This is a genomic window from Chitinivorax sp. B, assembly GCF_005503445.1.
Classification (GTDB): Bacteria; Pseudomonadota; Gammaproteobacteria; order Burkholderiales; family SCOH01; genus Chitinivorax.
The window spans coordinates 1-57,671 of record NZ_SCOH01000026.1 but is presented as its reverse complement, the minus strand read 5'-3'; the positions used below and the strand labels follow the sequence as shown (position 1 = coordinate 57,671).

Genomic DNA, 57,671 nt, shown 5'->3' with positions numbered 1-57,671 from the left:
TCGCCCAGGAGTTCTCATAGCCGGTCGTGATCGTGGCCTTGGTCGCCGGCGCTTCCTGTGCAGCCTTGGCGATCGAGAACCCTTCGCCATCCCACTGGGCGAATTGATAGCCCTCGGCAATCAGCTGGTCCAATACCAGTGGCAAGGCTTTCAGGGTGCGCTCGTGGATGTCATGGAACAGCACAATCCCCCGCCCTTCCTTATCCACCGTGCGCAAGACGCGGTCCGCAATCGAGGTGGGTACCGGGTCGGCCCAGTCCAGTGAATCGATGTTCCACATCACCGACTTCAGCTTGGCATCGGCCAACGTGGCCAAGCCTTCGCTATTCCGTGCACCGTATGGGAAACGGAATAAAGGCGAGCGTTTTTCATCCACCGCTTTCAACAGTGAATCCGTGTTCAAGATCTCTGCCTTCAGCGCATCGCCTTTTTCTTTCGACAACTGCGCGTGCGAGAAACTATGGTTGGCCAACACATAGCCAGCCTGCATCAGCTTGCGGCTGACCTCTGCCGTGCGGCCCAACTTGGGTTGGCCATCCGCCCCGACTTGACCGATATTTTTGCCCACCTGAAAGAACACCGCCGGCACGCCATATTGCTTCAAAATCGCCATGATCTCTTCGGTGTATTGGCGATGCGGGCCATCGTCAAAGGTCAGCGCGATGGTTTTGGACGGCAGCTCCTTGCCAAAAATCTCTTCACCCGCCGGGGCTGCTTTGGGCTGTGGGTAAGGCATCACCACCCCGTAATCCTTCAAAATCTGCTCGCGGGAATACTCACCCTTCAATTTGGTGACATAGTCATCCCAACGCTCGCGCTTCAGCACAATGGCCCGTTGCTCAAACCGGCTGAAGATCTGGCCCATCTCCTTCTCATAGGTGTGCTCAATCTCCGTCAGCGCATCCAGATCCTCACCAATCCGCTTGTGCAACTTGATCGCCTGCAGCGATCCATCCTTGGAGATCGCCTGCTGCAAAATGCGTAGCACCTCGCGGAAAGCCAGCCGGTCGGCATCGAACAACGAACTGTCCGATTCAACGTAATCCAACAAATTGCCAATGGCCGCAAATCGACCAGGGTTGCTGGCGCCAACCAAGCCAGTCAGCAGCCCCTCCAATGAATTGATCGTGGCAAGCTTGTCATGAAACAACGCCTGCCCCACGCTATTGGCTGCATTACGCTCCTGCTCATTCAGGCTTTTCTCATCCGCCAACAACACAATGATCTTACGGTGGCTGGCCAACACCGCTTTCAATCCCGACTGAATCGGTGCCACATCCATCGCTTGCCCACCTGTCTCCGCTGTGGTCGGCACTGCTTCAACCGGCGCAGCCCCTGGTGCTGGCGTCCGTTTGGCAAACCAATAACCCCCTACAGCAGTAGACACTGCAAGGGCCGAAGCAATAGCAATAAAACGTTTGGATGGCATGAGCGACAACAGCAAGCGGGTGATGGAAACCCGTTATTTTAGCGTGATGGCATGTGGGTGGGGGAGTTTGTTAAGAGCTGATGTTACGCGGCCGCCCGGAATAGCTGAAGTTCGGCATAGGCGGATCGCGATGCGTTGATGAGGAGCTTGCGACAAAGCGCAAAGGGATTGAGCATGCTTTTGATGCTCAGGCATTCGAGCTTGAAGGCGGCGCAAATTGACATGAAGATGTGGTTGCTTTGGGTTCGTACCGTCCGTGTGGGCGACTTTGCCAGGTTGGCATTGGACTTCAAGGATTTGTGAAACACCTCCACTTGCCACCGTTTTTTGTAGGTCGTGGTGATGGCGTCATAGTCGCAAGTCAAGTCACTGCAAACCAGATGCAATATCCCCGTGCTACCGTCCTTGTTTGTAAAGACCTGGCGGACGAGAAGGACTGCTTTCGCATACCCCTTGAGCCAGCCTTGCACTGCGGTTTGTTCTGGAAAATCAAGCTCATCTACTCGTACGAAACGCTTCTTTTCCCTGTCTTCTTCGGACAATGCCACCAGCCTGTTGTCCTTGAGCGCGGCAATGAAATGCTTGCCCTTGCCGGTAATGAAATTGAAGTTCTCCTCTGAGGAAAACCAACTGTCCATCAGCACGAAGCGGAATTTCAAGGCGTTGCGAATACAGGTGTCGATCATCTGGCGCATCATCTCGTTTTTCGTCACCTCGCCTTTGCGTTTGACCTGCCGGGTCTTCAAGTCGCAGTATTGAAACGGCTTTTTCACCAATTCGAAGGCCACAGGAATGGAGGTCCCCTTGCAGTGGTACAGCGCATTGAGCAGGTTGATCCCTTTGACGTTGCGGCCGCTGCAATGGTCGTAGTGCCAGCACATCAACTCGCTCTCATCGGTCCAGGCCTTCTCCTGAATCGTGTCGTCGAAAATCAACACGCCATCCGCACGCTCAACCAGCCTCACCGTCGATTTGACCTGCTGCCACAAGTCCCGCGACGTGTAATCCTGCTCCGATAAAAACCGCGTGATCCTGTCGTGGCTCACCTCGCCTTCAACCATCGCCGATAGTCCCGTCGCAGTCGCCGCGCCAAACGTGCTCAGCAAATAATCTGTGTATAAATCAAGTTCGGCTTTTTTCATTCGGCAAGCCTATCAGATTGGGCTGCGTAACATCAGTTAAGAGGTTGATGTTTGTCTGAGGCGTTTGGTTGCACCTACAAAGATGGCGAGCATGTCGGAAAATCACTATGTCAAAATCGGATGTGAGTATGATGTATTATCAACAGATGTAGCATTTAGTTTTGCAGCAGAATCAGTCTCACCTTTCATCGAGTTTAACTGCTATTTAGCTAAATTATTACTTTCTATGCTTTGAGATATATATTTTAGGCTCAAGGCCGAAATTTCTTACTAGCTTCTGCCATGATTCAATAGCCATTAGGAATTGGATAGAATTAATATCTGTTATTTTACCTATGTCGCGCTCAAGAATGAACCATAGTGAGGCTGTGGTTAGCTTTTCATTGAAGTCTACAGCTCGTTTCTTTATAAGCTGAATGGCATCTTTAGATTGTTCTATATTGTATATTAGTTGATGAGTCTCTTCGGATATCTTAACTGATATTATCTCCCCATCTCTAAATAAATCAGCCATTTCAACTCTGTATTTTGGCTTTCCTTTTTCTACGGCAGGAATATAACTTAATTTCCTATCAAGAATATCATACCCGTAATCATTGCATTGTTTTTCATTGAAATAGGCTTCACGGTAAGTCAGTTTATTTTCGAATTGTTCGCCAGCTGCTATTTTATTCTCTTTATCATCTTTCCATGCAAGGTAATCAGGCTCATTTAAATCCTCTCTGTGATTAGTTTCAATGCTATCGAGTGATTTCTTTAGGTAATCCATGAAGGTTTGATTAAATTTGTACCATTCTCCATTTTTTAGAAAATAATGATAGCCATCATAATCAACTGGAAAATCAATTACCTCCTTAAGGCTTTTTGTAAAACGCCCAGCATCGTCATTTCTGAACTGAATTCGAATTGAGTTAACATCATCTATGTCTTGATGTTGGCTAATAAATTCCATGATATCACTTGCCAGAATTTGATTATTGATATCTTTACTATATAACTTTTCTGCATTGGATTTCTTGTAGGATAGGCGATAACTATAGTCATGGAAGCTAAAACAAATTGCCACGCCATATACATAAAATTCTTCTATTTTTACATTGACATTCATATCCTTAATAGAGTCTAGAAGAATCCTATCTAGCTCTTTAGCTAAGTCATCTTTCACAGGTTCAAGTTTTGGGAGATTGATAACTTCTTTCTGGGCAATGCTGGCGTCGATTCTGTCTAAGATGTCTACCAAATAGTTTGGTTTTTTATCTACATCCATCTGGATAGAGTCAGCAAAAATAATATTTCTATTTCCCCATACTTCCTTTTCGGAGGCCTTCAGTTTTAAGTGATCCACCGATTCACCTGGCTCATAATTTCCTGGCTGAAAATTTTGGTAGGAAGATATATCTTGCCTTTTCGTTCCAAAAAAATATCTACTCTTTTTGAGAAGCATAGTCCTCTCTTCAGCTATGCGCGTAGCCAAGTCGATTCCAAAATCAGGTTGTATAAATTTTGAAAGGTAAAAATGAGACTTTCCTAAGCTAATTGCATATAACTTTTCTTGATTAGCATTGTTTTGGCAAATTAATATACCATATTGAAAAATATTTCTTGGCTCTGGTACATTATCATTAAAAAATTCCCTATATGTGTCCCACCACCAAATTTTATTTCCTTGTGTATTTTCTGAGAAGTAAAATGTCATAGAATATTTCTCTGTGCGATTTGTTTTTTGCTCTTTAAGCCCTACAGAAATTAATTTTTCTTTAAGCTGATCAAATTTGCTGTACTTCACTTTATAGATATTGTAAGTGTTGCTCATTACTTTTCCAGTTATTTAGAGTTTTAAAACATGAATTAGAAATATATTTCTAGTATTTTCGCAAAAAATCAATTCTTGCAAGCTGCCGTAGGTAATGAGCCAGCTTTCTACTTTGGCAAGTAGATTTCAATAAATATGCTCAACTCCACCCCCCAACCGGCGTGGCGACATATTGCCCATTCGCCAACACATGATGAATTCGGTTTAGATGTCGTTGATGCAGACTGCGTAGCGGCACACGTACCTGTGAATAGTGACCAGGGTCTGCGGAACGGGGGGAGTAGATTTTCAAGTCGTGCCAGCTTGGAATGATCTCTACGGTGTAGCCATATACCTCTAACCACCAATGTTCTTCTGCGACACCGTCATCAGTCGGCCAGTGCATACATAAATAGTAGTTGGGCGCATGGCCGTTTTCGATGGTCAGCCCGCACCGTTCGACGGCGCGGCGAATGATCTTTTCGGTGATGTATTGAATAGTGTATTTGCCGCCCTGCCCTAGTTTGGTTCTTTGGCGGTCACTCCAGCGCCTGTCCCAGTAGCCTGCTACTTGATCGCGTGAGTTCTGCACCAGTTGATCCACGGCTTGATCTCCCCCCTCGGCACGAATGGCGGCTACCAATGGGTTGTCGTCACCACGCCCCAGGTTGACGAGGCCAAATTGGTAAGCTACCCAGTCACCACCGTTGGTAATGCCCCCCGTCAGTGCGAAATTTCTACAAGCTTCATTCCTTGCCGCACCGTTAACGGTGCGGGTTTGTCCTGGCGGAATACCTTGTAGCAAAAGCAGATCAGCAGCAGATAGAGCAGGCATTTGGATTTCCTTTCAATCAAGCTAAAGGTTGACTGAGGCACAGGCAAAGTCGGGTAGAACCTGTTCGCGCCACTACTGCCGTGGAACATGATGAATCAAGAGCAAGTCTTGGGGCGTGCCATTGCTATGTATATGAATGAAATACTAAACCTTCCGAAAATATATCGCCAAACAGGCAAGTATCTTTCGTGGGTGAAACTGGTGCGCTGATTGAATGGGAAGATGGCGTGTGTTTGGCGGACGGAGTCAATCAGTCATTCATGCGGCATCTGATGGCTCGTCACGGCGCTTAATGGCTTGCATGGTCGGCATCGTCCCGCCCAAGGCAGCAAGGCGCTTGGCGGTTTGTATGTGAATGAAAGTCTTTAGGGCTGCTTGAATGAGATCCGCTTTGTCCATGGCAGGGCCAGCTAATTCCAGTGCTTGTTCGTACAGTGCATCATCAATGGTGATGGTGATTTGAATGCTCGGCCCTGTCATTGCGGATTGGGGAGATGGGTAGTCTGCCTGGATGGGATGGTGTTGCAGGAGAAAAACCTGCCCGTCAACCCAAGTTCAACGGGCAGGGTGGTTCAGCGCAGTTTGCTGATGTCTTTGGCCTCCCAGCCAGGAAAGTACTTTCTAACCAAGGCATTCAGCTCGACTTCAAATGCGCGCAAGCGGCTGAGTTCGTCCAAGTCGGCAGAGGCGGCTTGTGCCGTGGCGGCGGCGCTGATCATGCCGGCGCCGGCGGTGGCGTTGCTCAGGCGGTCGATGATGATCAGGCTGCCGGTGCTGCGGCTTTCGCGGTAGGGGTCGAATACTACGGAAGCGTTCACGGCGATGCGGCACAGGCCGATTTCGTTGAGGGCCAGCTGTTCGGCGTCCGATTCGGTTAAGGTGTTGACGTCGATGCGGTGCAAGATCCGCTCGACCCGGCCGAATACCTGTTTTCCCGCCAGCTTGAAGGCATATTCCTTGCCGGCCTGTAATGGTGTTTCATTCATCCACACAATGTGGGCGTCGAATGCATTCGATACGTTCGGTTGCGTTTCGTTGGCTTTGACGATCATGTCGCCACGCGAGATGTCGATTTCGTCTTCCAATGTGAGGGTGATCGCCTGGCCGGCAAACGCCCGTGGCAGGTCGCCATCTGCGGTGACCACGGCTTTTACTTTGCTGGATTTGCCAGACGGCAACGCAACGACTGCATCACCTGGGTGAATTTCACCGGCTGCGACGGTGCCACAGAAGCCACGGAAATCCAGATTGGGCCGGTTGACGTATTGCACGGGCAGGCGGAACGAGTTCAGGTGCACGTCTTGGTTGACTTCAATGCTCTCCAGCAATGCCATCAAGGTGGGGCCTTGATACCAAGGTGCTCTGGCCGATGCCGACACCACGTTGTCGCCTTTCAAAGCTGACAGGGGGACGAAATGGATGTCCGGTATGGCCAGTTGTTCGGCAAACTGCAGGTATTCATCGCGGATGCGGTTGAATACGGCCTCGTCGAAGTCCACCAAGTCCATCTTGTTGATGGCGACGATGACATGCTTGATGCCAAGCAAGCTGACGATGTAGCTGTGGCGGCGGGTTTGGGTTTGCACGCCACGGCGGGCATCGATCAGGATGATGGCCAAGTTGCTGGTGGAGGCACCGGTGGCCATATTGCGGGTGTATTGTTCATGCCCCGGACAATCGGCAATGATGAACTTGCGCTTGTCGGTGGAGAAGTAACGATACGCTACATCAATGGTAATGCCCTGTTCGCGTTCTGCCTGTAAGCCGTCCACCAGCAATGCCAGATCGATGTCGTCATCGGTGGTGTTGTACTTTTGCGAATCGCGCTGAATGGCGGCTAGCTGGTCTTCGAAGATCAGTTTGGAATCGTGCAGCAGGCGGCCAATCAGGGTGGATTTGCCGTCGTCGACGTTGCCACAGGTGATGAAGCGCAGCAGGTCTTTGTTCTCGTGTTGTTTCAGGTATGCCAGGATATCGTCGGCGATGAGGTCGGATTGGTGCGACATCAGAAGTAACCCTCCATTTTTTTCTTCTCCATCGAGCCAGCTGAATCGTGGTCGATGACTCGGCCTTGGCGTTCCGAGGTTTTGGTCAATAGCATTTCCTGAATGATTTCCGGCAGGGTTGCTGCAGTGGATTCCACGGCACCGGTCAACGGATAACAGCCCAGCGTGCGGAAACGCACCGATTTGGTTTGGATGCGGGCTTTTTCTTCATCGCTCAAATACTGCAGGATACGGTCATCATCGATCATGATCAGCGTACCGTCCCGTTCGATCACTGGGCGTTCTGCCGAGAAGTACAACGGAACGATTTCGATGTTTTCCAGGAAGATGTACTGCCAGATGTCGAGCTCGGTCCAGTTCGACAGCGGGAACACGCGAATGCTTTCGCCTTTGTCGATTTTGGAGTTGTAGATGTTCCACAGTTCCGGCCGCTGGTTTTTCGGGTCCCAACGGTGGTTTTTGTCACGGAATGAATAGACACGTTCCTTGGCGCGGGACTTTTCTTCATCACGGCGGGCACCACCAAAAGCCGCGTCGAACTTGTATTTGTTCAATGCCTGCTTCAAGCCTTCTGTCTTCATGACGTCGGTGTGCTTGGCACTGCCGGCTGTGAACGGGTTGATGCCTGCTTTCACGCCTTCTTCATTCACATGGACGATCAGTTTCCAGTCATGCTTCTTCGCCATGTGGTCACGGAATTTGATCATGTCCTGGAATTTCCAGGTGGTGTCGACATGCATCAATGGAAACGGTGGCTTGCCGGGGTAGAAGGCTTTCAATGCCAGATGCAACATCACGGCGGAATCCTTGCCGATCGAATACAACATGACCGGGTTTTCGAATTCGGCTGCGACTTCGCGGATGATGTGGATCGACTCGGCTTCCAACTGCTTGAGGTGAGTCAGCCTCTTTTCGTTTAGCGTGATCATGCGTGACAGATAACCGGAACAGGGTGGCATCAACTGCGCGGTGCGCGCAGGCTTTTATCCAGTCCGCCACTTTAACGGATGGGGCGGTGCAAACAAAGACTGGTTTTGCATATGTTTATGACCAAACCGGGTGAGTTTTTTCCGGTTTTTCAAGCTTGATCATAGTGGATGGGTTGCCCGTCCAGCGTGAAATATGGTGGTGGGAATAAGGGGAAAGAGAATTGGTGGAAGGGTGATAGCACGGTGGACCCCAGCTCAAAGAAAAACCCGCTGAAGCTTACGCCGCAGCGGGTTTGAACCTTGGTTGAATCAGAGGGTTATTTGCTGATGGTTACCGGCATCTGTGTGGGGGCGGTGGCAGCAGGGGCTTGTGCCAACAGCAGCTGACCATCCTTCACCGGAATCCGTGGGCCTGGGTCGTAATCCAGACGCAAGGCGCCGACGGCTTCACCCAGGCGATATTTCACGTCATAACCGACCAGCTTTTCTTCCGATTTGGTAGTGGTTTTGCAGCGTTGCTGTGTGGTGGTGTAGGTGTCGCCATCCTGCATGTTCTTCTGGATGCGATTACCTGCATAGCCGCCAGCCACTGCTCCGGCAACAGTTGCAACCGTATTGCCGCGGCCACTACCAACCTGGTGGCCTAGTACGCCACCTACCACGCCACCCAGTACGGTACCGGTGATCTGGTTGTTGTCCTTGACTGCACGGCGATGGGTCACGGTAACATCACGGCAGGTCTGTACCGGGGTCTTGATGGTTTCCTTTACCGGCAGCGCGCTGATCACATCAGCGTATTCCGGCCCTTTCATATATTGATAGCCTGCAAATGCGCCACCACCGACGACGCCAGCAGCCCCTACCAGAATCCCGATCATCATCGACTTGTTCATGATGTTTCTCTCCGTGTTATCGGCACGGTCTGCGTGCCATTCATGATTTGCATTATCCGCCGTATCGCTGAATGACGAATGAATCGGGTTCTAGCAGCCTGTCGGGCTTGAGCGATCGTCGCGAGCCGAGTGGGAAAACGAGGCCGGATTGGCCCGTTTTCGAGGCGCATAGTGGGCCTATGCAACGAGAAAATGGGCAAAAACGGGCTGTTTCTCCCACTGGCGCAGCAGATCAGCCTCAAGTCCGACAGGCTAGCTATTGGGTATGCGTTGCAGACAAGTCTGGTAGCGGCCGTCCACCCGCTTGGCAAACCATTCCGTGGTCAGTTTGCGGGTGATCTTGGGGCTGTTGAGTTTGATTTGGGGCATGGCTTCACGTGGCAGATGGTGGCCCGCTTTCTGGTCAGCCAATTCATACACCTTGCGGTACAGCGGAGTTTGTTCGAATTGCAGGGACTTTTCCTGAGACAGGTCACGGCGGATGTCCGATGTCGATAACTTCAACTTGGGCAGCAGTTCACGCAATGCCTGTTCAGTTTCACTTACGCTGCTCGCGGGGCGTCCGTTCTCATAGCGCAACAGATCGCCATCCAGCGACAGTTTGTCACCACTGAGCTTGCCGACAGCTGCCTGAAATGCGGCATTGCGGCTGGAGAAGCGGCCGGCGTTGTAATCGGCAAAGCGATAGATCATGGCTGGGTAATTGGTGCGGTAATGCAGCAATACTGCAATGCCAAAGTACACGCCACCACGTCGGCTGAATACCTCGTGCCGGATATTGCTTTTGACTGGGTAGGGATAGGGCCAGACGCTGGCGTGCCCTTCCGCGAAATCCACGCTGACTTGCATGGGGCCACCGGTACGAATCGGGTTTTTCATCGGCATGGGCAGGCCCAGCCGGGTGACTTCGCTGGCCATGTCCTCAAACAGCTGATTCATTTGCGTTTCGGTTTTCAACGCGTTGATTCTGGCTTGATAACTGCGACCATCCGGCGATGTTTTCAACATGGCTGCCTGTATGGCAAACGCCGGTATGCCATATTTGCCAGCACGGTCTTCCATCTGCTTCCAGACCATTTTATCCAGCCCTGGCACCACTGGGTCGCTTTGCCAGGTGGATTCCTGCTCGATCACCGCCAAGGCAGAGCAGAAGTATTCTGGCGTGTATGGGATTTTCAAGGCGGTGAAGGCATTGAAAATATCGCTGGCCCAGCCTGAGCGATCCTTCATCTTCTTTGGCAACAAGGCATCCAGCAGCACCCGCCCTTGCCGTTCCTGTTCTGCAGTCAATGCTTTCGGTACCGATGGCACCGGTGCTGGTGGTACTGCGGCAGCCGGTGGTAGTGGCTCAGGTGTGGCGAAAGGCGTGCTGGTCGCTGCCGGTGGCGGTGTGGTTGCAACTTCCGGTGTCACCACGGGTATGGTGGTGCCGATGGTTTGACCATCCACAATGGGCGCGGGTGACATGGGTGCGGTGGCACAGCCGCCGAGGGTCAACAGACCGAACAGCGTGCCAAGACGGGTCTTGCGGTAGGGCATGGGAGGATTCAATAGCAAATGGCCGGAGCATGCCCGGCCATGGTGTCGGTAATTAACCTGGATATTTCATAAATTGACGCAAGTGCCATCACCTCGCGAATTTGCGAAATATCCAGGTTAAACAGCTGCCAGCAGTTCGGCAAATGCCTGTTCGAACAGCTTCAGGCCCTCTTCTTGCAGCACGCGGCCGACAGCGTTCAAATCAATGCCCAGTTTGGCGGCTTCAGTGATCAACTGCTGTGCCGCTTCTGGGTTGGCATCCAGCGTACGTGCCGCCTGACCATGATCGCGGAAGGCCGCCAGGGTTGCACCTGGTACGGTGTTGACTGTGTCGGGCCCAATCAGGGTTTGGACATACAGCACATCGCTATAGGCGGGGTTTTTGGTACCGGTACTGGCCCACAGCAGCGATTGCGGCCGAGCACCTTTGTCGTGCAGGGCTTTGAATGCGCCCTTGACATCAAAACGCTGATGCCAGGTTTGGTAGGCTGCTTGTGCTGAAGCAACGGCCAATTTACCGCGCAGTGCAGCAGCACTTTCTGGCAATTGGGGATCGATTTTGGTGTCGACCCGACTGATGAACACGCTGGCGACCGAGCGCAGGTGATCAACGGGATGCCCTGCCGCCACACGGGCTTCCAGGCCGGCTACATAGGCATTGAACACCTGTTCGACGTGTTCTGCGGAAAACATCAAGGTGACGTTGACGTTGATACCCGCTGCCAAGGTGGCGGTGATGGCCTTGCAACCCGCTTGTGTGGCGGGAATCTTGATCATCACGTTCGGGCGGTTGATGGTTTGCCACAAGCGTTTTGCTGCAGCAACGGTGCCTTCTGCATCATGGGCCAGTGACGGCGATACTTCGAAACTGACATAACCCATATCCCCTTTGCTGGCCTGATACAGCGGCAGGAAAGCATCGCAAGCGGCCTGGATGTCAGGCAAGGCCAGTGCTTCGAAGCGGGCTTCCGGGTCGGTCAGCATGGTGGGCAGTGCTGCCTTTGCGTCGATGTAGCGCGGATCTTTCAATATGGCCTGGCGAAAAATGGCCGGATTGGACGTCACACCGGCCAGCCCATCCTGGTCGATCAACTGTTGCAACTCACCGGACTCGATCAGTCCGCGGGAGAGGTCATCCAGCCAGACTTGCTGGCCGAATTCGCGAATGGCACGCACGCGATTCATCACACTGATTCCTTCAACATTGAAACGGTTTTGTTTACCCGGCGGATTTGCAATGGCCAGGTCATCTAGTCAACACACTATCATAATCATACTGCTGACGGCAGTTCGCCAATCGGGGAAAACAAGCGGGTGGCGGTCTACACGGGTAAACTATGCTTGTCAGCGGCTTACCTTTAGGTTAGAAAGATTCGTGTAAGCATTCAATTCAACTTCGGCTCAGTCGGGGTTGTTCTCACGGTAAATACACCATGCGTCTATTTCTAGCAGAAGATGATGAAATTCTGGCCGATGCCTTAAAAGCTGGCCTATCCCGCAAAGGCTTCGAAGTCGAGCATTGTGCCGATGGTGCGGAAGCGGAACGGTTGCTGATCAACCGGGATTACGCGGCTGCTATCCTTGATATTGGGTTACCCAATGTAGATGGTCTGACGGTTTTGCGGCGAGTCCGTATGCTCAAACCCACGGTTCCGATTCTGTTGCTGACCGCACTGGATGGCCTGGACAATCGCGTTGCAGGGCTGGATGCGGGTGCTGACGACTATTTGACCAAACCGTTTGAGTTTATCGAGCTGGAAGCACGCTTGCGTGCCATTTTGCGGCGCAGTCATCTGTTGCCCCCGTCTGCCCAGCAGTTGGGGCCACTGAAGCTGGACCGCACCGCCCAGCGGGCTTGGTGCGACAATGTGCCGCTGGACCTGTCTGCACGTGAACTGGCGGTGCTGGACGTGTTGATTTCGCAACGCGACCGGGTGGTGACCAAAGAGCAGATCGCCAGTGAATTTGGCTCTGGCAATACCGAAGTGGGGGCCAATGCGGTCGAAGTATATGTGCATCGGCTGCGCAAGAAGCTGGAACCATACAAGGTTGGTATCCGCACTGTGCGTGGCTTGGGCTACCTGCTGGAAGTCGAACATGGCGAAAGCTGAGGCAGTCAAACCTGCCCAGGGCTTGTCATTGCGCAGGCAACTGTTGTTGTGGTTACTAGTGCCCCAGATCGTGCTGTGGTCGGCGGCAATTTATGTGGCGTATACCGTGGCGTTGCGCTATGCCAATATCGCCATCGATCAGGGTTTATTTCAATCCACCCGGGCCTTGGCACGGCAGGTCAAGCCGCTGGGGGACGGGCTGTACATCGATTTTCCGCGCGCAGCACAGCAGATTCTGGAAGAAGAGCCGGATGATCGTGTCTATTACATGGTCAGTACACCGCCTGGTAAGTTTGTGTTGGGCAATGACAAATTGCCGCAACCCACCCACCTCAAAGATCCACAGTACAACCATCCCTACTTCTATGATGGCGTATTGAACGGCCACAAAATCCGTCTGGCGGCCTTGTTTCTATCAATCGGTACGCCCGAAGCACCACAGATCCTGCTGGTACAGGTAGCCAAAGGAGTCGCCCTGCGCGAGCGCATGGCACACGATATTCTGGTAGACACGGTATTGCCACTGTCTGTGCTGATGCTGTTGACCAGTCTATTGGTATGGGGTGGTGTCAGTCATGGCTTGTCACCATTGCGGCGTTTACGGCGCCTGGTTGAAAACCGCACGGTGCTGGATCTGGCACCGATCGAAATCACCAGCGCACCGGCCGAGGTGCGTTCGTTGGCGAGTGCGTTGAACACGTTGATGGCGGCGGTGACGCATAACATCAGTTATCAGCGCCGTTTCATTGCCGATGCGGCACACCAGTTGCGTACACCGATGGCGGGCCTTAAATCGCAAACCGAGCTGGCCTTGAACGAAACCGATCCGCAAGCGTTGAAGCAACGTTTGCAGCATGTGCATACCAGTGCTTCCCGGACTGTGCATATGGTCAACCAGTTGTTGACCCTGGCGCGAGCCGAACCAGACCAGCAAAATGCCATGCCACGTGAGCCGTTGGACTTGGCACGGCTGGTACGTGACCTGGCGGCGGATATCGCCCCGCGCGTGTTGAATCGTGGCCTGGAACTGGAATGCTATGCCGATGTACCGTCACAGATTATTTCCGGTAATTCCACGCTATTGCGTGAAATGCTGACCAACCTGATCGATAACGCCATTCGCTATGCGGGCAAAGGCTGCACCATTACCCTGCGGGTACTGGCCGGTGCCGATAGCACCACGCTGGAGGTTGAAGACAATGGCCCTGGCATTCCCGATAGCGACAAGGAAAAGGTATTCGACCGTTTCTACCGTGTCAGTCAGCAGAGCGAAGGCTGTGGCCTGGGGCTGGCCATTGTGCGTGAAATTGCCAATCGCCACGCAGCAGACGTCACCTTGCGCGACGCGCAACCGCATGGGTTGTTGGTCAGTATTCGCTTCCAGCTTGATCATCGTTGATTCCGGATATCCGTGATGGCGCAATGACGTGCGGATGGGGTATGGTTTTGCCTTCTCTGTTGATGTGGTTTTGCACTGATGGCTGAGCTGACCTTGTTTTCTTTGTTGTTTCTGGTGTCGATGTCTTTCGTGGCGGGTCTGGTAGATGCGGCTGTCGGTGGTGGTGGGTTGATCCAGACGCCTGCCTTGTTCAGTGCATTGCCCAATCACACCCCTGCCACCATTTTCGGCACCAACAAGTTGTCGTCGATTTTTGGTACTGCCACTGCGGCTTTTCGCTATGCCCGTACGGTACGCATCCATTGGCCGGTTGCGTTGCCGGCTGCATTGGCTGCGTTGGTGGCGTCATTCATCGGCGCCCGGTTGGTGGCGTGGCTGCCTGTGCAGTATGTAAAGCCGATGGTGTTGGTGTTGCTGGTGCTGATTGCGCTGTACACCATGAAGAAGAAAAACCTGGGTGATGTGCATGCCCCCTTGCGTAGTGGCCGCGCAGAGCGTTGGTTGGCAATATTGACGGGTACGGTGATTGGTTTTTACGACGGCTTTTTCGGCCCTGGTACCGGTAGCTTTCTCACCTTTGCCTTTGTACGATTCTTCGGCTTTGATTTTCTGCGTGCAGCAGCGACGACCAAAGTGGTCAACGGGGCGACCAATCTGGCAGCACTCGCGTACTTCATTCCAACCGGCAATGTGTTGTATGCAGCCGCAATCCCAATGGCCATTGCTAATATTCTGGGGGCGCAGTTGGGCGCGCATGTGGCGATGAAAGGTGGTACCCAGTTTGTCCGTAAGTTGTTTCTGGTGCTGTGCTGGGTATTGATCGCCAAATTTGCCTACGATATGTTGCGGTAACCACAGATACAACCGTTCAAAGGGACCACCATGACGTTTGAAGATTTTCTACAGCAGGTGCGGTGTGGCGATCAGTATGCGCTGCCGGATGACTGGATGCAGGGGCGGACGGTCTATGGCGGCATTGCCGCAGCGTTGATGCTGGAGGTCTTGTTCAAGCAAGTCCCTGCGGACCGTTCTCCGCGATCATTGACGGTTTCCTTCATTGGCCCTGCCGAACCGGGGACAGTGACTGTACGTACCCAATTGTATCGCTCCGGCAAATACGTCACGCAAGCGCAGGCTTGGCTTGAACAGAAGGGTGACGTGATCGCCACCTTGTTGGTCAGCCTTGGTGCAAAACGTGAATCCTTATTGAGCAAAACCGCCGAAATACCACCGGCAATGAAAGCGGTGGACGCGTTGTCGGATATGCCGTTTGTTCCTGGCGTCATGCCTGACTTTGTTCAACATTTACAGTTTCGTTGGGCAACGGATGAAGCCCCGTTTGCAGGGCAAGGCATCGGGCAGATTGGTGGTTGGCAGCGGTTGCGAGAATGCGGCGATACCTTCGGGGCCTCACACATCTTGGCGTTACTGGATGCGTGGCCAGTTGCCGCATTGCCCCTTTTTCCCAAACCTGCCCCCTTCAGTTCCCTGACCTGGACTGTCGAGCTGTTGTGCGATTTACCCATGATGGTGCCAGCTGACGGCTGGTGGCAGTTTCATGATCGTACCGACTTTCTAGCCGAGGGCTATGCCCATACGCAGGCTCGATTGTGGTCACCCAGTGGTCAACCGGTGGCGCTCAGTCGTCAGACGGTGTCCATTTTCCTGTAAGCCACGCATCCACCAAAAACGATACTGGCCGTTCGAAGGGCTTGTCGACTATGGTGAAACGATGATTGTGTCGACAGTGAGCGTGTCGAAACCCTTTTCTGAAGTATGTTTCCAATGGTGTCGACAGATCGCTGTGGTGACAGGGGAATGTCATGCGTGCCATGCGTCTGGATGCTGCAAGTTGTACTTTACGGTTGAGTCGCGAATCCATTCCGACCATCGCGGCCGGGCAATTGCTTATTCAAGTTCGAGCCTGTGGCATCTGTCGTACCGACCTTCACGTGATTGATGGCGAGTTGCCTGACCCTAAGCCCAATGTGGTGCCTGGGCATGAGGTGGTGGGTGTTGTGCAGGCGATCGGTGAGTCAGTAGAAGGTTTTACGATTGGGCAACGTGTGGGCGTACCTTGGCTGGGATTCACTTGTGGCCATTGCCGTTATTGTCTGTCTGGTCATGAGAATCTGTGTGATACGCCACGTTTCACGGGTTATCAGATCGATGGTGGCTATGCAGACTATACCGTCGCAGATGCGCGTTACTGCTTTGCACTGCCGGATCGCTATACCGATCTGGAGGCCGCGCCCCTGCTGTGCGCCGGGTTGATCGGTTACCGGGCGTTGGCGATGGCAGGCGAGGCACGTAAGTTGGGTATTTACGGCTTTGGGGCTGCTGCCCACATTGTGGCGCAAGTCGCCCGATACCAGGGACGACAGGTATTTGCCTTTACTCGGCGTGACGATTGGGCAGCCCAGCAGCTTGCCTTGCAGCTGGGGGCCAGCTGGGTGGGTAGTGCAGATCAATCGCCACCGGAGCTACTGGACGCCGCATTGATCTTCGCCCCGGTTGGAGCCTTGGTGCCCGCTGCATTACAGGCTATTTGCAAAGGTGGCACGGTGGTTTGCGCTGGTATCCACATGAGCGACATTCCCGCTTTCCCTTATCACATCCTGTGGGGCGAGCGCCGTATCGTTTCGGTGGCCAATCTTACCCGCCAGGATGGGGAAGCGTTTCTGGCCTTGGCGCCGCAGGTCCCTGTCCACACTGTTGTACAGGCTTTTCCATTGGAGCAGGCCAATGAAGCCTTGCGCCGTCTTCGCAGCGGCGACATCAGTGGTGCGGCTGTACTGAATATCGCAGGTGACGCGCAGTCTTTACGGTGACCCCATGAGGTGTTTGCTATGGTGAAAGAAATGGGCAATCGACAATTTCGCTGCCGATTTGATCACCGGACATCGCATATCGAAAAAAGCTTGCCGTTTGCCCTATACAGCGAGTTGAGCAGGGCAGAACGAGGAGAGCGCCGTGAGCAGGATCAAGATCGTCAATTTCACCTATACCAGACGCGACGGTGTTTACACCGCAGTACGCATCAGCAAGGAAGAAGCACTACAACGCGGGTTGGGCACGGAGGGCCGCAACGGTGACAAGGTCACCGTCGACGGCGTGTTTTATCGGCGGTTGGCAGAAGGCGACGGCAAGTATGCCTGGTTCCGTACCACTGAGGTCGAAACACCCGAAATCGAAGGTACTGCCCCCTGATTGTTGTCGGCGTTACGTGTAGCGTGGCTGCACAGCCTGTGCCTTAGAACCTGTTCAAGGTCTGTGATGAGCGGCCACCAGTGGGGTGAAGCACAGCGCAAAAACCGGTGTATAGGTGTGATACATGAGGATGTTGAGCAGCACATGCGCCCTGATCGTAGTCGCGCAATAAGACCTTGAACAGATTCTTAGGCCCGGGGTTGGTTTCGACCACTGCAGATTGGTGAAGGAGAATGTTGTGGAGGCGGTGCGACCACACCAATCGATTACCAGTTTCTACCATCTTGCCCATGATTCATTAGCTGGGCGCGCCTGCCAAGGCTTAGCCTGTTTTGCAGCCAGGCATGATGCGCCGGTGCGTTGGCAGCAGGCACATGGCAGTACCCCGCCTTTGTTCTGCCTTGGGCAGTGTTATCGTGGGCCGGCAGCGTGTGGTGACGATGCGCCAGTCCACATCGGGCAACACGCTCGGCATGCTGTTCTTGTGGGTAACCTTGCGACAGGTGCATGCCGAGACCTGATGGGTTATTTGCAACGTGGTGGTGAACAAGCATTGCAGCAGGCACTGGCTACACCCGCGGCCGTGTTGTTGGATCTGCTGGCGGCTTCAGGGTTGCGAGGACGAGGTGGAGCAGGTTTCCCGACTGCGCGTAAATGGCTTGCCGTGGCACGTGCGAAGGGGCACTGCAAGTGTATTGTTGCCAATGCTGACGAAGGTGATCCAGGTGCCTTCAGTGATCGCCTGTTGCTGGAGGACGATCCGTTCCGGCTGATTGAAGCCATGGTGATTGCTGGCATCACGGTCGGGGCACAACAGGGCTACATCTACCTGCGCAAGGAATACCCTGAGGCCAGGGCCATTCTGCACCATGCCCTGGCGCAAGCCACACAAGCAGGATGGCTGGGGGATCATGTACTGGGATCAGTACATCGCTTCCATCTTGACTTGGTGGTCGGGCACGGTAGCTATATCTGTGGTGAAGAAACGGCCATGCTGAATGCCATTGAAGGCAAACGGCCGGACATTCGCCTGCGCCCTCCCCAATTGACTGAACACGGCCTGCATGGGATGCCGACCTTGGTCAACAACGTGGAAACGTTGTGTGCGGTGCCCTGGATCATCACCCATGGCCCCGACGCTTACGCTGCCATGGGTACTGCGAAGAGCCGTGGCAGCAAACTGTTGTCGCTCAACTCGCTGTTTCACCGACCTGGTTTGTACGAGGTGGAATTCGGTATCACATTGCGACAGATTGTCGACGATCTTGGCGGTGGGTTGCGGCGTGGGCAACTGAAAGGAGTGATGGTCGGTGGGCCCTTGGCGGGATTGGTGCCGCCGACCTTACTGGATACTCCGCTGGACTATGAAGCGCTGCAGGCCATCGGCTGTGCCGTTGGCCATGGTGGTGTGATTGCGTTTGCTGACGATACCTCGATGGCAGAGTTGGTTGCCGAGGTGTTTCGTTTTGGAGCGTTGGAGTCCTGTGGCAAATGTACGCCCTGTCGACTGGGGAGCCCAGCGCTGGCCCGGTTGTTTTCGGCCGTGATACGAGGGGAACGCATACATCGTCAGCGGTGGCAGGATCTGATCTCCGCATTGGCTGCCAGCAGCCTGTGCGGGCATGGTCGTGGTTTGGCTGAATTTGCACACGCCATCGAGCGCCACTACCCGGAGGAGTTGGCGACATGCTTCAAATAAGTATCAACGGCCAATCACACACACTGCCGGAAGGCACTAGCCTGCTACAGGCCCTTCGTAGTACTGGCAATGAGGTACCGCACCTTTGCCATGATGACCGACTCAAGCCGTTTGGCGGTTGCAGACTGTGTCTGGTTGAAGTGGCAGGAGAATCTCGTCCCGTTGCCAGCTGTACAGTCCTGGCCGTCGAAGGTATGGTGATCCGGACAGATACCCCGGCGCTGGCTGCCTTACGGCGCACCAATCTTGCGTTATTGGCCGAACATTATCCAGCTGCGGCGTTGACCAGTGAGCCGAATCATCCGTTCCATCAATTGCTGGCGGCCTATGGGCTGACGCCTGGTAGTCAGTCGATGTCACCCTGCTTTCAGGATGAGCACCACCCTTACCTGGGGGTAGCGATGGATCGATGCATTCACTGCGACCGTTGTGTGCGTATCTGTGAGGAGGTGCAGGGGCAGTTTGTGTGGGCAGTCTGGCAGCGTGGTGAACACCGTTATGTGGCACCTGCCCATGGCCATGATTTGCAAGAAGGTGGCTGTGTGGCGTGCGGTGCCTGTGTGGACAGTTGCCCGACCGGTGCGCTATTCGATAAACGCACTACCGAAACTGCAACGAAGTGGACGCGTAGCACCTGTGTCTATTGTGGCGTGGGGTGCCAGATGCAAGTTGGCAGCCGGGACGACAAAGTCGTGGCCGTGCGCCCGGCAGACAGCCCGGTCAATCGTGGGCATCTGTGTGTCAAAGGGCGATATGCGTTTGATTTTGTGCATGCCCCGGACCGCATCACCACGCCGATGATTCGCGATGGGGAGTGCTGGCGGCAAGTCAGCTGGGACGAGGCGCTTGATTTCACCGCGGCGAGACTCAAAGCCGTTATTGCGCAATATGGCGCTGACGCGGTAGGCGTACTGGGCTCGGCCCGGGCAACCAATGAAGAAAACTACCTGGCACAGAAATTCGCCCGGCTGGTATTGCGCACCAACAATGTCGACTGCTGTGCGCGTGTTTGCCATCTGCCATCCGCCAAGGCACTGAAAACCATGCTGGGCACAGGTGCGGCGACCAATGCTTTCGATGATATCGAGCAGGCGGGCGCGTTTCTGATCTGCGGTTGCAACCCGACCGAGAATCACCCGGTGATTGGCGCCCGTATCAAGCAGGCGGTGCTGAAGGGGGCACGTCTGATCGTGGTCGATCCAAGGCGTATCGAGCTGGCAGCGTATGCCGATCTGCATCTGCCGATTCGCCCTGGCCAGAATATTGCGCTGTTCAATGCCATGGCAGCGGTCATCATCGAAGAAGGGTTGATCGATGCTGACTTCATCTCACAGCGGGTTGATGAATTCGACACGTTTGCCGTATTTGTCCGCGACTTTGCTCCGGAGCGCGTGACAGATGGCTGTGGCGTGCCCGCCGCAACGATTCGGGCCGCCGCACGATTGTATGCCACCACCAAGCCAGCCATGTGCTTCCATGGTTTGGGGATGACGGAACACACACAAGGTACAGAAGGGGTCATGACATTGATCAACCTGGCTCTGCTGACAGGTAATCTGGGCAAGGCAGGCTGTGGCATCAATCCCTTGCGTGGGCAAAATAATGTGCAAGGCGCCGCACAGATGGGTTGTGAGCCTGCCACGCTGACTGGTGCACAAAGCATCAGTGAGGCTCGGGCGCGTTTTGAGGCCGTTTGGGGCGAATCGATACCAACTTCGCGCGGATTGGATCTGCTGGCGATGATGGATGCTGCGTCGACAGGCAGTTTCAAGGCGCTGTGGGCGTTTGGGTACGATGTCTATCTGTCTTTGGCAAATGCCAATCGGACAGCAACAGCATTACAGCAGCTGGAACTGGTCATCGTGCAGGATCTGTTTCTGAATGAAACGGCAAAGACATTTGGTTCGGTTTTTCTGCCGGCAGCTAGTGTGTTTGAAAAGGACGGCACGTTCATGAATTCGGATCGGCGGGTGCAACGGGTCCGGCGGGCGATCAAGCCAGTTGGCGAAGCACAACCCGACTGGTGGATCATTCAGCAGTTGGCTGCGCGGATGGGGCATCCACAGGGTTTTACATTCGGCAGCCCAGCTGCAATCTGGGATGAAGTTCGTACTGTGTGGCCAGCCGGAGCTGGCTTGAGTTACCAGCGCCTGGATCGGGAAAGCATCAACTGGCCTTGCCCCAGTGAGGATCATCCAGGTACGCCGGTGTTACATCGCGATCGATTTGCTTCAGGTGTGCGGGCTAGTCTGGCCTGCGTTCCTTTTCTCCCGACGCTGGAACAGTGCGATGCCGAGTATCCGCTGCTATTGATGACCGGGCGGACGCTGTATCACTTCAACGCGGGTACGATGACCTATCGTACGCCCAACAGGAATCTCCGCCCTGCAGATACGTTGGATATGTCCCCGGCCGATGCGGAAGGTTTGAACCTGTCGGATGGTGAGCAGGTGATAGTTCGCAGCCGCTACGGTGAGGTCATGCTGCCCTTGCACATTACTGACAAAGTGAAAGCCGGCGAATTGTATGCGACTTTCCACCGGCCAGATTTGTTCGTCAACCGGCTGACGTCGGGTTATCGTGATCGTATGGTCAATGCGCCGGAATATAAGGTGACGGCGGTACGTGTTGAACGGCAGGAATAAACGGTGGCAATTTACGGGTTTGATGTCTTTTCACCACGGGAAATCGCTGAGCGCATCGAGAATGTCGGTGTTACTAAAGCCAGGCTGCCACTATTGCAGATGGCGTTGTTGGGTGTATTGGCCGGGGCGTTCATCGGGTTGGGTGCCATGTATTTTGTACTGGTGATCAGCGACCAGTCTTTGGGGTTTGCCAGCAGCCGCCTTCTGGGTGGCGTGGTGTTCTCGTTGGGTTTGCTGTTGGTGGTGGTAGCCGGTGCTGAATTGTTTACCGGTAACAATCTGCTGGCGATGGCATGGGCAGATCGGCGTATTACCACATGGGAGCTGGTGCGCAACTGGCTGGTGGTGTGTCTCGCGAATTTTGTCGGTGCGGTGGGGCTGGCAATGTTGGTCGGGTTGTCTGGCTATCCCAACTTGAACGGTGGTGCAGTGGGTGAGCAAGTGGTCCAGTTGGCCATTGCCAAGTGTAGTACTCCTGCTGTGATATTGTTCTGGAAAGGCTTGCTGTGCAATGTGCTGGTATGCATGGCCGTGTGGATGGCAATGGCCGGTCGGAGTGTGATCGACAAGCTGGTGGCGGTAGTGTTTCCCGTTTCGGCATTTGTGGCAGCAGGGTTCGAACACAGCGTTGCCAACATGTACCTGATCCCGCAGGCGATGTTTTTGAAAGCTGCGATGCCACCCGGTATACCCTACCTTGATGCGCTCAGTTGGGGTGGCCTGTTTGCTAATCTCGGACCCGTTATCGCCGGCAATCTCGTGGGTGGCAGCGTGCTGGTGGCCTTGGTCTATCATCTGATCTATCGGCGTGGCTGATGGTTGATACTGCCTTTGTCCAAAGGAGCCCATCCTCATGATGCAGCTGACTTTCCTCGGGGCCACCGGTACGGTCACCGGCTCCAAGTATTTGGTGAGGACTGAGACACAGCGCGTACTGGTAGATTGTGGTTTATTTCAGGGCCTGAAATACCTGCGTTTGCGCAATTGGGCGCCACTGCCAGTTGATGCGGCCAGTATTGATTCAGTGGTGCTGACTCATGCCCACATCGACCATAGTGGCTACTTACCGCTGTTGGTCAAACAGGGATTCACTGGCAAGGTACATTGCAGCCATGCCACACGCGACCTGTGTGGAATCCTGTTGCGCGATGCGGCACATTTACAGGAAGCCGAAGCGGAGTATGCCAATCGGCATCATTTCTCCAAACACGAACCAGCGCTGCCCTTGTATACCCGGGAGGATGCTGAACAGGCACTGTCGATGCTGGTGTCGCATGCCTATGATCAGGATATCGAACTAGGTGAGGATTTGACATTCCGGTTGATACCGGCGGGCCATATATTGGGCGCATCCATGGTGCGATTGTCTCATGCTGGCAAGATATTGCTGTTTTCGGGAGATCTGGGACGAATGCGTGACCAGGTCATGATTGCGCCACGTCGTGTCGACCAAGCCGATTATCTGGTATTGGAGTCCACCTATGGTGATCGTCGGCACGATCCCGCCGACCCGACTATCAAGCTGGCGGAGGTTATCCGCCGTACGGCCGCACGCGGCGGCGCAGTGATCATCCCGGTATTTTCAGTAGGGCGCGCACAGGCCATTCTTTACTATCTCCACCAACTCAGGATCAGCCAGACTATTCCCTACCTTCCAGTCTATTTGGATAGCCCGATGGCTGCAGAGGCGACACGTATCTTTCAGCAACATCCAGGTGAGCATCGACTGACGCGGGGGCAATGTGAAGCGATGTGCAAGACGGCACGTGTGGTCACCAACGTGGACGAATCCAAACAACTGACGGCGCAGAGCGGGCCCATGGTGATTCTGGCGGGTAGTGGTATGGCGACTGGGGGGCGTGTCGTGCATCACATCAAATCGTTCGCACCTGATCATCGTAATACCATCCTGTTTTGTGGTTTTCAGGCAGCAGGCACACGTGGCGCGGCAATGTTGGGTGGAGCGGAAAGCGTCAAGATTCATGGCGAGTATGTTTCGATCAAGGCAGACGTTGAACTGCTTTCCAACTTGTCCGCCCATGCGGACTACACTGAAATCATGGACTGGTTGGGCAGTTTTGTCCGACCGCCGAATACCGTATTCATCACGCATGGCGAGCCTGTTGCGGCTGATGCATTACGACACCATATCGAGGAACAGAAGCATTGGCGTTGTCTGGTGCCTGATTATCTGCAGACCATTGAATTACAGTGATCCATTCGGCAATGGGCAAGGTATTCAGGCATGCCAGGTCAACGCCTTATTTTGGATGCAAGCATGCGTCTCAAACTTATTTCCATCTTTGGATTATTTGGCGGATTGTTATCTGGTTGCGCCAGTATGTTGCCCTCTTGGGAGGCCGACCCGAAGGTCAGATGGCAGACATATGAACAGCTATCCGAGCAGTTCGCAGCCATCACCCCCTATGTCACCGAGATTGCGGAACTGAAGCAAATGGGTCTGCACCCGGAAGCCGAGCCCAATATTACCGTGGTTGGCTATGCTGATGTGATTGCTCGATTTGTGCCATTGGGGGTATCTGAATCTGGCCAATTGGATGCGGGGGTACGGGATTGTCTGATGGCGAAACAGCGCTGTGTTGCTTACAAGGTGGACTTTCTGCGTGAAGATCGCAAACGGGTGGGAAATTTCGCGGTGGATTTCCTGGGCTTCAAGCGCAAGGTCGATGTGCAAGGTTGGCACTTCACCGGCATGATCGTTATGGTCGATGGGAAGGTAGTGTACAAGGACAGTGGCGGAACACCGACGATTCGCCGCCACGAGGAGCAGACTAACCCACTTGGGCCATTGCAAGGACTGGGTGATTCGTTCCGACCATCTGTTCGCTGAGGCAAGATTGGTTACATAGACAAACCCGGTCATGACAGTACTTTTGAATTCGCGTTGGCAGCGCTGAAAACATACTGATTGCCCCCCATTTTTTTCGCGCGGTACATTGCTTGATCTGCCATCTCTATCAGTGTCTCGATGGTAATGGCATCGACTGGAAACAGGCTGATGCCAATACTGGCGCTGATATGGGTGTCCTTGTCGTCAATCTGGAACCGCTCATTCAGTGCTTTCAGTATCCGTTCGGCGACAAATGCGCAATCCTGTTGGGCGTTATCACTGTTGAGAATCACGGTGAATTCATCGCCGCTGTAACGTGCCACCGCATCTTCACTTCGAACACATTGGCTGAGACGGCTAGCCACCATGCATAGCAGGATATCCCCGGCATGATGGCCCAACGTGTCGTTCACGGGCTTGAAACCATCCAGATCCAGGAACAGCAGGCCGAAGGTCTCATGGTGGCGCTGCGCGTGTTCTATCTGGTGCCGCAGCAGGTGATTGAACAGGGATCGATTCGGCAAACCTGTCAATGCATCGTGCGAGGCTTCAAAGGACAACTGTTTGGTGCGTTTCCGCTCTTCCGTTGCATCATGCAGCACGATGACTATGCCACCTGAGGTACCGCTGGCCTTACGTGTGAGTTCGCTTGTGAAATCGATGGCGATCAGTTGTCCAACGCGTTTCTTCAACAAGGCTGGCTTGGCTCGGGCAGGCTGGCAGGTCGGATCGACTGGAAGCTGTGCTATTACATCCAGCCGTTGCTGCGTGGTGTCATCCAACAATGTCAGGATAGCCGGCAATGGTTGATTGACCATTTCGGTTGCCGCAAGGTCGATTAAGGCTTCTGCCGACCGATTGACGAATTGAATGATATGGGCTTCATTGGTGTAGATGACGCCATCGGTAATTGCTTGCAAAATAACCTGTAGCCGCTCTTTTTCTTCAAACAGGATGTTTTCGAAATGCTTGCGTTGGCGTATATCGAATACCGTTGTCCGGGAATAGACGAACTCACCGTCATGGTCACGTACACTGCTGGCACGGACCAGCGCTGGTAGTGACGCCCCGTCTTTGCATTTCAGGTTGAATTCGATATCGGTGATTTGGCCTTGTTGCTTGAGTTGGGAAAAACTGGTCTGGAAATTGGTGGCGCAGTCAGGTTGCAACAGGTCGAGAAAATTCATTCTTCCTTCAACTTCCAGTCGGGAATAACCCAGCCATTGCAATTCGGTATCATTGATCTTGATGATCGTGCCATCCGCCGCCAGTGAGTGATAGCCGCAAGGTGCATGGTTGTACAGATCCTGTATCCGTTCCGCGTAATTCTGTATCAACTGTTCTCTGTGCTGACGCTCCGCTACTTCAGCTTTCAAGTTGGCATTGGCGGTGGCCAGCTCTTGAGTACGATCGGTTACCAATGACTGCAAATGATCCCGGTGCTGCAACAGCTCCTGCTCCAGTTGCCAATGCTGCGTCATATCCCGCATGATGCCAATGAACAGGCGACCATGTTCAAGCGAGGCTTCGCCGATTGATAGATGGGCTGGGAAGCATTCCCCATTGCTGCGCTTCGCCGTGACATTTCGCCCTTTTCCAATAATGGCGGGGGGCGCGCCACGCAAATACCGCTTGACATATTCCGGATGATGACTAGTTTCAGGTTCTGGCATCAGACAGGAAACGTCGCGACCAATTACCTCCTGCGCACGGTATCCGAACATCCGTTCGGCACCCGGATTGAAATCCATGATGCAACCTTGTTCGTCCATCGTCACGATGGCATCCACCGCAGTCTGGACGATTGCTTGCATTCTGGCCTCAGTACTGATTCTGAGTCTTGTTGGACCGTCAAGTGATTGATTGGTGCGACGCCTCACCAATGCCCTTCGGCCAAGATAAGCCAAAAGTACACTTAAAGTGATGATGGTAACGGTCAACATACTGGGCACAAACATCAGTAAGGCTCCAACGGTGCGATCGAATTGCTTTATTGTTGAGCTCGCATGGCAAGCTGTCTTCCAAGTTTCACGGAGGCGGGTTGAAGACTAGGTTTAAACATAGCCCATACCTTGAAGGCAATATGTATTCAGGGTGTTATTGGCGGGGGTGGTGGGTCAGTATTCCAGTTTGGAACTGGCAGACAAGCGCGTACAATCGCGGTCAATTTTGTTGACGAAAGTATTTGAGCGATGAAACGTACTGATCTGGAAAAGAATCGTGGTTTGAAGATCAATGACAAGCTGGCCAAGAGTACGGCCCCCAGCCGCTTTGGTGCAGATTCTGCAGCCATCCCTGATCGCCGCGAGCAACGGCGACTGGATCAGGCAGCCGGCTTGGTGCCCTTTGCCGTGAAGCTGCCCGGCGATCTGGTGAAAAAGTTACAGGCAATGGCCACGGAACGTAATGTGCCAATCGGTGATCTGGTGGCAGCACTGCTGGCAAAGCAATTCGACTGAGGTGTAATAGACACGATGGCCGGGTCTTTTCAATGCACGCATGCCTTGGCACATGAAGATGGTCGATCGGTCATCATGACTGGCAAAGTGACGGCAGGTTTATTGTCCACTGGCATGCTGTTGCAGATTATTCTGGATAGTGGTTTTGCCATCCAGCTGCCCATTTCGGCGACACAGGGTAACGAATCGCTGGTAGTCGACTGTGATGATGCAGAAGGCGTCGAGATGGTGCTGGATCTGGCCGCGGGTGGTGAGCAATTCCAATTGGTCAAAGAGGACTGAGTCACATTGACGTGATTGTCATCCAATGCGGTGCAAATCCTGACGTCCCTCTAGCGTCACTACATAACGCCATAACATTTGCCCGGACAGGTGATACTTCCGCTCGAACGGAGTCAGAAACTGGGTGGGCTGCCATGACTCAATGGCAGCCTGCCGACCCGTCAACATGTTGACGGCCAATGCCAGCTCTTCAACGTAAATTCGCCAGTTGCTGCGGCACTCCAGGATGCCACCCAAACCTAGTAGCGTTGGCCATATTGGGTGACCATGCCAGCGCCGGCCCACATGTTCTGCTTTGGGCCAGGGATTCTGGTAAAGCAGATAATGCCTTGCCAACGGTAGTTGTGCATCGAACCAGAGCCGCCAGAAATCCACCAGATCGGCTCGAACGCAAACAAAATTGTCCGGTAGTACCTCCCCCATGATTGTCTTCTGCCGTGTGATACGGTCTTCCGACTGATCCACACCGATCACCCAATGATCCGGAAAGGCGCGCGCCAACTGAATGGTTGACCAACCAACACCACAACCGGCATCCAGTATCAAAGGCATCTGACGGTCCCAACCTTGCAGACTGTCTTCGAATGCTCGGCGATTGTAATCAGTGATGGGTTTGAGAAAACGACTAGTCACGTGTCGGTTGACAAGGTCAGCCAGCTTGTCATGCGGGCCGGATTGATTGCTGGTAACGGGTCGGGATAGGGATTGCATGATGGAGATCCAGATTGAAGCTGCAATTTTATTCGATTTCTGCAAGGTTCGAATCAGCCATGCCAGACAAGATCCATGCATGTTTACGTATTGTTACAACTGTCGTTGCAGTGCCCAGCTACACGATTCAGCTTTGGTTCAGTATGCAGGCGCCATACTCCGCCTCAACAGCAGCACTTTGTGTGCGGATCGTCATCGGACAGTCTGCCAGCAAGGTCAACTCACCAAGTCACGCTACCTTTCATGGGTAGCCCTGCCAAGGGGGAACATCATGCACATCATCAAATTCAGCCTGGTCGGCTTGGGCTTGATCTTGGCGCTGGGTACACCCCAAGCACACGCTGACCGATTCGACGAACGTGCCGTCATTGGTGCGACTGTAGGCGGAGCGTTGGGCGCAGCCATTGGCGATCGGGTCGATGGACGCCACGGCGCCATCGTAGGTGCGGCCATTGGTGGCGCAACGGGTGCTGCAATTGGTTCACGCGAAACACGACGACGTGAAGTCGTGCGTGAGCGAGAGATCATCTATGTGGATCGCCCTGTTCGTTACTACTATCCGGAACCTCGCGAGCGCATTGTCGTGGTACCGGAACGACCACGCCATGTCTGGGTGGTGGATGATCGAGGCAGACCGTACCGCCACTGGGGGCATGGTCGCCATAGACATCATCATGGCAATGGTCACGGTCACTGGAAACATCATCGGCACGATTGGGACGACTGATCGGGTTGATTCAGTAAACAGGCTTGTCCGCCTGGGTTGATAGCATTGCTAGTCCGCAGCAATGTGATTGCCAAACGGACCCGGCGCTTCTCTCTGTCTCCCTCTGCGGCATATCGATCAATGGTCGGTGTATCGTGGACTCAGCGCCGGTTGCTTCCTCCCATTTGTGGCCGGCTTCATGCCGGCCTTTTTTCTTGTCAGGGCAGCCGAATCTTGAAAAACGAGACAGTTTGCCGCAGCCGTTGCGCCAATTGATTGAGATCACTAGTGGCTGAGACTGAGCGTTGAACCGCAGTCGAATTCTCTTCGGCCATATTGGCAATTTTCTCAATGTGCTTGGCGACCGCTGTACTTGCGGCCTGTTGCTCCCGTAGCGCATCTGCAATCTCGCAAATCACCCGGGCTGACTGGCCAGACATATCCCGGATTGAAACAATGGCATCCCCTGCCTTACCGGCATGGGCTACGCCCAGATTGACCTCGGAGACTTCTCGTTCCATGCTGGCAGATACTTCTCGTGTCCCACGCTGGATATTGCCGACCATGCGGTTGATTTCAGCTGTGGCAACGGTTGTCCGTTCCGCCAGCTTTCGGACCTCATCGGCCACGACCGCGAAGCCCCGACCCATTTCGCCTGCACGGGCTGCTTCAATGGAAGCGTTCAAGGCCAGCAGGTTGGTCTGATCGGCCACTTCGCGGATGACCGCCACTACCTTACCAATTTCCTCGGATTGCGAGGTCAGTTGTTGAATGGCAGCATTTGCATCGTTGACTACCGAGGAAATGGTATGCATGGTGCGAACCGCATTGCCAATCACCTCGTTGCCTGTATCGGTGGCATTGACCGCATCCTTACTCAAGGTTTGGGCCTGATCGGCATATTCCGCACTGTGTGCAATACTGGTGACCAGCTGTTCGGTGGCTGCGGCTACCGAGCCGGCTGCTTCCGATTGGGTATGCGACGCCGCAGAAATACTGTGGGTAGTACTGGCTAATTGATCGGCCGACTGTGCCAATTGGTCGCAAGCTGCCAGGGTTTGGTCGACAAAATCGCGTAACCGCTTTTGCATGATGGTCATACTGGCCAGCAAGCTGGACTGATCATCAGGCCTAAGGTCGATGGGCGTATCCAGCCGTCCGGCTGTGATATCACTTACGATCTGTGCTGCATAGCGTGGCTCGCCGCCAAGCTGAGCAATCAGCGATCGATACATCGCTACAAACAGCACCAGAGTGACAACAATTGCCAGTACTGCAATGCCAACGTGGATGTTCCTGTCAGTTTGCAGGCGTTGGATGCGGGTAAGCAATAGGGCATCCAGTTGCTTGAGCGTTGTCTCTGTCAGCTGCAGGGTTAGCGATTGCAATTGCTCGAAGTCACGTTGCAGGTTGGCAGGTGCCGCATCCAGTTGCTCCCCTAGAACAGAAACCTGGATCAGTTCACTGAACTGGTTCTGACGCTGTGCAAGCGTCGAGGTCGTATCACCAAAGACGGTTGCCAGATCCTTGTTATAGGCAAATACCTTGCTGAAGTTGGTCTGCATGGCATCCTGCGCGTTGCGCAGCAGCGGTTTCAGCTCGATCAAGCGGGTTTTTGCCGTTGCGTCCAATTGCTTGGTAGTCAACGCGATACTGGCCAGTCGGTACTGTTCGCCGAGCAAGGTGATCATCGTGGGTAACCTGGCGCAGACATTATCCATCAGGTAATAGCTGTCGATGTCCGGGTCCAATGTGAGATTGGAGTTGTCACAAGCCGCACCCATCAATGCCATCGTATGCGTAGTGGGTTCTTCGGACTGGCCCTTGGTCGGCCAGCTTTCCTTGAGTGATTGCCAGGTACCATCTGTGTTCAACTGTTTGCCAGCTTGCTGCTGATGGGTCTGAAGGGCCGTCAGGCCTTGATTGATGGTATTACCCAGATCGGGCTGAGCAGCGTGTCGATAGGCCGCAAATTGCGTCAATAGTCTGGGAATCGGTTCAATGTAGCGAGTGCCAACCCGTTCCAGAGCAGAAAATTCAATATTGGTTTGTGAGGTTTTATATAAAGATGTGGAAATGTAAGACATTGCCAGCAGGATGACGGCCCCGACCAGTACAAAAGTGTGGGATAACGACAACTTGTTCAGGTGTTGCTGAATGAAACGCATGCTGGCCTCCTCATTTGGCGGCGCGTTACCAATGGTGGAGCTGCTTGTTGTTATATATGATTTTGATTAAGTGGTTCAATCTGGTTATAGCATTCCATTTCCAGCAATCCAATTAGATGATTTGGTTGCTGGAACAAATGTTTGCTTGTTAGGGTCACATGCTTTGGTTTGTAACGTGCCAAGGTCTGTCGTCAACCCGACAACTGTCTGCAGGTTGCTTCCGCTATAATTCCCTTTTTCCGCTTCGGCACTTACATTACTCAAGTTGTCCATGAACGCATTCCAGAAAGTTGTCCTGGCGTTCGCCTGCCTTGCCGGCGCCGCCCACGTTGCCAGTGCGAATACACTATTGATTCCACCGGTTCCCGAAATTGCCGCCAAGGCTTATCTGCTGACTGATTACTATAGTGGGCAGACGCTGGCAGCACGAGATGAAGCCAAGCGTATCGAACCGGCCAGCCTGACCAAGTTGATGACTGCCTATTTGACCTTCAAGGCAGTCAAACAAGGCACGCTCAAGCTGGATCAGGTCATCCCGGTTTCCAACGCCGCGTATAAGAAAGAGGGCTCGGTGATGTTCATCGACCCGAAGATTCCTGTCACAGTGAACGAACTGGTTCATGGCATGATCATCCAGTCAGGCAACGATGCCTGCATCGCGTTGGCCGAAGCTATTGCCGGCAGCGAAGATGTGTTTGCTCAGTTGATGAACAAAGAAGCACAGCGGTTGGGTATGGCCAATACGCGTTTCATGAATTCCACCGGTCTACCTCACCCGGAGCATTACACGACGGCGCGTGATCTGGGGATTCTAGCCAGTGCAATCATTCGTGATTTTCCAGAGTTCTATCCAATCTATTCTCAAAAGGAATACACCTATAACAAGATCAAGCAGCCTAACCGCAACCTGCTGCTATGGCGTGATCCGAACATAGATGGCATGAAGACAGGCCATACCGATAGTGCTGGTTTTTGCCTGATTGCATCAGCCAAACGTGAGGGCCGCCGGGTGATCTCAGTGGTATTGGGTGCAGCCAACGAGAACGTACGGGCGACCGAGTCCTCAAAGCTGTTGAATTGGGGCTTGCAGTTCTACGATACGCCGAAACTATATGGCGCCAATCAGGCTTTACAACAGATCCAGGTCTGGAAGGGTACGTCAGACAATGTTGCAGTTGGCTTCCGTAGCGATTTGTATTTGTCGTTGCCCAAGGGGGCTGCCAGTCGGATCAAGGCCAGTATCACCACACAGCAACCGATGGTAGCACCGGTTGCTGCGGGTCAACGTGTCGGCAAGATTTCGCTGACGCTTGATGGCAAGTCACTGGGTGAATACCCTGTGGTGGCATTGAGCAGCGTACCTCAAGCCGGCTTCGTGGGCCGGGCCTGGGATAGCTTGCGCCTGATGTTCAAGTAGTCGCGCCATTTGACCCGCCCCTGTCGGTAAGGCATGGGCGGGTTTCGCTTTTTGGAGCCTGGCATGTCATGGTGTTTCGTTCGTGATGGTGCATTGGCGGATGTACCCAGACTGGCCGAGTTGTCAGCACAATTGGGTTATCCGATTGAGCAGGCTGTTATGGCAACCAATTTGCAGGTGATGGCAGCATGACCCGTTTCGTGCTGTTTGGGTTGCTGAGGTGGACGAGCAAGTAATTGGCTGGGCAGCAGTTGAGCGCCATGTTTATCTTGAGGTGCCAATGCGTGCCGAAATCACTGGCTTGGTGGTAGATGAGGCACGGCGCTGTCGTGGTGTAGCCCGGGAGCTGGTGATACGCATCAAAGCTTGGGTGTTGCAACAAGATTTGAAGCAGATATCCGTAAAATCTGGGGTGCATCGTACAGCCGCCCAGCTGTTTTATCAGCAACAAGGTTTTCAACTGGCCAAGACAAGGCGGGGTCTCATGTTTGAATACAAACCGGGTGCTGAGGATGTGCTGAATAGGCCAGCCGATAGCAATATTAGAATGGCTTGATATTACTGAATGTCGGTACAATTTAAAGATAGCCAATCCAATTTCTGAACATACTCGCTCATGATTTATCTCAATGGCCAATGGCAGGTACTTGAACAGGCGCAGGTTTCCGTTCTTGACCGAGGCTTTTTGTTTGGTGACGGGGTATATGAAGTCATCCCGGTTTATTCCCGACACCCGTTTCGGCTGGATGAACATTTGAGTAGACTGGAAGCCAGTTTGGCGTCAGTCAAGCTCGCCAACCCATATGCACGGGATGCTTGGCGTGAACTGGTACGCGAAGCGATCGCCCGGCAGCCGTTCGATGATCAGTCGGTCTACCTACAGGTAACACGTGGTGCTGGACCGAACCGTGATTTTCCGTTCCCGCCTTCAGCAACGCCCACTGTGTTGATCTACCCAATGCCGTTGATTACCCCAGATGCCCAAACCAAGGCAAAAGGTGTCAGTGCCATTACCAAAGAAGATTTTCGCTGGCTGCGTTGTGATATCAAATCAATCGCATTGCTTGCCAATGTATTGTTACGTAATGAAGCGATTGCGGCAGGGTGTGCTGAATCGGTATTGCTGCGTGATGGCATGTTGACCGAAGGGGCGGCGAGTAACATTTTTGTGGTGAAGAATGGCGTGCTGCTGGCACCACCCAAATCGAATCTGATGCTGTCTGGTATCACCTACGATCTTGTGCTGGAACTGGCTCACCGTCATCAGGTGCCACATGAGGTTCGCCTGATCAGCGAGGCAGAAGTGCGTGCCGCTGATGAGTTATGGATGACCTCATCAACCAAGGAAGTGTTGGCCATCACGACGCTGGACGGTTTTCCGGTTGGTGATGGTAGGCCTGGGCCGATGAATGCGCAGATGGATGCGCTGTATCAAGCCTATAAAGACTCGGTTTTACGTCAAGGAGGTGACGCATGAGTCAGCAGCAGGAAACCTTGATTGAGTTCCCATGTCGGTTCCCGATCAAAGTCATGGGTGTGCGCACCGACGATTTCGCACAAACCATTCACGACATCACTCGCCAACATGCACCTGATTTCGAATCGACAGATCTGGAGATGAGGGTAAGCAAGAATGGCAACTATCTGTCTGTGACCGTTACCATTAACGCCACATCGAAACAACAACTGGATGCCCTGTATCTGGCATTCACCGGGCACCCAATGGTTAAGGTGGTATTCTGAGCAGCTTGCCGTTTGTACGTCCCGCAATCGTGGAAGATGCCGCTGCATTCAGTCTGGTTGCACAGGCCGCTAAAGCGCATTGGGGTTATCCGCAGCAATGGCTACATGTATGGCGGCCGCAACTGACGATCAGTGCCGAGCAGATCGTCAGTGGCTGTTATCACGCGTTGCAGTTGGGTGATGAGGTAATCGGATTGATTGGTCTGACGTTCGAAGCAGATCATGCCAACCTGGTGGATTGCTGGTTATTGCCGACATATATGGGCAAGGGCTGGGGTCGCATGTTGATTGATGCGGCTATTGCCAGTGCACGTGTCAAAGGGCTGGAACGTATGCTGATCGAATCAGACCCTTATGCACGCGGCTTTTATGAGCATATCGGTGCTGTCTTGATAGGGTGGGTCGATCGCCCGGTATTGGGTGACGACCGCAAGCTACCATTGCTGTGCCTGAATTTGAAAGAGTCGAACTGATGTCGTGGCAGGTCAAGCGCTTGGGCCTGGTGCCCTATGAGTCGACGGTACAGTCCATGGAATCGCTCACATTGACGCGCGATGCCGATACACAGGACGAATTGTGGCTGTTACAACATCCCCCTACCTATACCTTGGGGCTCGCCGGCAAACCAGAGCACCTGTTGCAGGCCACGGACATTCCAGTCGTACGTACCGAACGTGGTGGGCAGATCACCTACCATGGGCCTGGCCAGCTGGTGGGTTATCTGTTGCTGGATGTACGCAGGTTGGGGTACGGCGTGCGGGAGCTGGTACGGCGGATGGAGCAATCCATCATTGATTTCCTGGCTGACCATGGCGTAACGGCCTACGGCCGCGAAGATGCGCCCGGTGTGTATGTGGACGGCGCCAAGATTGCCTCGCTGGGACTCCGAATCAAGAACGGCTGTTGTTACCACGGCCTGGCATTGAATGTGGACATGGATTTGACACCCTTTGGCTGGATTAATCCATGCGGCTATGCCAACATGCCGATTACTCAATTGAAAGATCAGGGAATTTCTCTCCCGATCGACGAAGTGGCAAACCAATTGGCTCGCCATCTTGAATGCAACATCGTGCCACAAGCACAGGAACTGTGATGACTGATCAAGCCGAAAAAGTGAAACTCAAGGGTGCCGACAAGACAGCGCGTATCCCCATCAAGATCGTCCCGCTCGAACAAAAGCTGCCCAAGCCAGACTGGATTCGCGTTCGTTCGCCGTCCAGCACCCGTTTCTATGAGATCAAACAGATCCTGCGCGAGCAAAAACTGCATACTGTCTGTGAAGAGGCCAGCTGTCCGAACATTGGCGAATGTTTCGGTAAAGGCACGGCCACCTTCATGATCATGGGGGACATCTGTACCCGGCGCTGTCCCTTCTGTGATGTCGGCCATGGCCGTCCGCAGCCGCTGGATCAGGAAGAACCCCAGCACTTGGCGGAAACCATTGCCGCGCTCAAGCTGAACTATGTTGTGATCACCTCTGTTGACCGCGATGACCTGCGTGATGGTGGTGCTCAGCATTTTGTGGATTGCATCACCAAGACTCGCGAGTTGAGTCCCAAGACCACCATCGAAGTGCTGGTACCGGATTTCCGTGGCCGCCTGGACACCGCACTGGAAATCTTTGGTAATGGGTTGCCGGATGTGATGAACCACAATCTGGAAACCGTGCCCCGCTTGTATAAGGCGGCCCGCCCCGGTTCTGACTATGCTCATTCGCTCAAACTGCTGAAAGAGTTCAAAGCCCGTTACCCAGGCATCCCGACCAAGTCCGGCATCATGGTCGGCTTGGGTGAAGAGGACGACGAAATCCTGCAAGTCATGCGTGACATGCGTGAACACGATATCGACATGCTGACACTGGGCCAGTACCTGCAACCATCCAATGGCCACCTGCCGGTATTGCGCTACATGCACCCGGATCGTTTCAAATGGTTTGAGGAACAGGCCTACGCCATGGGCTTCAAGCACGCGGCCGTGGGCGCAATGGTCCGCAGTAGTTACCACGCGGATCAGCAGGCCCATCATGCTGGTGTGACAGAAAGCGCCAATTTGGTAGGTTGATCAAGATGACTGGCTCGGTTGAAAAATCGGGCCAGTATTCTTTTTAGGAAGTGAAATCCTGCCTTAGAAATGGGGATATCTCTTAATGTTGTCCATTACCCTGCAAAATTTTGTCGACACGTTTCAGCCCGATAAAACTGTTCAACCCGTCGATTCCGTATTGATCAACGCGTACCGCGGTCTGTTACCGGATAGTTTGCTGGAGCTATGGGCCAAAGTTGGTTTGGGGCGTTATGGTGATGGCCTGATTCAATTGATCAATCCAGATGAGTATCGAGCGTTGTTATGCGGCTGGTTGATGCGGGAAGAAGATGAAGGTGATCGATTGCCAATTGCCATCTCGGCATTCGGCCGAGTGTTCTATTACCGGCGCTTGAGTGACGATGGCGATGAAGATGTGGCAGTGCTTGATCCGCATTACCGCAATGGAAATGTACTGGATTGGTCCCTGGATGCCTTCTTCAATGACACGCTGTGTGATGGTGAGGCGATCGAGAGCCTGTTGGAGCGTGGATTCTTCAATCAAGCAGTGGGTCGGCTTGGGCCATTGGCTGACGGGCAAATCTATTTCTATACCCCGGCATTGGCGCTGGGTGGGGTCGCTGATGTGGATCATCTGGACAAAGGTGATGCTGTCGTGCACCTGGATTTGTTGCTGCAAATGGCCTTGGGTGGTGAATAAGTCCGTTGTTGCCCCACGTTAACCAGGACGACGTGTAATTCAAATACCAGACTTTGCTCGATTCGCCATGACAGATAGGCTGAATCGGGCTGGTCATCCAGCTATGTGGCACGTTTCCGATGATCGTTCCAAGAGATCGCAACGTGCCATGCTTAACGGGCAATGGTTGCCTGTCATCTTGCTGACTTCTTGTTCCGTGAAAATGCCGGTTTTATTCCGGATGGGGCAAGTGATATGTCGCTGGAAAATCCCTCTCGTAGAAGTTTTATTGCTGCTGGCGCTGCAGGATTGGTAACAGTCCCGAGCTTCTCCCAGACCATTGCTCGTGCCTTGGCGACACCTGCTCATCAGGGCTCAGGAGGGCTTGGGGATGTGGAGCATATTGTTTTCCTGATGCAGGAGAACCGGTCTTTCGATCACTACTTTGGCACGTCGGCCGGGGTGCGTGGTTTCAATGATCCGCGGGCGATTTCACTGCCATCCGGTCAATCCGTCTGGTATCAACCTGGCGGCAATGGTCATGTATTGCCGTATCACTTTGATGTACGTAACACCAATGCATTGAAGGTTGGGTTGGATCATTCCTGGAAGGGGACCGAAGCAGCCTGGAAGGATTGGAATGTCTGGGTCAAACGTAAAAGCGCGCGTTGTATGGGTTATTTCAACCGTGCCGATCTGCCGTTCTACTATGCATTGGCTGATGCGTTTACCGTATGCGATGCCTATCACTGCTCAGTATTCGGGCCGACTGACCCCAATCGCCTCTACGCCCTGAGTGGGCATTCCAACAGTTATGTCACCGGTTTGCAGGATAGCCGGCTCTATAACGTCAACAATGGTACTTACAATGCAGATATTGCCAATGACAACCGAGCGGCCACGGGGTTGGAATGGCAGAGTTATGCAGAAGTACTGGAAGCCAATGGTATCAGCTGGAAGGTGTATCAGGAGTGGGACAACTATGGTGACAACTATCTCCAGTATTTCAAAGCCTTCCGGGTTGATGCATCTGGTCGGCGTTTACCTCCTGAGTCACCGTACTATCGACGGGGCCGGGCCATGTCGCCAGGATCAACGGCAGGTAATGCACTTGGAACAACCGGTCAATGGCTGATTGACGATTTTGCGGCTGATGTACGATCAGGCCGGCTGCCACAAGTGTCGTGGATCTGCGCGCCGACTGAATATTGCGAACATCCATCCTGCACCCCCAATGCAGGTGAACATTTCACCGCACGCTTGCTGGCCGCATTGGTTGATAACCCGGCGGTGTGGTCGAAGACCGTTTTGATCATTACCTATGACGAGAATGATGGCTTTTTCGACCATATGCCGGCCACCATGCCGCCGCTGAAAGCCAGCCAAGGCCGTACCACTTTACCCAATGCCTTGCAAGGCGAGGTTTACAACAATGCTGAACCAATTGGTTTGGGGCCACGCGTACCAACCCTGGTGGTATCACCGTGGAGTAAGGGTGGTCGCATCAATTCACAATTGTTCGATCACACCTCGCTGATCCGTTTGTTGGAAACATGGCTGGTACAAGGTAAGGGATTGCCACGCAGTAAGGTTGAATGTGGGTTGATCTCGTCATGGCGCCGGGCAGTCTGCGGTGACATGACCAGCCTTTTCAATTTTGCCAACCCGAATGCAAGCTGGCCGAACAGCGTGCCGCGTAGCGCCAGCTATTTCAAAGATTGGGGGAGCCGCGATGCTTTGCCACCTGCGGTTCAAACCCTGCCTCGGCAAGAAACAGTGGCCAATGCCCCGCCACGACGGGCTTGCCCACTGCCCTACCGATCATTAGTCAATGGCGCCGCAATGGGTGATGCTCGTCAATATGGGCTCAGTTTCGCTAATACGGGCAATGTGGCGGCGACGTTTATCGTGTACTCCTTACTGCGTCGCGATGGGCCATGGCATTACACGGTGGAGGTTGGGAAGCGGATTGATCTGGAAAGCTGGAATTGGCCTGACAACCAGTACCATTTGCACGTGCTCAGCAACAATGGGTTTGCGCGTGAATTCAGCGGTCAGTTGGATGGCTTCTCACGCAAGACGGAGGTAACGCTACAAGAAGAACCAGCTAATGCCAGTATTCGGCTGACTTTTACCAACCAAGGTACCCAGGCTTGCCGCTTCAAGCTGGCCGACAACGCCTATGGTGACCGTGCCATCTTGATGATTGATGTTCCCGCTGGGCAAAGCCGCAGTTTTGTCAGAGCATTGGGTTATAGCTATGGCTGGTATGACCTGGGCGTCACGCTGGAAGGGAACAGCACCTACTGGCGTCGGCTGGCAGGCCATCTTGAAGGTGCTGGGTTGGACTACACCGACCCAGTACTCAACGGCCAGGCACAAGCTACTCCTTCGCCATTACCTGTGCCTGTTCCAACCCCAACACCTGTTGTGTCGTTTACTGCCAGTACCAGTCAGATGCGTGTCGGTGAAATCCTGACTTTGTATTGGCAAGGCTTACCAGCAGGCAGCAAGCATTGGATTGGGGTGTATCGACAGGGGCAGGTTCCAGGTACTAACAGTTCATTGAAATGGAACTATCTGTCTGCCAGCGCAGGCAGCCAACTGCTAGGTGGATTGGGCGAGGGCGGTTATTTTCTTGGGCTGTTCCTGCATGATGGCTATGAAGAAGCCGCCCCGCGCCTGAATTTACGGGTTGTCAAACTGGGCGATGTGAACGCCGATGGGCGAGTTGATGCTGCAGATCGAGACACGTTGCGCAGCGCACTGGGTAGCTGTGCAGGCCAATCACGTTACCAGCCACTGGCCAATTTTGACACGGACAGCTGCATTACCCAGGCCGACTATCGTAGTTGGTATGAAGTGTTCAGCAAGCAATGAAGGTACTTTATCAACGCAAACAGGGGCGCTTCGTGACATTCAAACCTTTCTTCATGGCCTTGGTATGTGGCTATTGTGGTTTGGCCAATGCGGCTTTACTCAAAATTGAGGCAACCGGACCATTATTGGTAGGTAAGTCCGTTGACCTGAGGTTGCATGTAAATCGGCCATTTGACCAACTGACAGCCAACGAGACCTTACTTTCATTTGGTTTCAAGTTGGAATTTGATCGTCACATGCTGCGATTCCAGCAATTTTTGCCAGCCGCCAGTTGGGATGACGACAGTGCATGGTTGGGTGATGGCCATATTGGCGCTTCCCGGTTCCCTGGCTGGGTCAATGATGGGGCGCCCAACCTATACCTGGCGACGCTGCGTTTCGACGTATTACAGGCCGGCCAGACAAGCTTGAACTTGCTTGGTGAAGCGAACGATCTCAACGACGGCTTGAATTATCTGTATGCAGGCCGCCATAACATGAGTACCCAATATCGCCTGCAACTGACCACGATCCCGGAACCCGACAGTGTACTGGTGCTGGGTGTTGGCCTGTGGGGGCTGGCAATGGTATGTCGTCGACCACGCTGATTGGCGCGGTTAGGTAAGCCTCGCTTGGGTACCAATGTTGGTCAGGTTCTCCCATGGGTTTGAACAGGTCGCTTTTGTTTCACGGGCTATCAATGGATCAACAGATTGAAACGGTATGCCTATGCTGAAGCGTGTCCTATTGGCCGTTTGTGCTAAAGCGAGGAGCCACAGTGAAACCTGCCATCATGGTAACGACCACACTTGGCCATATTCCCCGTGGTGTCTGGATACTCGGCTTGGTCAGCATGTTGATGGATATTTCGTCAGAGATGATCCACAGCTTATTGCCGATGTTCATGGTGGCGACACTGGGGGTCAGCGCCTTGACCGTTGGGGTGGTGGAAGGGTTGGCGGAAGCGACGGCGCTGATGGTGAAGGTGTTTTCCGGTGTGTTGAGTGATTATCTGGGCAAGCGTAAAGGGTTGGCTGTGTTGGGTTATGCCATGGGTGCGCTGACCAAGCCGTTGTTTGCCATGGCACCCGGCATTGGGATGGTGTTGACCGCACGTTTGCTGGATCGTGTGGGTAAGGGCATTCGCGGCGCACCACGAGATGCAATGGTGGCAGACCTGGTGTCCGAGGCACAGCGAGGGGCGGCATACGGACTGCGGCAGTCGTTGGACACAGTTGGGGCATGTATCGGGCCAATGTTGGCGACATTATTGATGTTGTTATGGGCGGGGGATTTCCGTGCGGTGTTCTGGGTAGCGTTCATACCAGGGCTGATGGCCGTGGCGCTGTTGTGTATGGGCCTGCGAGAGCCTGACAAGTCACATCAGGGGCCTCGCATCAACCCAATTCAGCGTGATTGTTTAAGTCGCCTCAGTCGCACCTATTGGTGGGTGGTGGCAATCGGCGCAGTCTTCACATTGGCCCGTTTCAGTGAAGCTTTTTTGGTGTTGCGGGCACAACACAGTGGCATTGCACCGGCACTGGTACCGTTGGTGATGGTGGCGATGAATGTGGTGTACGCGCTGGCGGCCTATCCTTTTGGCAAGCTATCCGACCGTGTCAGCCATGTTTGGCTACTGGCTGTGGGGTTGATGGTGCTGATTGCAGCGGACCTGCTGCTGGCGTTGGCGGATACGTGGCAATGGGTATTGGGCGGTGTGGCACTTTGGGGAATCCATATGGGTATTACCCAAGGTCTGTTGGCTAGAATGGTGGCAGATGCGGCGCCTGTTGAACTACGTGGCACCGCATTCGGGTTGTTCAATCTGGTCAGTGGTGTGGCAATGTTGCTGGCCAGCGTACTGGCTGGTTTGTTATGGGATCGCTACGGTCATGCCCTGACCTTTTATGGCGGCGCAGTATTTTGTATTGTGACATTGACCACCCTAATGTTGACCCGCTCAATACGATGAAACCGTGACGTGATGAAGGGGCCAACCTAATTCAGTCAACTGACTGAGGCAAGGCGGTACAATGCAGCATCAGGATTCTTGGCAGCTACGTTAAGAGCCGCTAACAAAACCCAGCGAAGTGATTCTGGTTAGGTGTGCAAACGAAGGCAGTACGAAAGTACGACAAGTTTGCACAACAACGCCAGAAGGGTTTTGTTAGTAGCTCTAAACACCCCAAGTGACCGGCACTTGCTTAATCAGCGACCTTTCCATCATTTCCAGCAATGGGAAGGCGCGTTGATACAGCTTGATTCGTTCACTGGGTTTGGTTTTGGGCTCTGTTTCCTGATCGTCCGTGTTGTCTTCTTCCCCCTCGACTTCATCTATGGGTTTTGAATGGTCAGTTTGAATCGCCATCTTGAGTACCGAAATCGCTGTCGGTAATTGCTCAATGGTGAAAATCCCTTTTCGCTCTTCCGGGTCTTTGCCCAACAGGTTCAATATTTCCTTTCCATTGGTATCAAGCATGATGACGTCACCACTGGCTTTGGATTTGAAGATGTAAAGCATGGTCAGCTGTCCTTGTGATGGATTGAGGTCAGTATAGCTACCTTCGGGCGGTGACTTTGGGGCCAAGGCATTGCGCTGGAGCAGACTGGCCTGCCGCAGCTGGGTGGATTTTGAGTGGGCAAGATTAGCTGCTCACGGTAAATCTGCCGGAAATCGACCGAAAAAAGCCCTGAAACCCCCGTAAATACACGATTTACAGGTGTTGACCGCGCCAACAATCGCTACAATCGTCAGCTCCATGATAGCGCGTAGTAACAAGGACCAAGCATGACGGTAGAGATTCGTTGCAGCATTGCCGAAAAAATTGGCTTCGCCTCGCATCAGCACGCAGTCCCAGTGTTGCGAGAGCTGGAGTTGGTTCACCGCGGCGACCAGCCAATCGAGAACGTGGTGCTGGCATTGTCTGCCGATCCGCCCTTCCTGACGCCTAAAACGTGGTGTATTGATCGCCTCAACGGTCAATCCACCTTACATGTAACAGATCGCGATGTGCAGCTTAACGCAGCCTATCTGGCCGAGCTGACCGAATGCATCCATGGCCGTATTTCATTGCAGTTGATGAAGGATGACCGCCTGATTGCTTTCAGCACCCTATCTGCTCAAGTTCTGGCCCGCTACGAATGGGGCGGCGCGGACACCATGCCGGAGCTGCTGGCCGCATTCGCGATGCCGAACGATCCAGCAGTCGATCAGGTACTGAAACATGCATCCGATGCCCTGCGTCGTGCAGGTAAGCCAGACGGTATTGATGGGTATCGTAGTGGGTCTCGCAGCCGGGTATGGGAACTCGCTTCCGCTGTCTGGACGGCCGTCAGTGGTATGGCGATCAGCTATGTATTGCCGCCAGCCAGTTTTGAGCGCAGCGGGCAGAAGGTCCGCCCGCCTGGCACCATTCTGGGTAGTCGGGTGGCAACGTGTCTGGATAGCGCATTGCTGTTTGCGGCCGCACTGGAACAAGCTGGCCTGAACCCCTTGCTGTTATTGACCGGTGACCACGCAATGACGGGGGTTTGGCTACAGCCGCAAGAGTTCGCCCAATTGATTACGGATGACGTTACCGCCGTCCGTAAACGGATTGATCTGAAAGAGTTGCTGGTTTTTGAAACCACGTTGGTCACCCAGGCGCATCCACCGGGCTTTAGCCAGGCGATTACGGCAGCCCAGCGTCAATTGCAGCAGGATGATGACTTTGTGTTGGCGTTGGATATTCGGCGTGCCCGCATGCAGCGTATTTTGCCGTTGCCCGTTACCTTGGCTCGGTCCGAACAGGATGAAACCACGGCAACTCCATTGCCAGCGGCGCTGGAGGTTGCCCCCAGCCTGCCCGGTTTTGATGTGGACGTGGTGAACCCAGTCGGTTCGCCTAAAGGAAAATTGGCATTATGGCAGCGTAAGCTGCTGGACCTCACAGCCCGTAATCGTCTGCTGCATTTATCGGATAGCAGTAAAGCCGTTTCGCTGCTCTGCCCTGAACCTGCCCAACTGGAAGACCTGCTGTCTGCCGGCAAGCGCATCAAGATTGTGCCACCACCTGATCTAACGGCAGCAGGACGCGATGCAGCGCTCTACACCCAACAGCATCAAGAAAACCTGCTGGAACAATACGCAAAAGAGACCTTGAGTCGTGGCGAAGTATTGTCGCCCATGGAGCCCGCCAAACTGGATGCGCAACTGGTCGACCTTTACCGCAAGGCGCGTAGCGACATTGACGAAGGTGGTGCCAATACCTTGTTTTTGGCGATGGGCTTCCTGCGCTGGAAAAAGTTGGGGGATGACAACCGCAGTTATCGCGCGCCGCTGATTCTGCTACCAGTCAAGCTGGAACGTAAAAGCGCCCTGTCTGGTGTGGTGATGACCCTGGGTGAAGATGAACCACGCTTCAACCTGACCTTGCTGGAGCTGCTGCGGCATGATTTCGAATTGATCATTCATGGGCTGGATGGTGAACTACCTCGGGACGACAGTGGGATTGATATAGAGGGTATCTGGACCACCGTACGCCGTGCAGTCCGTGATCTGCCAGGTTTTGAAGTGATCACTGAATTGGCGCTGAGTACCTTCTCGTTCGCCAAATACCTGATGTGGAAAGATCTGGCCGACAGGGTGGAGCAACTGACCCGCAACCCGGTGGTGAAGCACCTGCTGGATGGTGAAGGCAGCAGTTACCCATCGCAGGGCGAATTTCCGCAACCAAGCCGGCTTGATCACACCACGATCCCAGCCGAACTGTTTACACCGTTGCCGACCGATTCGTCACAACTGGCTGCTGTAGTGGCATCGGCCAGCGGCCACGATTTCGTACTGGATGGCCCGCCTGGCACAGGTAAATCACAAACCATCGCCAACATGATCGCACATAACCTGGCTTTGGGCCGGCGTGTGTTGTTTGTGGCAGAAAAAATGGCAGCGTTGAATGTGGTGTACCGCCGACTGGCTGAAAAAGGCCTGGGGGAGTTCTGTTTGGAATTGCATTCCAGCAAGGCTTCCAAAACCGAAGTACTGAAACAGCTGGAGCGTGCCTGGGATACACGCGATGCCTTGTCGGCCGATGTCTGGGCCAAAGAGGCTGCAGAAGTTCAGCGTTTGCGTACCCGCCTCAACGAATTTGTCTTCCGACTGCATCAGGTATGGCCAAATGGCTGGACATTGCATCAAGCCATGGGCCGGGTGATTCGCGATGCAGATACTGGCACGCCACAGTTGAATTGGCCCGAGGGCACGGTGCATGACGACGCTGCCTGGCAACGCTTGCAGGATGTGGTACGTCGATTGGCACTCAATGCCACCGCGCTTGGTACGGATACCACTGGTTTGGCGTTGCTGACCCGTACGGAATGGTCGAATGCCTGGCAGGCCGCTATGACGACACTGGCCCCAGCGTTGTTGACTGCATTGGCGACCTTGCAGCAGGTATTGGTACAGCTGCAAACCCAATTGAAGCTACCGACTGTGCCGATGCAAGGCCCAGCTATTCAACAACTGCTGATACTGGGCCGTCAGCTGCCACAGGCTCACGGGCTCAATCTCAGTGTTGCATTTGTGCCAGATGCGGCAGCGGTGCTGGAGACAGCCCACGGTGCACTCAAACAATTGGCGGACTATCACCAAATGGTACAGGCATTATCAGTCACCTATCCGCCTGAAACCTGTCGCCATCTGGATGTAGCCAAGCTGGAAGCCGATTGGGCTGCAGCCAGTGGTAAATTCTGGTTCTTTGCCACCTGGGCCAAAAAGAAGCTGACTCAGTCAGTAGCCAGCCAACTTGGCTTGCCCGTATTGCCTGATATCGCGGCCGACCTACCTAAATTGCGCCAATTGGTACTGATGGCACAAGGGTTGGATGCATTGAATGCCAAACTGGCGAACCTGCCTGGGTGGTCATCTACCACATCTGATGTGTCACGTTTGACTTTGGCGGTGAAAGTGGCCGAACAATTGCGACTGGCCATTCGCACCATGGCAACCTCACCGGAGCAACTACTGGGCCTTCGTCAGGCACTGGCCCGTGTGGTGATTGACGGCAACGAATTGTTGGCAGCTGATGGGCAGATTGCGCATATCGTCGGTCGGCTGGACCAAGCATTTGCTACCGTGACCAGCAAGGTTGCCAGTTTTGTCGAATTGACCGGTCTGGATACCACCTTACAGCAAGATTGGCCACGGTTACATGCCGTTGCCCAGTCTGTACACCAGCATGGAGGCCGTTTGAAGGCTTGGTGCGATTGGCAGCGCGTGAGACAGGAAGCCTTGGCTTGCCAACTGAGCCCATTGGTCGTGGCATTGGAGCGCGGCGTAATCCCAGCGGCCAAGCTGCAAGATACATTTGAAGTGGCCTATGCGCGCTGGTTTGCTGCCACGCAGATTGATGCTGATCCGATCCTGCGGCAATTTGTTGCTGTGGAGCACATGAGTGATATTGAAGCCTACCGCCGTCTGGACGACCGTCTGTCGCAATTGGCAGTCAGGTATACCCGTGCCAAATTGTGTGGCTTGATCCCAGCCAAGAACGAAGTAGGCAAGCAGGATGGCTTTGGTATTCTCAAGCACGAGTTGCAAAAACAGCGTCGTCACAAGCCGATTCGGCAATTGGCTACTGAAATGGGTGATGCGCTGCCCAGGTTGGCACCATGCATGCTGATGAGCCCGCTTTCCATTGCCCAATACCTGCCACCAGATCAAGCGTTGTTTGACCTTGTGATCTTTGATGAAGCATCCCAAATTGCACCTTGGGATGCGATCGGCTCCATTGCCCGTGGTAAGCAGGTAGTGGTGGCGGGCGACCCACGCCAGATGCCCCCCACCAGCTTTTTTAATCGTGGTACCTCAGCAGGTGATGACGATATCGAAGAGGACATGGAAAGCATCCTTGACCAGTGTCTGGCTGCCGGCATACCCAGCCACAGCCTGACCTGGCATTATCGCAGCCGCCACGAAAGCCTGATTGCCTTCTCGAATCACCGTTATTACGAAAGCAATCTCATTACCTTCCCAGCGGCCATCACCCGTCAAAGTGCCGTGGAATGGCGTCGTGTCGATGGGGTCTACGCCAAGGGTAAAGGGCGTACCAACGCCGTTGAAGCCAAGGCATTGGTAAATGAAGTAGTCAAACGGCTGACTGACCCTGCTTTTGTTGCCGCCGGCCATACCTTGGGTATTGTCACTTTCAACGCAGAACAACAGCAACTCATCAATGATCTGTTGGATAAAGAACGTCAACGCTTGCCAGAACTGGAGCGTTTTTTCGGTGAGGGCCTGACGGAGCCCGTCGTGGTGAAGAACCTGGAAACGGTACAGGGTGATGAACGCGACTTGATCCTGCTGGGCGTGGGTTACGGCCCAACAGAGCCCGGTGTGCCAACCATGTCGATGAACTTCGGCCCACTGAACCGAGAAGGAGGCTGGCGCCGCCTGAATGTGGCCATCACCCGGGCACGGCGAGAGTTGCTGGTATTCACCTCATTCGACCCGAGTATGGTCGATCTGAATCGTACCAGCGCCAGGGCGGTGCATGATCTCAAGCACTTCCTCGAATTTGCCCAACGCGGCCCTCGCGCTTTGGCCGAAGCAGTCCGTGGCTCGGTCGGCGGCTATGACTCTCCCTTTGAAGAGGCCGTTGCCAATGCCCTACGACAAAAGGGTTGGCAGGTTGTCCCGCAAATCGGTGTCTCACGCTTCCGCATCGACCTCGGCATCGTCCATCCAGATCGCCCCGGCGATTATCTGGTGGGCGTGGAATGCGACGGTGCCACTTACCACAGCGCCGCGACCGCCCGCGACCGCGACAAAGTCCGTGCCAGCATTCTGACAGGACTGGGTTGGACATTACTGCGGGTCTGGTCAACCGATTGGTGGGTGGACAAACAAGGGGCAATCAACAAACTGGATGAAGCCATCCACGCTTTGCTGGTGGCAACTCGAACACAACTTCAGAAACAAGATTCCATAGGTCAATTGTCATCGGAAATTGCAGGTGAACCGAACCAGCGCGTGTTGGATGAAAGCAATGCTGGGTAATGGCTGGCGTGGCAATTGTCGAGACGATTGCCAAAAACCACTTTGCCATTGATCGCACAGTCAAAGTCCTCGGTGCGCTCGCCATCGTACATGGCAGCGGTGGCCAGAGGGCCATACTGGCCGAGTGCGGCGGCGGCACCTGCGACCGCGTTTTTCTGGCTGGCGCTGCCTTTGGGGCTGTGTAGCAGCAGGTGCGGTTCGTGCCAGTCGGGGACGTCGCCAGCCGTCCGCTGAATTTATTCAGTCCTGTCGTCGCTGTCTGATCCATGTTCCGCTTAATGACTGGCTGAGTTCAAGGCCATATGCCGGGATCAATAACGATAAAATCCCGAGCCATAATCCAGATCGGTAACAATGGCATCATTCTCGAAATCATCGTCTGGGATATTGCTGGCCTTGCAGTCCAGTGGCGTGGCTTTGGCGCGGGCCACCAGATCGATGCGGGTCGGGTTGGCCCAGCCGAAGGCACGAAAGATCTCTTCGGCGAGCCGGACAAACTCCATCCATTTCCAGCTCAGATGCAGGGCGGGGACAATGGACAGGGCGACCACGATAGCGGTGACATCTCGCAAAAAGGTTGGGTCACCAAAAACAATGTCAACTGATGGTTGGTATTGCAGTATTACGGGCAGCCAGCCCAGAAACAAGATGAAGAGCGGCCCTTTTTTGCCAATAAAAAGCCACAAAAGCGGTGCCAATAAAAATAGCACGCCTAATGTCACCATGGAGAGCGGTTCGCCTCCTATTTTATTCGTCGCTACCGCGAGCGAGAACATCCACCCCAGACAAAGCGGTATTGACAGTATGAAAAGCAAAAACACCTTGAGCGCATTCATCCAATGCGCCACCCGCCCGCGGGAGCAGTGCGGGTACAACGCAACCAGACGGTCTTTGGGGCGGGCCACGGCATAGACCCGGTAAAAACTGCCTTCGTTAGACGCAACGACCTCGACTTCGTCCCCTGCCTTGAATGGGCAGCGCCATAACCAGCCCTTGAATGATTTGCCGTCCAGCTCGAACTCGACCCAGTCGGCCGGTTCGCTGGGGTCGCTGGCGGCCAGGGCGGTGTTGGCGGCTTGGCCGACTGCTTCCACCATGGCGGCCGCCACCGCGACACCGCCCATGGCGGATTGCTCGTCACGCGTCATGACGAAGCTTTCGTCAGTACGCTCGCAGCTCAGCTTCGTCAGCCGCCCGCTGTATTTTTGCAACCCTGTCGTCGATAACTGATCCATGTTCCGCTTAATGACTGGCTGAGTTCAAGGCCATATGCCGGGATCAATAACGATAAAATCCCGAGCCATAATCCAGATCGGTAACAATGGCATCATTCTCGAAATCATCGTCTGGGATATTGCTGGCCTTGCAGTCCAGTGGCGTGGCTTTGGCGCGGGCCACCAGATCGATGCGGGTCGGGTTGGCCCAGCCGAAGGCACGAAAGATCTCTTCGGCGAGCCGGACAAACTCCATCCATTTCCAGCTCAGATGCAGGGCGGGAATAATGGACAGGCCGAAAATAATGGCGGTAATGTCCAGCAAACGGGTGGGGTCGCCAAATAGAGATTTTACCGCTGGCTGATATTGCAAGATCACCGGCAGCCAGCCTAGGAATATGAAAAATAGCGGCCCTTTTTTACCAAAAAATAGGAAGGAAAGCGGGGCTAACAAAAATAGCGCTCCTAGTGCCACGACATAGAGCGGCCACCCCTCAATGCCATAAGCCGCTTCGCCGAGCGATAGCATACATCCTATATAAAGCGGTGTTCCCAGAAGGGCAAGCAAAAATACCTTCAGTGCATTCAACCAATGCGCCACCCGTCCTCTGGAACAGTGCGGGTACAGCGCAACCAAGCGGTCGCTGGGGCGGGCCACGGCATAGACCCGGTAAAAACTGCCTTCGTTTGCCGCAACGACCTCGACTTCATCCCCTGTCCTAAACGGGCAGCGCCATAACCAGCCCTTGAATGACTTGCCGTCCAGCTCGAACTCGACCCAGTCGGCCGGTTCGCTGGGGTCGCTGGCGGCCAGGGCGGTAGTGGCCGCCTGGCCGACCGCTTCCACCATGGCGGCCGCCACTGCGACACCGCCCATGGCGGACTGTTCGCCGGAGGTCATGACGAAGCTTTCGTCGGTACGCTCGCAGCTCAGTTTCGCCAGCCGCCCGCTGAATTTTTGCAATCCTGTCGTCGATGTCTGATCCATGTTTCGTCTGAAGTCAGCGCTGCCACGCACTGGGATTAGTAACGGAAAAAACCGCTGCCATAATTGGCATCGGTCGTGACGTCATGCATCCCGATATCGTATTCGCGGACGTTGCTGGCCTTGCAGTCCAGTGGTGTGGCTTTGGCACGGGCCACCAGATCGATGCGGGTCGGGTTGTCCCAGCCGAAGGCGCGGAAGATCTCTTCAGCGAGCCGGACGAACTCCATCCATTTCCAACTCAGATGCAGGGCGGGCAAAATGAACAGAGCGCCAACAATTGCGGTTATGTACATTAGGCTGGTTGGATCACCGAATGCAGCATCAATTGAGGGCTGATATTGGAGTATTAGGGGGAGGCAGCATAAAAACACTACAAATAAAGGGCCTTTTTTGCCAAAGATAAAAGAAAATGGGGCAAGTAAACCTATTATTCCTAGCACAACTACAAACAGTGGTGTTCCGCCTAATCCGCGAGTTGCAGCTCCAAGAGACTCTACACAGACAGTAAATATAGGCGCGGCCAATATGGCTAGCAAATACATCTTAAGTGTGTTTAACCAATGCGCCACCCGCCCGCGGGAGCAGTGCGGATACAGCGAAATCAAGCGGTCTTTGGGGCGGGCCACGGCATACACACGGTGGAATGCTCCTTCGTTAGATGCAATGACTTCGACTTCATCCCCTGTCCTAAACGGGCAGCGCCACAGCCAACCCTTGAATGCCCTGCCGTCCAGCTCGAACTCGACCCAGTCGGCGGGTTCGCTGGGGTCGCTGGCGGCCAGGGCGGTACTGGCGGCTTGGCCGACCGCTTCCACCATGGCGGCCGCCACCGCGACACCGCTCATGGCCGACTGCTCGCCGGGGGTCATGACGAAGCTCTCGTCGGTACGCTCACAGCTCAGTTTCTCCAGCCGCCCAGTGAATTTTTGCAACCCTGTCGTCGAAGTAGTGTTCATATTGTGCTTGCCAAGGCTCTGGCTAATGCCTCGTTTTCCTCTTGTGTATTGGCAAATGGGTCTTTATGTCGTTCTTTGCCAAAGCGACAATGTGCCAGCCATTTTTGCAGTTCTGTATCATCCAGCCATGAAATGGCAATGATCAGCACTATCGTGGCAACTGTTGACCAGCATGGCAATATGCTCGACATCTTCGCCATCGTATAGGGCGACGGCTGTCGACCCGGCAAAGTTGGCCAGCCCGTCGGTGGCTGCGGCTACCGCCCCAGTGAACACTGCGCCACGCTGCATGTCTTCCAGCAGGTTGACCACGCCCGGGGCGCGGTGGATGGCATTGATGGTGCCATCGATGGTAAACAGTTTACTTTCGCTCAAGGCAGTCAAAGCGCTCAACTTACAAAGTTAGGGTACTTGCCGAATGCCATATTTCTTGTAGTGGGCCGCCAAGGCTCTATCCAAGTGGATAATATATTTCCGATGGGTGTTTTCAATGCGAAAATCCTGATTTTTTACGGAAAATTTCGAGACATTGAAATCTTTGTATCTTGCAACTCCCAATACCTTGAATATCTCCTCAACAATTTTACCTTTTTCAATGAGATCTTTTGAGCTTAGATAGATTATCACGGGCATAATTACAAACTCGAAAAATATAAGTATGCCTCGCATTTCTTGGTTAAATTTTTCGAGTGCACCCCATACGTAAAATAATCCATTCAGAAGCAATTCCAGAAAAATAATAAGAATGAAATATATTTTGACTGTATATCTGACCATCCCCTTTCTTGTCTCATCATGCATATAAGGCATCCAAAGCCAAGCATCTTCAAGTCGAAGAATGGCATGCGCAAACAAAGAATCCCCTGGCGCATAGGACGCCACCAATCTGACTTGATCGCCAATGTTTAAATCTTCCGTAGACTGAAAGGTACCAATGACCAGTTTACCGTTGACCAGCATGGCAATATGCTCGACATCTTCGCCATCGTATAGGGCGACGGCTGTTGACCCGGCAAAGTTGGCCAGCCCGTCGGTGGCTGCAGCCACTGCCCCTGTGAATAGAGCGCCGCGCTGCATGTCTTCCAGCAGATTGACCACGCCCGGCGCACGATGGATCGCATCGATGGTGCCATCGACGGTAAACAGTTTGCTTTCGCTCAAGACAGTCAAAGCGCTCAACTTACAAAGTTATGACGCTTGCCGAATGCCATATTTCTTGTAATGGGCCTCAAGAGCTTTATGCATATCGAATACATACATTTTATGTGATGTTTCAAGACCAGGATTCAAATAGCTGAGCGAAAATTTATTAATGTAAAAGCCTTTATGCTTTGGAATGCCAAGCGCTCTGTATATATTCTCAGTTACCCCGGCACCTCTCATTAAATCTTTTGAGCTCAAATAAAACATTATTGGAAGTAATATGATGTAAAAAACAAAAGAGACCGCAATCCTTTCTTCTTCCATAGGTAACTTCCAGTCATATAAGAAAGCCGGCGCTGATAGAAAAATTTCCATGCCAATTACAATAAGCAAGTATATTTTCATTAAATGCTTGACCAACCCCCTTTTGGTCCTGCATTGCATATAAGGCATCCAAAGCAACCCATCATTCTGACGCAAAATGGCATGTGTAAATAGAAAGTCTCCCGGCTCGGGAGACACCACCAACCTGACTTGATCGCCAACGTTTAAATCTTCGGTAGATTGGAAAGTGCCAATGACCAGTTTGCCATTGACCAGCATGGCAATGTGTTCCACATCTTCACCATCGGACAGCGCGACAGCTGTCGACCCGGCAAAGTTGGCCAGCCCATCGGTGGCTGCGGCCACTGTGCCGGTGAAGAGTGCACCGCGCTGCATGTCTTCCAACAGATTGACCACGCCCGGTGCGCGGTGGATGGCTTCAATGGTGCCATCGATGGTAAACAGTTTGCTTTCGCTCAAAGCAGTCAACGCTCCTCAACTTACAAAGTTATGACGCTTGCCGAATGCCATACTTTTTGTAATGGGCCTCTAGCACTTTATTGAAATCGAAAACGTACATCTTATTCGATGTTTCAATGCCAGGATTTAAACAACTTAATGAAAATTTATTAATATAAAAACGCCTGTATTCTTGAACGCCGAGAATTTTATATATCTCCTCAGTTATCGCGGCATTTTTCAATAAATCTCCAGAGCTTAGATAAGATATAATAGGAAGTATTATCGCAAAAAAGAAAATAAATATTTGCTGCATATCATTAAAGAATGATAAATCTCCGGAGACTGCGCATATTAAAAAAAATAACATTTCAGTGAGGATAATAATCAGTAAATTAATTTTAACTATATATTTTATAATGCCCATTCTTGTTCTAGATAGCATATAAGGCATCCACAGCCATGCATCATCAAGGCGAAGAATGGCGTGACAGAATAAAAAATCGCCCAGCTCGAATGACACCACTAATCTGACCTTATCTCCGATCTTTAAATCCTCTGTAGACTGAAAGGTGCCAAGACCAGCTTGCCGTTGACAAGCATGGCAATGTGTTCAACGTCTTCGCCATCGTACATGGCTACGGCTGCTGAGCCTACAAAATTGGCAAAGCTATCGGTGACTACGGCTGCGGCACCAGTAACGAGCGCACCACGCTGCATGTTTTCTAACAGGTTGACTACACCATGTGCACGGTGAATAACGTCAATGGTGCCATCAATGGTAAACAGTTTGCGTTCGTTCATTCAGGCTTCGTCCACTAAGGATGCTTTTTCAAATGCTTGTAATTCTTCCTCAATATTAGCATAGCCATAGGCCAACTGATTTTTACGGAATAGGCATTTGTCAAACCAACGCTCTAATGCTTGAGAGTCAATATACCAGCGGTAGGCAGAGTAAGAGAGGTCTGCAACAGTAATGATAACGCCAACCCAGCCTAGCCAAGCAACCATTCGAAGCAATAAGACACGTTCTGCGAATTTTTTGGCGCCAGCTCCTAAAGCATTTAAGGTCCATCTGGTGATTGCTTTTCGTCCTTGCTTGGCGGCATAGTACTCAAAATATGGGGCAGAATACGAGTAAGCCGCTATCGTACTTGTGACTGATGAAATAATATTGGCTCCTATTCTAATTTTCATGATTCCTATTTGAGAGGAATCTTTTTCACTGGCGAGTTTTTTAATATCTAAGATTGCTGAAATGATCCCTGCTCCAAACCCAAATGCGCCTGCTTTCAGCTTAAAACCACCTCGAACAATATCTGCCCCTTTATTAATGCCTGAAATCACATTGTATTGTGGCAACTCTCGGACGGATTTAACACTGGCGTAGAACATATCGCACATGGCGCTGCCGATGGAAAGTACACCTCCCAGCACCTCAAGCGCCACCAAGTCAAACTCAGGTTTCAATTTACCCAGCTTGCCAACCAGTGCGATGCTCTCTAGGCCGATCAGCGCCATGCCGATTCGGGCCTGATGGTAATTATTGGTGGGACTGGGCGTAGTAGGGACGCGCTCTGTTGGTACAGGTTTTCCCTTCAGCACTTTCAGTTCGGCATCATAGGCGGTGTGCTGTTTGGCACTGTCTTCCAACTGCTTTTGCAGTGCCTTCCAACCCAGTCTGCCAGCGCCTTGGCTGATCTGAATTTTGGCCTTCAGTTGGGCATCGGTGATCAGGTCGACCATGCCTTGTTGGATTTGCAGCTTGGCTGCGGTGGCCTGGCGATGGGCGCGAATCTCGGCGCCGGTTTTACGCATGCGGGTTGCTTGGGCGCGAGCCTCCGCTGTGCGATAGGCGCGTTCTTTATTGTCCCAGTCTGTGGCGTTGACCTTTGCCATCAGCGTTTTGTGCTCCAGCTCGAACGCCAAGTCGCCCAGTTGACTTTGCATGAGGAAGGATATGCGGGCGGCGAAGGCCAATTCTGCGGTTGAGCCAATCGCTTTGCGTGATACAGCCCGGCACAGGGTTGAGATCAAATAGGAGAAGCGAGCCTCATAATTGGCTAAATGTTTGGGGTTCAGGTAGTTGGTACTTTGACTTTGATTGCGCATCCATTCGTCCAGCGCCGAATCGGTACTTTTGAACATGCTGACGACGCTCTTGATTGCGGCCTTGACTCCGGCGGTGGGTTCAGCCGACAGGTCAGTCTGGTTGGCCGCACTATTGGTGGCTTCTGCCAATAGCTTGTTGACGGCTTTGTTGGTTTCTTGTTGATCACGGGTAAGGGCACGTAACAGCAGGTTCGTTCGATCAATTTTGGTGGCGGCGGCCCAGTCGTTCAGCACCTTTTCGGCTACGGGCGAGCCTTCCATGCCGAAAATGCAACCGATGACATTGGCTCGTAACACTTCGCCCGACTGGGTGTCACGTTGATCAAAGCAGTCGAATGCTTGCAAGACCCTGTTCGTTTTTAACCAACTCAAATGGTGGGGTGTGCGTTCGGCTGCACGCTTCGCCATGCTTGTTGAGAGCCTGGACAGGTTCTGCTCGAAGCTGTCCATTTTCCCGACGTCGAGTAATGGAGCGTAGTGTTCCTGCCATTTCTTTTGGCCATGTTGCTCGGCATGGTCAATCAGCCATTGCTCATCCTTCTCCCGGGCAAGCTCAAATTCTGTTACCTTGTCGGGGCGTTGGGCTTCCCATTCCTTCCTTGATGGATGCGTGTAGGCATTGTTTGCCCACATTTTGTACTTTCTCAGTTGAGCAGAGTCATCGGGAAAGATGGGCTCAATTTTTGCCCGCCGCTGCAGGTCCCGCCTTTCGACACTGTTTTTGGCATCCATCACAAAGCCATCGTTGATGGCTTTCTTGAATTTACCAATCGTTTCCAGTACGGGCAGCCGGTCTCGGTTCGGCCGGCCGCGTTCGATTCGCTTCAAGAATTGGTCAAAAAGTACAAAGCTGTCATTCCGGAAATCATTCAACGCCTGGGTGATACCAATCGGGTCATGGATGACCAGGCCGGGGATCTTGTACAGCTCCAGGGCGCTGCTGATCCCGCCCAGCTTGCCGGCGACCGCATTGATGTCGGCGCTGAAGTATTGGCTGTCCAGCAGGTTCCGGTACGACTCGCCGGGCTTGCCTTTACCGAAACACAGGAATTCGGCGACGGTCTTTTCGATGTCGCTGCTGGGGAGGGCGTGCGGCTGCTTGGTCTGGCCGGCCAGCCAGGCGGCGGGGTGGAAGACCTGCAGTTTGCCCGCGGCGGCATATTTCACACAGTGTTTCTTGTATTCTGCCAACTTGGCATCGGTTAACTGTTCCGGCGTGAACAGCACCCAGATATTGGGCACGTCCTCGGCCTTCGGGATGTTGACCATGGAGGCGGTCACGCCGCAGTAGGTGGGGTCGCAGCTGAATTCCGGGTTGAGCTGCGGGCGCCATTCGGGTGGGAATTCATACAGGTAGCCGCCATTGACCACTTGATAGGCGGCCCAGTATTTGACGCCTTTGCGCTCGATCAGCACGTAGAGGTAGCCTTGGCGCGGCATGCGGACCGCATAGCGGCAGTGGTCGTGCAAGGCGATATCGGTGACGCCCTGGCCCAAATTGGCGGGCAGCTGGGCCGGCAAGGGGGCCAGTTCGTTTTTGTCTTCCGCCGCGACCACGCCATAGATCAGCGGCAGCCACTTGAAGCCTTCTCGGTTGCAAAATCGGCAGTCTTTTTTGATCTTCATGGTGTCAATCAATCATCCAAGGTCGGGACCGCAGCCTCGGCCGGGTCCAGTGACAGGTTCAGCAGGTCGTCCAGGGCATCCTTGAGCGGGATGCCGTCGTGGATGACCAGTTGCAGTACGTCATTCAGCTGCGGATGCGTCTGCCAGGGCTCGCCGTGGGCCAGGCACAAGGCCGCCCAGTGGGCGATGTCGTCGGGTTGGCGCAGGCCACGCAATCGGGCTGACTGCAAATGGTTGAGCCACAACGGCACCTGCGCATGGCTGGGTGGCTGCTGACGCCGCCGCTGCTTGCTCAGCAGCCGGTTGAAGGCTTCGATGTCGCCCAGCGCCTGCCATTGCTGCGGGCTGACCAGCAGGCGCGGGGTGGTGGCGGGGACCGACGGTGCCTGAATGGCCTGGTAGGCACCGAGCCAGTCCACGAACACCCATTGCTGAATGCCTTGCAACAGCAGCGACAGTTGCGGGGCATCGAGCACGCGGGGCAGGTGATACATCACCCGGGGATCGAAGAACCGGAAGTAGGCGCCGCCGAGCTGGTCGATGTGCAGGTCCAGCATGCGGGTCAGATGCTGCGCAGTTGATTGCTGGTGGTGGTCGCTTCCCACTGCGCCAGTTCGACGCATTCGCTGAGCAGGGGCGAGTACGCGTTGTCCAGGCGGATCAGGCGCGGCGCACTGGCCGGCCGGGCGCGGAATTGCCGGTCCAGCAACGGTGTTTGTGTAAAGGTGGCGTCCGCCTGGTCGAGGGCGTCCAATGGCGGTAGCCCCGCCAGCGGATCGACGAGGAGGTCGCAATGGCCCCAGTCGCGCACCTGATTGAATAGTTGTTCGTACAAGGTCGGCATGGTACGCATCCCGTGTTAGCGTAAGGTGCCGGCCGCGCCGGATTGCGTGGCATCCGAGACGCTGAATTCGCAGCCTTTGATCTGGCTTTTCGGCAGCGGGGGCGCGGTATGGCTGGCCCCCATCGGCCCCAACTGCTGCTTCAAGCTGGCCTTGAACATGGCTTCTTTCGGACACTGGATCAGGATATTGCCGTCTTTGAGGGTCAACCCCGTGCCATTGGCGACCAGCTTGAGTTGGGTGGGGCTGGCGAGGGTGACCTGGTTGTTGCTGCTGATCGTGACGGTCTGCTGTGCGTTGAGGTTGGCTTGATCGCGTTGGGCTTGGACTTGCACCTTGCCGGTGGCGGCGTGCAGGTGGATGCCGGTGGTGTGCTCAGGTTTCTGGCTCGGGGCCGGGGTGTCGTAGCTGAACAGGCGGAT

Annotated in this window: 54 protein-coding genes and 1 pseudogene (1 of these 55 running past the window's edge); 28 read left to right on the top strand and 27 right to left on the bottom strand. The window is 53.7% G+C overall.

What is annotated here, in order from left to right; genetic code table 11:
* The 10 genes from FFS57_RS15925 to tal form a co-directional block, all read right to left on the bottom strand.
* Positions 1–1,429, bottom strand: partial view of a polysaccharide deacetylase family protein gene (locus tag FFS57_RS15925; RefSeq protein ID WP_137938797.1) — the 5' portion only. It extends 1,277 nt beyond the left edge of the window; 1,429 of the gene's 2,706 nt are visible here — the first part of the coding sequence; its start codon is at positions 1,427–1,429; its stop codon lies beyond the left edge, outside the window.
* A gap of 83 nt (positions 1,430–1,512) precedes the next feature.
* Positions 1,513–2,571, bottom strand: a complete 1,059-nt coding sequence (locus FFS57_RS15920) for an IS701 family transposase (RefSeq protein ID WP_137938796.1) — start codon at positions 2,569–2,571, stop codon at positions 1,513–1,515.
* Positions 2,572–2,788: 217 nt separating this feature from the next.
* Complete coding sequence (locus tag FFS57_RS15915) at positions 2,789–4,384, bottom strand: DUF6119 family protein (RefSeq protein ID WP_137938795.1); 1,596 nt, start codon at positions 4,382–4,384, stop codon at positions 2,789–2,791.
* A gap of 139 nt (positions 4,385–4,523) precedes the next feature.
* Positions 4,524–5,198 carry a hypothetical protein gene (locus tag FFS57_RS15910; protein WP_137938794.1) on the bottom strand — a complete coding sequence of 225 codons (675 nt, stop codon included), beginning with the start codon at positions 5,196–5,198 and terminating at the stop codon, positions 4,524–4,526.
* Between the two features lie 258 nt (positions 5,199–5,456).
* Positions 5,457–5,663 (bottom strand): type II toxin-antitoxin system VapB family antitoxin, encoded by a 207-nt coding sequence (locus FFS57_RS15905; protein ID WP_137938825.1) that lies wholly within the window; start codon positions 5,661–5,663, stop codon positions 5,457–5,459.
* Between the two features lie 107 nt (positions 5,664–5,770).
* Entirely contained in the window at positions 5,771–7,204 is a 1,434-nt protein-coding gene (cysN, locus tag FFS57_RS15900) for a sulfate adenylyltransferase subunit CysN (RefSeq protein ID WP_137938793.1), read from the bottom strand.
* Positions 7,204–8,133 carry a sulfate adenylyltransferase subunit CysD gene (gene cysD / locus FFS57_RS15895; protein WP_137938824.1) on the bottom strand — a complete coding sequence of 310 codons (930 nt, stop codon included), beginning with the start codon at positions 8,131–8,133 and terminating at the stop codon, positions 7,204–7,206. Before cysD ends, cysN begins: the two co-directional genes overlap by 1 nt.
* 317 nt (positions 8,134–8,450) lie before the next feature.
* Entirely contained in the window at positions 8,451–9,026 is a 576-nt protein-coding gene (locus FFS57_RS15890) for a glycine zipper 2TM domain-containing protein (protein ID WP_137938792.1), read from the bottom strand.
* A gap of 252 nt (positions 9,027–9,278) precedes the next feature.
* Positions 9,279–10,565 carry a DUF1615 domain-containing protein gene (locus tag FFS57_RS15885; protein WP_137938791.1) on the bottom strand — a complete coding sequence of 429 codons (1,287 nt, stop codon included), beginning with the start codon at positions 10,563–10,565 and terminating at the stop codon, positions 9,279–9,281.
* Positions 10,566–10,682: 117 nt separating this feature from the next.
* Positions 10,683–11,750 (bottom strand): transaldolase, encoded by a 1,068-nt coding sequence (tal, locus tag FFS57_RS15880; protein ID WP_137938790.1) that lies wholly within the window; start codon positions 11,748–11,750, stop codon positions 10,683–10,685.
* A 248-nt stretch (positions 11,751–11,998) separates the two neighbouring features.
* Between tal and FFS57_RS15875 the strand changes: the two genes are divergently transcribed.
* From FFS57_RS15875 to FFS57_RS15825, 11 genes are all read left to right on the top strand, one after another.
* Complete coding sequence (locus FFS57_RS15875) at positions 11,999–12,676, top strand: response regulator transcription factor (RefSeq protein WP_137938789.1); 678 nt, start codon at positions 11,999–12,001, stop codon at positions 12,674–12,676.
* Positions 12,663–14,075, top strand: coding sequence for a sensor histidine kinase (locus FFS57_RS15870; protein WP_137938788.1), 1,413 nt, complete (start codon positions 12,663–12,665; stop codon positions 14,073–14,075). Before FFS57_RS15875 ends, FFS57_RS15870 begins: the two co-directional genes overlap by 14 nt.
* Before the next feature lie 78 nt (positions 14,076–14,153).
* Positions 14,154–14,927 carry a sulfite exporter TauE/SafE family protein gene (locus FFS57_RS15865; RefSeq protein WP_137938787.1) on the top strand — a complete coding sequence of 258 codons (774 nt, stop codon included), beginning with the start codon at positions 14,154–14,156 and terminating at the stop codon, positions 14,925–14,927.
* A gap of 30 nt (positions 14,928–14,957) precedes the next feature.
* On the top strand, positions 14,958–15,746 hold the full coding sequence (locus FFS57_RS15860; protein ID WP_137938786.1) for an acyl-CoA thioesterase: 789 nt from the start codon (positions 14,958–14,960) through the stop codon (positions 15,744–15,746).
* 152 nt (positions 15,747–15,898) lie between these two features.
* Positions 15,899–16,906, top strand: coding sequence for a zinc-dependent alcohol dehydrogenase family protein (locus tag FFS57_RS15855; RefSeq protein ID WP_137938785.1), 1,008 nt, complete (start codon positions 15,899–15,901; stop codon positions 16,904–16,906).
* 142 nt (positions 16,907–17,048) lie between these two features.
* Positions 17,049–17,285 (top strand): hypothetical protein, encoded by a 237-nt coding sequence (locus tag FFS57_RS15850; RefSeq protein ID WP_137938784.1) that lies wholly within the window; start codon positions 17,049–17,051, stop codon positions 17,283–17,285.
* A 223-nt stretch (positions 17,286–17,508) separates the two neighbouring features.
* Entirely contained in the window at positions 17,509–18,984 is a 1,476-nt protein-coding gene (locus FFS57_RS15845) for a complex I 51 kDa subunit family protein (protein WP_249384017.1), read from the top strand.
* Entirely contained in the window at positions 18,972–21,629 is a 2,658-nt protein-coding gene (gene fdhF, locus FFS57_RS15840; RefSeq protein WP_137938782.1) for a formate dehydrogenase subunit alpha, read from the top strand. Before FFS57_RS15845 ends, fdhF begins: the two co-directional genes overlap by 13 nt.
* A gap of 3 nt (positions 21,630–21,632) precedes the next feature.
* Positions 21,633–22,445, top strand: a complete 813-nt coding sequence (locus FFS57_RS15835; RefSeq protein ID WP_137938781.1) for a formate/nitrite transporter family protein — start codon at positions 21,633–21,635, stop codon at positions 22,443–22,445.
* A gap of 40 nt (positions 22,446–22,485) precedes the next feature.
* Entirely contained in the window at positions 22,486–23,844 is a 1,359-nt protein-coding gene (locus tag FFS57_RS15830; RefSeq protein ID WP_137938823.1) for an MBL fold metallo-hydrolase, read from the top strand.
* Between the two features lie 63 nt (positions 23,845–23,907).
* Positions 23,908–24,480, top strand: a complete 573-nt coding sequence (locus FFS57_RS15825) for a hypothetical protein (RefSeq protein ID WP_137938780.1) — start codon at positions 23,908–23,910, stop codon at positions 24,478–24,480.
* Between the two features lie 29 nt (positions 24,481–24,509).
* On the opposite strand, the gene FFS57_RS15820 is transcribed toward FFS57_RS15825, so the two are convergent.
* Entirely contained in the window at positions 24,510–26,294 is a 1,785-nt protein-coding gene (locus FFS57_RS15820) for a sensor domain-containing protein (protein WP_171013992.1), read from the bottom strand.
* Between the two features lie 378 nt (positions 26,295–26,672).
* Here FFS57_RS15820 and FFS57_RS15815 point away from each other — a divergent pair, with 378 nt between their 5' ends.
* Positions 26,673–26,939, top strand: coding sequence for a hypothetical protein (locus tag FFS57_RS15815; protein ID WP_137938778.1), 267 nt, complete (start codon positions 26,673–26,675; stop codon positions 26,937–26,939).
* Positions 26,940–26,954: 15 nt separating this feature from the next.
* The gene (locus FFS57_RS15810; RefSeq protein ID WP_137938777.1) at positions 26,955–27,221 is read left to right on the top strand and encodes a hypothetical protein; all 267 of its coding nucleotides are present in this window, start codon (positions 26,955–26,957) and stop codon (positions 27,219–27,221) included.
* An 18-nt stretch (positions 27,222–27,239) separates the two neighbouring features.
* Here the strand turns inward: FFS57_RS15810 and trmB are convergent, their stop codons facing one another.
* Positions 27,240–27,932 carry a tRNA (guanine(46)-N(7))-methyltransferase TrmB gene (trmB, locus tag FFS57_RS15805; RefSeq protein WP_137938776.1) on the bottom strand — a complete coding sequence of 231 codons (693 nt, stop codon included), beginning with the start codon at positions 27,930–27,932 and terminating at the stop codon, positions 27,240–27,242.
* Between the two features lie 271 nt (positions 27,933–28,203).
* Here trmB and FFS57_RS15800 point away from each other — a divergent pair, with 271 nt between their 5' ends.
* Complete coding sequence (locus FFS57_RS15800) at positions 28,204–28,659, top strand: YMGG-like glycine zipper-containing protein (RefSeq protein WP_137938775.1); 456 nt, start codon at positions 28,204–28,206, stop codon at positions 28,657–28,659.
* 197 nt (positions 28,660–28,856) lie between these two features.
* On the opposite strand, the gene FFS57_RS15795 is transcribed toward FFS57_RS15800, so the two are convergent.
* Together FFS57_RS15795 and FFS57_RS15790 are read right to left on the bottom strand one after the other, a co-directional pair.
* Complete coding sequence (locus FFS57_RS15795; RefSeq protein WP_137938774.1) at positions 28,857–30,806, bottom strand: methyl-accepting chemotaxis protein; 1,950 nt, start codon at positions 30,804–30,806, stop codon at positions 28,857–28,859.
* Between the two features lie 84 nt (positions 30,807–30,890).
* On the bottom strand, positions 30,891–31,079 hold the full coding sequence (locus tag FFS57_RS15790; RefSeq protein WP_137938773.1) for a hypothetical protein: 189 nt from the start codon (positions 31,077–31,079) through the stop codon (positions 30,891–30,893).
* On the opposite strand from FFS57_RS15790, the gene FFS57_RS15785 reads away from it, so the two are divergent.
* The 12 genes and pseudogenes from FFS57_RS15785 (at position 31,078) to FFS57_RS15735 (ending at position 41,522) form a co-directional block, all read left to right on the top strand.
* Positions 31,078–32,223, top strand: coding sequence for a D-alanyl-D-alanine carboxypeptidase family protein (locus FFS57_RS15785; RefSeq protein ID WP_137938772.1), 1,146 nt, complete (start codon positions 31,078–31,080; stop codon positions 32,221–32,223). The two genes, FFS57_RS15790 and FFS57_RS15785, sit on opposite strands and share 2 nt — an antisense overlap.
* Before the next feature lie 63 nt (positions 32,224–32,286).
* Positions 32,287–32,415: a hypothetical protein gene (locus FFS57_RS26125; RefSeq protein WP_283204916.1), complete on the top strand. Its 129-nt coding sequence runs from the start codon at positions 32,287–32,289 to the stop codon at positions 32,413–32,415.
* Positions 32,416–32,437: 22 nt separating this feature from the next.
* Positions 32,438–32,779: pseudogene (locus tag FFS57_RS15780) on the top strand (GNAT family N-acetyltransferase); the annotation flags it as partial.
* A 60-nt stretch (positions 32,780–32,839) separates the two neighbouring features.
* On the top strand, positions 32,840–33,700 hold the full coding sequence (locus FFS57_RS15775; protein WP_137938770.1) for a D-amino acid aminotransferase: 861 nt from the start codon (positions 32,840–32,842) through the stop codon (positions 33,698–33,700).
* Positions 33,697–33,966 (top strand): HP0495 family protein, encoded by a 270-nt coding sequence (locus FFS57_RS15770; protein WP_137938769.1) that lies wholly within the window; start codon positions 33,697–33,699, stop codon positions 33,964–33,966. Before FFS57_RS15775 ends, FFS57_RS15770 begins: the two co-directional genes overlap by 4 nt.
* A 5-nt stretch (positions 33,967–33,971) precedes the next feature.
* Positions 33,972–34,439 carry a GNAT family N-acetyltransferase gene (locus FFS57_RS15765; RefSeq protein WP_171013991.1) on the top strand — a complete coding sequence of 156 codons (468 nt, stop codon included), beginning with the start codon at positions 33,972–33,974 and terminating at the stop codon, positions 34,437–34,439.
* Entirely contained in the window at positions 34,439–35,062 is a 624-nt protein-coding gene (lipB, locus tag FFS57_RS15760) for a lipoyl(octanoyl) transferase LipB (protein ID WP_137938767.1), read from the top strand. The genes FFS57_RS15765 and lipB overlap by 1 nt, the downstream gene beginning before the upstream one ends.
* Positions 35,062–36,030: a lipoyl synthase gene (lipA, locus tag FFS57_RS15755; protein ID WP_137938766.1), complete on the top strand. Its 969-nt coding sequence runs from the start codon at positions 35,062–35,064 to the stop codon at positions 36,028–36,030. Before lipB ends, lipA begins: the two co-directional genes overlap by 1 nt.
* A gap of 85 nt (positions 36,031–36,115) precedes the next feature.
* Positions 36,116–36,712, top strand: coding sequence for a GAD-like domain-containing protein (locus FFS57_RS15750; protein ID WP_249384016.1), 597 nt, complete (start codon positions 36,116–36,118; stop codon positions 36,710–36,712).
* A 162-nt stretch (positions 36,713–36,874) separates the two neighbouring features.
* Positions 36,875–39,571, top strand: coding sequence for a phosphocholine-specific phospholipase C (locus FFS57_RS15745; RefSeq protein ID WP_137938765.1), 2,697 nt, complete (start codon positions 36,875–36,877; stop codon positions 39,569–39,571).
* Between the two features lie 32 nt (positions 39,572–39,603).
* Complete coding sequence (locus FFS57_RS15740; protein WP_171013989.1) at positions 39,604–40,158, top strand: PEP-CTERM sorting domain-containing protein; 555 nt, start codon at positions 39,604–39,606, stop codon at positions 40,156–40,158.
* A 185-nt stretch (positions 40,159–40,343) separates the two neighbouring features.
* Positions 40,344–41,522 carry an MFS transporter gene (locus tag FFS57_RS15735; RefSeq protein WP_137938821.1) on the top strand — a complete coding sequence of 393 codons (1,179 nt, stop codon included), beginning with the start codon at positions 40,344–40,346 and terminating at the stop codon, positions 41,520–41,522.
* A gap of 204 nt (positions 41,523–41,726) precedes the next feature.
* Here the strand turns inward: FFS57_RS15735 and FFS57_RS15730 are convergent, their stop codons facing one another.
* Positions 41,727–42,071, bottom strand: a complete 345-nt coding sequence (locus tag FFS57_RS15730) for a DUF1840 domain-containing protein (protein ID WP_137938763.1) — start codon at positions 42,069–42,071, stop codon at positions 41,727–41,729.
* A 267-nt stretch (positions 42,072–42,338) separates the two neighbouring features.
* Here FFS57_RS15730 and proA point away from each other — a divergent pair, with 267 nt between their 5' ends.
* Positions 42,339–47,585, top strand: a complete 5,247-nt coding sequence (gene proA, locus FFS57_RS15725) for an anti-phage protein ProA (RefSeq protein ID WP_137938762.1) — start codon at positions 42,339–42,341, stop codon at positions 47,583–47,585.
* Positions 47,585–47,770, top strand: coding sequence for a hypothetical protein (locus tag FFS57_RS15720; RefSeq protein WP_137938761.1), 186 nt, complete (start codon positions 47,585–47,587; stop codon positions 47,768–47,770). The genes proA and FFS57_RS15720 overlap by 1 nt, the downstream gene beginning before the upstream one ends.
* Before the next feature lie 126 nt (positions 47,771–47,896).
* Here the strand turns inward: FFS57_RS15720 and FFS57_RS15715 are convergent, their stop codons facing one another.
* From FFS57_RS15715 to FFS57_RS15660, 12 genes are all read right to left on the bottom strand, one after another.
* Positions 47,897–48,820, bottom strand: a complete 924-nt coding sequence (locus FFS57_RS15715; RefSeq protein ID WP_137938760.1) for a putative type VI secretion system effector — start codon at positions 48,818–48,820, stop codon at positions 47,897–47,899.
* Between the two features lie 43 nt (positions 48,821–48,863).
* Positions 48,864–49,787, bottom strand: coding sequence for a putative type VI secretion system effector (locus FFS57_RS15710; protein WP_137938759.1), 924 nt, complete (start codon positions 49,785–49,787; stop codon positions 48,864–48,866).
* 35 nt (positions 49,788–49,822) lie between these two features.
* Complete coding sequence (locus FFS57_RS15705; RefSeq protein WP_137938758.1) at positions 49,823–50,743, bottom strand: putative type VI secretion system effector; 921 nt, start codon at positions 50,741–50,743, stop codon at positions 49,823–49,825.
* A gap of 117 nt (positions 50,744–50,860) precedes the next feature.
* Positions 50,861–51,118, bottom strand: coding sequence for a hypothetical protein (locus FFS57_RS15700; RefSeq protein WP_137938757.1), 258 nt, complete (start codon positions 51,116–51,118; stop codon positions 50,861–50,863).
* A gap of 27 nt (positions 51,119–51,145) precedes the next feature.
* The gene (locus tag FFS57_RS15695; protein ID WP_137938756.1) at positions 51,146–51,904 is read right to left on the bottom strand and encodes a hypothetical protein; all 759 of its coding nucleotides are present in this window, start codon (positions 51,902–51,904) and stop codon (positions 51,146–51,148) included.
* A 27-nt stretch (positions 51,905–51,931) separates the two neighbouring features.
* Entirely contained in the window at positions 51,932–52,690 is a 759-nt protein-coding gene (locus FFS57_RS15690) for a hypothetical protein (protein WP_137938755.1), read from the bottom strand.
* 28 nt (positions 52,691–52,718) lie between these two features.
* Positions 52,719–53,192 (bottom strand): hypothetical protein, encoded by a 474-nt coding sequence (locus FFS57_RS15685; RefSeq protein WP_137938754.1) that lies wholly within the window; start codon positions 53,190–53,192, stop codon positions 52,719–52,721.
* Positions 53,193–53,218: 26 nt separating this feature from the next.
* A complete protein-coding gene (locus tag FFS57_RS15680) occupies positions 53,219–53,473 on the bottom strand; it encodes a hypothetical protein (RefSeq protein ID WP_137938753.1) in 255 nt (84 codons plus the stop codon).
* Positions 53,474–56,407: a T6SS effector BTH_I2691 family protein gene (locus FFS57_RS15675; protein ID WP_137938752.1), complete on the bottom strand. Its 2,934-nt coding sequence runs from the start codon at positions 56,405–56,407 to the stop codon at positions 53,474–53,476.
* A gap of 8 nt (positions 56,408–56,415) precedes the next feature.
* Positions 56,416–57,030 carry a DUF4123 domain-containing protein gene (locus FFS57_RS15670; protein ID WP_137938751.1) on the bottom strand — a complete coding sequence of 205 codons (615 nt, stop codon included), beginning with the start codon at positions 57,028–57,030 and terminating at the stop codon, positions 56,416–56,418.
* Positions 56,970–57,251 (bottom strand): hypothetical protein, encoded by a 282-nt coding sequence (locus FFS57_RS15665; RefSeq protein ID WP_137938750.1) that lies wholly within the window; start codon positions 57,249–57,251, stop codon positions 56,970–56,972. The genes FFS57_RS15670 and FFS57_RS15665 overlap by 61 nt, the downstream gene beginning before the upstream one ends.
* Positions 57,252–57,266: 15 nt before the next feature.
* Positions 57,267–57,671 (bottom strand): DUF2345 domain-containing protein (locus tag FFS57_RS15660; protein ID WP_171013987.1); only part of this gene is annotated, 405 nt, incomplete at its 5' end.

Coding starts and splice junctions, on each gene's coding strand:
- FFS57_RS15830 (WP_137938823.1), top strand. CDS start 22,486: ATGCAGCTGACTTTCCTCGGGGCCACCGGTACGGTCACCGGCTCCAAG.
- FFS57_RS15730 (WP_137938763.1), bottom strand. CDS start 42,071: ATGCTTTACATCTTCAAATCCAAAGCCAGTGGTGACGTCATCATGCTT.
- FFS57_RS15920 (WP_137938796.1), bottom strand. CDS start 2,571: ATGAAAAAAGCCGAACTTGATTTATACACAGATTATTTGCTGAGCACG.
- FFS57_RS15735 (WP_137938821.1), top strand. CDS start 40,344: ATGGTAACGACCACACTTGGCCATATTCCCCGTGGTGTCTGGATACTC.
- FFS57_RS15865 (WP_137938787.1), top strand. CDS start 14,154: ATGGCTGAGCTGACCTTGTTTTCTTTGTTGTTTCTGGTGTCGATGTCT.
- FFS57_RS15680 (WP_137938753.1), bottom strand. CDS start 53,473: ATGAACGAACGCAAACTGTTTACCATTGATGGCACCATTGACGTTATT.
- fdhF (WP_137938782.1), top strand. CDS start 18,972: ATGCTTCAAATAAGTATCAACGGCCAATCACACACACTGCCGGAAGGC.
- FFS57_RS15855 (WP_137938785.1), top strand. CDS start 15,899: ATGCGTGCCATGCGTCTGGATGCTGCAAGTTGTACTTTACGGTTGAGT.
- FFS57_RS15860 (WP_137938786.1), top strand. CDS start 14,958: ATGACGTTTGAAGATTTTCTACAGCAGGTGCGGTGTGGCGATCAGTAT.
- FFS57_RS15885 (WP_137938791.1), bottom strand. CDS start 10,565: ATGCCCTACCGCAAGACCCGTCTTGGCACGCTGTTCGGTCTGTTGACC.
- FFS57_RS15915 (WP_137938795.1), bottom strand. CDS start 4,384: ATGAGCAACACTTACAATATCTATAAAGTGAAGTACAGCAAATTTGAT.
- cysN (WP_137938793.1), bottom strand. CDS start 7,204: ATGTCGCACCAATCCGACCTCATCGCCGACGATATCCTGGCATACCTG.
- FFS57_RS15745 (WP_137938765.1), top strand. CDS start 36,875: ATGGTTGCCTGTCATCTTGCTGACTTCTTGTTCCGTGAAAATGCCGGT.
- FFS57_RS15790 (WP_137938773.1), bottom strand. CDS start 31,079: ATGGACAACTTGAGTAATGTAAGTGCCGAAGCGGAAAAAGGGAATTAT.
- proA (WP_137938762.1), top strand. CDS start 42,339: ATGACGGTAGAGATTCGTTGCAGCATTGCCGAAAAAATTGGCTTCGCC.
- FFS57_RS15820 (WP_171013992.1), bottom strand. CDS start 26,294: ATGCAAGCAATCGTCCAGACTGCGGTGGATGCCATCGTGACGATGGAC.
- lipA (WP_137938766.1), top strand. CDS start 35,062: ATGACTGATCAAGCCGAAAAAGTGAAACTCAAGGGTGCCGACAAGACA.
- FFS57_RS15795 (WP_137938774.1), bottom strand. CDS start 30,806: ATGCGTTTCATTCAGCAACACCTGAACAAGTTGTCGTTATCCCACACT.
- FFS57_RS15875 (WP_137938789.1), top strand. CDS start 11,999: ATGCGTCTATTTCTAGCAGAAGATGATGAAATTCTGGCCGATGCCTTA.
- FFS57_RS15800 (WP_137938775.1), top strand. CDS start 28,204: ATGCACATCATCAAATTCAGCCTGGTCGGCTTGGGCTTGATCTTGGCG.
- FFS57_RS15705 (WP_137938758.1), bottom strand. CDS start 50,743: ATGAACACTACTTCGACGACAGGGTTGCAAAAATTCACTGGGCGGCTG.
- FFS57_RS15665 (WP_137938750.1), bottom strand. CDS start 57,251: ATGCCGACCTTGTACGAACAACTATTCAATCAGGTGCGCGACTGGGGC.
- FFS57_RS15775 (WP_137938770.1), top strand. CDS start 32,840: ATGATTTATCTCAATGGCCAATGGCAGGTACTTGAACAGGCGCAGGTT.
- FFS57_RS15890 (WP_137938792.1), bottom strand. CDS start 9,026: ATGAACAAGTCGATGATGATCGGGATTCTGGTAGGGGCTGCTGGCGTC.
- FFS57_RS15675 (WP_137938752.1), bottom strand. CDS start 56,407: ATGAAGATCAAAAAAGACTGCCGATTTTGCAACCGAGAAGGCTTCAAG.
- FFS57_RS15910 (WP_137938794.1), bottom strand. CDS start 5,198: ATGCCTGCTCTATCTGCTGCTGATCTGCTTTTGCTACAAGGTATTCCG.
- FFS57_RS15710 (WP_137938759.1), bottom strand. CDS start 49,787: ATGGATCAGACATCGACGACAGGATTGCAAAAATTCAGCGGGCGGCTG.
- trmB (WP_137938776.1), bottom strand. CDS start 27,932: ATGCAATCCCTATCCCGACCCGTTACCAGCAATCAATCCGGCCCGCAT.
- FFS57_RS26125 (WP_283204916.1), top strand. CDS start 32,287: ATGTCATGGTGTTTCGTTCGTGATGGTGCATTGGCGGATGTACCCAGA.
- FFS57_RS15750 (WP_249384016.1), top strand. CDS start 36,116: ATGTTGTCCATTACCCTGCAAAATTTTGTCGACACGTTTCAGCCCGAT.
- lipB (WP_137938767.1), top strand. CDS start 34,439: ATGTCGTGGCAGGTCAAGCGCTTGGGCCTGGTGCCCTATGAGTCGACG.
- FFS57_RS15720 (WP_137938761.1), top strand. CDS start 47,585: ATGGCTGGCGTGGCAATTGTCGAGACGATTGCCAAAAACCACTTTGCC.
- cysD (WP_137938824.1), bottom strand. CDS start 8,133: ATGATCACGCTAAACGAAAAGAGGCTGACTCACCTCAAGCAGTTGGAA.
- FFS57_RS15785 (WP_137938772.1), top strand. CDS start 31,078: ATGAACGCATTCCAGAAAGTTGTCCTGGCGTTCGCCTGCCTTGCCGGC.
- FFS57_RS15770 (WP_137938769.1), top strand. CDS start 33,697: ATGAGTCAGCAGCAGGAAACCTTGATTGAGTTCCCATGTCGGTTCCCG.
- FFS57_RS15810 (WP_137938777.1), top strand. CDS start 26,955: ATGGCCGGGTCTTTTCAATGCACGCATGCCTTGGCACATGAAGATGGT.
- FFS57_RS15715 (WP_137938760.1), bottom strand. CDS start 48,820: ATGGATCAGTTATCGACGACAGGGTTGCAAAAATACAGCGGGCGGCTG.
- FFS57_RS15825 (WP_137938780.1), top strand. CDS start 23,908: ATGCGTCTCAAACTTATTTCCATCTTTGGATTATTTGGCGGATTGTTA.
- tal (WP_137938790.1), bottom strand. CDS start 11,750: ATGAATCGCGTGCGTGCCATTCGCGAATTCGGCCAGCAAGTCTGGCTG.
- FFS57_RS15670 (WP_137938751.1), bottom strand. CDS start 57,030: ATGCGTCGAACTGGCGCAGTGGGAAGCGACCACCACCAGCAATCAACT.
- FFS57_RS15815 (WP_137938778.1), top strand. CDS start 26,673: ATGAAACGTACTGATCTGGAAAAGAATCGTGGTTTGAAGATCAATGAC.
- FFS57_RS15870 (WP_137938788.1), top strand. CDS start 12,663: ATGGCGAAAGCTGAGGCAGTCAAACCTGCCCAGGGCTTGTCATTGCGC.